Below are 56,359 nucleotides of genomic sequence, written 5' to 3'. Positions count from 1 at the left end.
TGGCGCCGGCCTGCATGTTGTTGTTGACCTGCACCCAGTAGGCGTTGAGCTTGCCGTCCTTCAGCGCGCGGTTCTGCTCGACCGCGTGGTAACCGATCTCCTCCCTGATGATCCCGTGCGGGATCCTCCAGATCTCCTCGGCGTGCTTCCGGTGCTCGGGATTGGTCACCACCATGTCCGCCGGCAGGCGGTGGCTGAAGGTGCCGACCTCGCGCGCGGTGCCGCAGGCCGAAGGCTGTCCGGTCAGCGAGAACGGGCTGTTGCCCGGGGTCGCGATCTTCCCGGTCAGCAGATGGATGTTGTAGACCATGTTGTTGGCCCAGGTGCCGCGCGTGTGCTGGTTGAATCCCATGGTCCAGAACGACATCACCTTGACGTCCGGGTTGGCGTAGAGCTCGGCCAGCTTCTCCAGCCAGCCGCGCTCGACACCGGTCATCTCCACTGCCCTCTCCAGCGTGTACGGCGCCACGAAGCGCGCGAACTCGTCGAAGTCGATGGCCGTGCCGCCGTTGGGATCGCCGGCGTTCTTCGCCGCCACCTGCAGCGGGTGCTCCGGGCGCAGGCCGTAGCCGATGTCGTCGTTGCCGCGCTTGAAGGTGGTGTGTTTGTCGACGAAGTCGCGGTTGACCTTGCCCGACCTGATGATGTGGTTGGCGATGTAGTTCAGGATCACCAGGTCCGTCTGCGGCTTGAACACCATCGGGATGTCGGCCAGGTCGAAGCTGCGGTGCTCGAAGGTCGACAGCACCGCCACCTTGACGTGCGGGTTCGACAGCCGGCGGTCGGTGACCCGGGTCCACAGGATCGGGTGCATCTCGGCCATGTTCGAGCCCCAGAGCACGAAGGCGTCTGCGGCCTCGATGTCGTCGTAGCAGCCCATCGGCTCGTCCATGCCGAAGGTGCGCATGAAGCCGGTGACCGCGGACGCCATGCAGTGGCGCGCGTTGGGGTCGATGTGGTTGCTGCGGAACCCCGCCTTCATCAGCTTGTTGGCGGCGTAGCCCTCCCACACCGTCCACTGGCCGGAGCCGAACATGCCGATGCCGTCGCCGCCCTTGGCCTTGAGCACGGCGCGGAACTTCTCCTCCATCACGTCGAAGGCCTCGTCCCAGCTGACCGGCGTGAAGTCGCCTTCCTTGTCGTAGGCGCCGTTCTTCTTGCGCAGCAGCGGCGTGGTCAGGCGGTCGGCGCCGTACATCACCTTCGACAGGAAGTAGCCCTTGACGCAGTTCAGCCCGCGGTTGACCTCGGCGTGCACGTCGCCGTGGGTGGCGACCACGCGCCCGCCGCGCACCGCCACGTTGATGCCGCAGCCGGTCCCGCAGTAGCGGCAGGGCGCCTTGCTCCACTTGAGCTGCTGGTCGCCCTCGACCACCGCGTCGGCGACGTGGCCGGGCACCGGCAGGCCGGCGGCGACCGCGGCGCTGGCGATGGCGCTGTTGCGGATGAATTCACGGCGGGTGGTACTCATCCCTGGCACTCCTCTGGCTCGGGCCGCTCGACGTGGTGGTAGACGAGGTTGACGGTGATGACCCCCGGCAGCGCCTGCAGCAGGTCGATGCTGGCCATCAGTCCGCGGGTGCCGTCGCTTTCCTGCAGCAACACGCTGCAGTGTTCCTCCTGCAGGGCGAGTTCGAGGCCGTCCGCGCCCGCCACCGCGGCGGCGAGCGCTGGGATGGCCTCGCGCTGGTGGCGCACCACCAGGCTGGCGACGTGCCATTCGCGCGCGGTCTCAGGCATCGACGGCCTCCTCGACGGATGCATGCAGGCCGATCGCCGCCGCCGGGCAGGCACCGACGCAGGCACCGCAGCCGGTGCAGCGCCCGGCGTCCACGTGCGGCGAAGGCACGGCGCTGGTGACGGGGAACGTGATCGCGGACTCACCGCAGGCATCACGGCAGCTCGAACACACCACGCCCTTGCGGGTGAGGCAGGTATCGCCGACCTCCGCGCGCAGCGTCCACGGGGCATCGGCCAACAGGCCGAAGGCGGGCTCGCCGCAGGCGCGGGCACAGTCACCGCAGAAGCTGCATTCGCCCAGCGAGGGATCGAATTCCGGCAGCGCGCCCTCGCCCACCGCCAGCACCCGTTCCGGGCAGGCGGCTATGCAGTCGCCGCAGCCGGTGCAGGCGTCCACGAAGCGGGCTTCGTCCAGCGCCCAGGGCGGGCGCAGCAACGGCCTCGCGCGCACCCGGCCGCGCAGCAGCGCCCGGCGGCTGCGATCGAGGGAAGTGTTGATGACCGTGGCCACGTCGCGTCCCCGGCCTCAGGCGGTCGGTGGACCGTTGAACATCTGCCAGATCCAGACCGCGAAGCCGTAGCCGCCCACGATCATCACCGACAGCACCGGGAACAGCACCACGGTGATGAAGAGGAACAGGAGCAACTCCCGTCGTTTCGTTGGCTGGCCGGCCTTCGTTTCCAAGGCACTTCGCTCCCGGCAGGGTTCGGCTTGCTGGGGCCAGCCTAACCCCGACGCGGGGTCCGCGCCAAGCGCGAATCGCGATTGTTCGACGAACGCCGTCGCGATTGACCTGGATCAATAACGGGGATCGGGATTCATGCCTGGAACGCCTCCGCCGCAAGCGCGAAGGAGCGCTTGCGCGCGGCGTGGTCGAAGATGTTGGCCGTCAGCATCAGCTCGTCCGGCCGATGGCGCGCGACAAAGTCCGCGATCCCCTCGCGCACGTCGTCCGCGTCGCCGACCACTGAGCAGGCCAGCGACTGTTCGACCATCGCCTTCTCCTGCGGCGTCCAGAACGCCTCGATGTCGTCGATCGGCGGCGGGATCAGCCCCGGGGCACCGCGGCGCAGTCGCACGAAACTCTGCTGCTGCGTGGTGAACAGGCGCTGCGCCTCGCCGCGCGTGTCGGCGGCGACCACGTTGAGCGCCAGCATCGCGCATGGCGCGCGCAGGCGCTTCGACGGCCTGAAGTCGCGGTGGTACAGCGCCAGCGCCTCGCTCATTGCGGCCGGCGCGAAGTGCGAGGCAAACGCATAGGGCAGTCCGAGCGATGCCGCCAGCTGCGCGCCGAACAGGCTCGACCCCAGGATCCACACCGGCACCTCGATGCCGGCACCGGGCACCGCCTGCACCGGCTGGCCGGGCGCCACCGGCTCGAAATAGCGCAGCAGTTCCATCACGTCCGAAGGGAACGCGTCGGAGCCGGCGTAGTAGCGGCGCAAGGCCTTCGTCGTCGGCTGGTCGGTGCCCGGCGCGCGGCCAAGCCCGAGATCGATGCGGTCGGGATGCAGCGAGGCCAGGGTGCCGAACTGCTCGGCCACCTGCAGCGGCGCGTGGTTGGGCAGCATCACCCCGCCGGCACCGACGCGGATGGTCGAGGTGCCGCCGGCGATGTGGCCGATCAGCACCGACGTCGCGGCGCTGGCGATGCCCGGCATGTTGTGGTGCTCGGCCAGCCAGAAGCGGCGGTAGCCCAGGGCTTCGGCATGGCGCGCGAGGTCGAGCGAATGGGCGAAGGCCTGGGCGGGCGTGCTGCCTTCGCAGACAGGCGCCAGGTCGAGCAACGAGTACGGGATCATCGGGGCGGCTCGTGGACAGAGGGACCCCACCCGGATGGGGGCGCGGCCCGCGGTTTGACAGCCCCGGGACTCAGATTTCCACCTGTGCGCCCAGTTCCACCAGGCGGTTGCCGGGGATCCGGAAGAAGTTGTTGGCCGGTGCCGCGTTGCGGTGCATCAGCGCGAACAGCCTGTCGCGCCACACCGGCATGCCGACGCGGCGGCTGGCAACCACGGTCTCGCGGCCGACGAAGTACGTGGTGTCCATGGGATCGATGTCCAGGCCTTCGCGGTCGCAGGCGCGCATCAGCGCCAGCGGCACGTCCGGGATCTCCATGAAGCCGAAGCGCACCGTCACCCGGTAGAAGCCGTCGCCGACCGCGTTCAGCGCAATCCGCCGGTCGCGCGGCGCATAGGGCACGGTGAGGGTTTCCGCGGTCAGGAACAGGTTGCGCTCGTGCAGCACCTTGTTGTGCTTGAGATTGTGCATGAAGGCATGCGGCACCACGCCCGGATCGCTGGTCATGAAGATCGCCGTGCCCGGCACCCGCACCGGCGGCGCCAGCATCAGGCCGTTGATGAAGGTGTCCAGGCGCAGGCCCTGGGCCTGCACGCCCTCGCGCAGCAGCTGCTTGCCGCGCCGCCAGGTGCGCAGCATCGTGAACAACACGATGCCCAGCACCAGCGGGAACCAGCCGCCCTGAGGGATCTTGGCGCCGTTGGCGATCACGAAGGCGAGGTCGATCACCACGAAGCCGATGCAGCACGGCAGCACCCAGCGCCGCGCCTTGGGCCACAGCGCGCGCGCCACGATCGCCAGCAGCAGGGTGTCGATCAGCATCGTCAGCGACACCGACACGCCGTAGGCGGTGGCCAGCGCCGACGAGGTCCGGAAGCTCAGCACCAGCAGGATCACGATCGCGGCCATCGACCAGTTGATCGCCGGGATGTAGATCTGGCCAATGGTCTCGCTGGAGGTGTGCTTGATGCGCATGCGCGGGATGTAGCCCAGCTGCATCGCCTGGCGCGCGACCGAGAAGCCGCCGGTGATCACCGCCTGCGAGGCGATCACGGTGGCCGCGGTGGCGAGCACGATCATCGGCCAGCGACCCCACTCCGGCACGCCGATGAAGAACGGGTTGCGGATCGCCTCCGGGTCTTCCAGCACCAGCGCGCCCTGCCCCAGGTAGTTCAGCATCAGCGAGGGCAGCACGAACCAGTACCAGCCCAGGCGGATCGGGCGCGCGCCGAAGTGGCCCATGTCGGTGTAGATCGCCTCGCCGCCGGTGACCGCCAGCACCACCGCGCCGAGGATGAAGACCCCGCCCCAGCTGTGATCGACGAAGAAGCGCGCCGCCCACCAGGGGTTGATCGCCTTCAGCACTTCAGGCTCGTGCAGGATGTTGAGCACGCCCAGCGCCGCCAGCACCAGGAACCAGAGGATGGTGATCGGCCCGAACACCCGCCCCACCTTCTCGGTGCCGAAGCGCTGGGTGGCGAACAGCGCGCCCAGCACCAGCACCGTGATCGGCACGATCCAGTCGTGCAGCTGCGGCGCCACCACCTCCAGGCCCTCGACCGCCGAGAGCACCGAGATCGCCGGCGTGATCACGCCGTCGCCGAAGAACAGCGAGGCGCCGAACACGCCCAGCAGGCCCACCAGGTAGACCGATTTCGAACCGGGTTTGAGGCTGCGCTGGGCCAGCGCCATCAGCGCCATGATGCCGCCTTCGCCCTCGTTGTCGGCGCGCATGATGATGGTGACGTACTTGAAGGTCACCACCACCGTCAGCGCCCAGAAGATCAGCGACAGGATGCCGAGCACGGTGTCGTGGTCGGCGACCAGGCCGTAGTTGCCGCTGAAGGCCATGCGCAGGGTGTACAGCGGGCTGGTGCCGATGTCGCCGAAGACCACGCCAACGGCGCCAACCACCAGGCCGGCCAGGCCGACCTTGCCGTGGCCGTGGCCGTGGCCATGGGCGGCGCCGCTCGCGGCCTGCGGCCCGGCGCTCGACTTGGGATTGCCTGCGGACATGGGGGTTCCGTGGGGACGCCGGCTCAGCGGAGCGCGGACTGTAGCGCCTTGCGGATGATGGTTTCGGCAGCGTCGCCCTCGGCCTGTGCCGCGCGGGCCATGCGCTGGGCCTCGGCCGGCTTGTAGCCGAGCTGCTGCAGGGCGATGGTCGCCTCCGACAGCGGGTCGGCGGGGGCGCCGGCGGCGGGCATCGCCGAGGCACCGCCCATGATCGCCTCGGCGCGGTCGCGCAGCTCGACCACGATGCGCTCGGCGGTCTTCTTGCCGATGCCCGGGATCCGGGTCAGCGCGGCCACGTCGCCGGCCTGCACCAGACGCGCGAACTCCTCGACGCTGGCGCCCGACAGCACCGCCAGCGCGATCTTCGCGCCGATGCCGCTGACCCGCTGCACGTCGCGGAACAGGCGGCGCTCGGCCTCGGACGCGAAGCCGTACAGCGACACCGAGTCCTCCTTCTGCGCGTAGTGCGTGAACAGCGACACTTCCCTGCCCAGCATCGGCAGCTCGTAGAAGGTGCTCATCGGCGCCTCCAGCTCGTAGCCCACGCCGTTGACGTCCACCACCAGCCACGGCGGCGACTTGTGCGCGAGCACCCCCCTCAGGCGTCCGATCATCTGCGGCTCCAGGCCAGTCTTGCGTCGATGCCCAGGCGCCGCGCGCTGGCGCGGACGTGGGCGTGGGTGATGGCGATGGCCAGGGCGTCGGCGGCGTCGGCCTGCAGCCGGCCGGAGAGTCCGAGCATGGCGCCGACCATGTGCTGCACCTGGACCTTGTCCGCGGCACCCTTGCCGACCAGGGCCAGCTTGACCTGGCGCGCGCCGTACTCGTGCACGGGCAGGTCGTGCATGACCACCGCGCAGATCGCGGCACCGCGGGCCTGGCCCAGCTTCAGCGCGGAGCTGGCGTTCTTCGACACGAAGACCTGTTCGATCGCGACCTCGTCGGGGCGGTGCTCCTCGACGATCGCGCGCAGGCCGTCGACCAGGCGGCGCAGGCGCAGCGGCAGGTCGCCCGGCGCGGCGGCGGCCCCGACCAGCAGGTCGAGCGGCGCGTGGAAGACGTGGGTGGCGCGGCCCGCGGCGTCGACGTCGATGATGCCGACGCCGGTGCGCTGCGAGCCCGGGTCGATGCCGAGGATCCTGGTCACATCGCCAAGCTTACGCGTATGCGTCGTCGCCGAGTCCGGCGTTGGAGTAGACGTCCTGGACGTCGTCGAGGTCTTCCAGCCAGCGCAGCAGCTTGACCACCTGCTGGGCGGTCTCGCCTTCCACGGCGATGTCGTTGTCGGCGCGCAGGGTCACTTCGGCGTGGGCGGCGGGCAGGCCGGCGGCGGCCATGGCGTCGCGCACGGCGGCGAAGTCCTCGGGGGCGGTCAGGACGTCGATGGCGCCGTCCTCGGGATAGACCACGATGTCCTCGGCGCCGGCTTCGATGGCGGCGTTGGTGACAGCGTCCTCGTCGGCGCCGGCGTCGTAGCGCAGGATGCCCTGCTTCCTGAACATGAAGGCGACCGAGCCGTCGGTGCCGAGGTTGCCGCCGAACTTGCCGAAGGCGTGGCGGACGTCGGCCACGGTGCGCACCTTGTTGTCGGTGAGGCAGTCGACGATCACGGCGACGCCGCCGGGGGCGTAGCCTTCGTAGCGGATCTCTTCGTAGTCGACGCCTTCGAGTTCGCCGGTGGCCTTCTTGATGGCGCGTTCGATGACGTCCTTGGTCATGTTGGCCTGGAGGGCCTTGTCGATGCCGCTGCGCAGGCGCGGGTTGCCCCCGGGGTCTCCACCGCCGGTGCGCGCGGCGACCGAGATCTCGCGGATCAGCTTGGTGAAGATCTTCCCGCGACGCGCGTCTTCGGCGTTCTTGCGGGCCTCGATGGAGGGGCCTCTGCCCATGCGTGGTTCCTGTCAGTGCTGGTGGCGACAGGGGATTTTAACCCTGCCGACGATGGGGCGGCCGGAGGGGCTGGCGGGACATCGACGCGCGGTACGGCGGGGTGGTGGGTACTCCGTGGGCTGTCCCGCTTGCAGCGGGCCTTTATGCCCACTGCGTACCCACCACCCCGCCTTGCAGCGCCTTCCCGCGGGCCGCTGGAAAAAGCGGGGCCACGACATACCATGCCCATGCCCCACCATGAGGAGTCAGCGGTCGAAGTGGCCGTGGCGGAGGAAGGCGATGGCCTGGCGGGCGGCTTCGGGGGAGAACAGGAGGCCGCTGTGCGAGGCGTCGATGAGGATGTGGTCGGCGAGGCCGGGGACACGGGTTTCATCGAGGGCGACGGTGCCGTCGTGGACGCCGTCGAAGCGGGCGACCAGGGCGCCCAGGCCGCGCGGGCGGCTGCCAGCGATCATGCCGATTTCGAGGTATTCGGGGAGCGCGATGCAGCCGGCGCGCAGCAGGGCCGCGCTGCGGCCGAGGTAGAGGGCGGTCAGGGCGCGGCGCGACATCGCCTTCGCCACGCCGCTGCCGCAGAGCGGGGTGCCCAGGCAGACCATGCGCGCCACCGGAAGCGTGGGCTCGGCGCGCAGGGCTTCGAGCGCCATCAGGCCGCCGAGGCTGTGGCCGATGACGTGGGTCGGGGGGCCGCCGCGCAGGCGCTCGCGGATGCGGGCAACGCCGGCTTCGGTGCTGCCGACGATGCTGCGGTAGCCGATGACATCGGTGGCATGGCCGGCTTCGCGCAGTTGGACCGCGAAGCGGTGCATGGCCAGCGGCGGCATCCACAGGCCGTGGAGGAGGAGGACGTGGCGGGCGGCGGGCACGGTCCGGCGTTCGTCCGCGACGGGGGCCTCAGGCGGCATGGTTGCCGGGGTCGCTGGCGGCGTCGCCCTTGCCGCCCGGCCTGCGGCGCAGGATGAACTCGCGGTCGCGCGCCCGGCCGACGGGGAAGAGGTATTCGCCGACCTGCTCGAAGCCGCGGCGGGCGTAGAAGCGCTGGGCGCCGAAGTTCTCCGACCACACGCCGATCCACAGGGTGCGCGGGCCGTCGCGCTCCAGCCAGGCCATCGCGGTATCGAACAGGCGGCCGCCCCAGCCGCCGGACTGGTGCGAGGCCACGAGGTAGAGGCGCTTGAGCTCGCCGTCGCCCGGCGCGACGTCCGCGTGCGGCAGGCCGCAGGGGCCGGCGGCGGCATGGCCCACGGCTTCGCCCGCGTCCTCCAGCAGCCAGACCGCGTAGCCGGGGTGCGAGAGGATCACGCGCTGCTTCTCGACCGCGTAGGCGTCGTCGAGGAAGGCCTGGAGGTCTTCCGAATCGTAGAGATGGCCGAAGGTTTCGGTGAACGTGCGTGCGCAGAGCCGGGACAGGGTCCCGGCGTCTTCGGGCGTGGCGCGGCGGATGGTGGGCGACATGACGCGCATCATCTCCGATCGGACAGGCCGGATGCCGTGCAGGGCCGCGGCGATCCGGTGATCGCGGCGGCAGCCGCGGCTACAGGCCTTCCGGGGCCTTCGGGCGCACCGCCACGTGCACCTCGGCCAGCTGCGCGTCGTCGATCGGGGACGGCGCGCCGGTCATCAGGCACTGCGCGGTGGTGGTCTTCGGGAAGGCGATGACGTCGCGGATCGACTCGGTGCCGGCCATCAGCGCGGCGATGCGGTCGATGCCGAAGGCGATGCCGCCGTGCGGTGGCGCGCCATACTTCAGCGCGTCGAGCAGGAAGCCGAACTTGGCCTGCTGTTCGTCCGCGCCGATGCCGAGCAGCTCGAACACCGCGGCCTGCATCTGCGGGCGGTGGATGCGGATCGAACCGCCGCCGATCTCGTTGCCGTTGAGCACCATGTCGTAACCGCGGCTGGTGGCGGTGCGGGCGTTGGCGCGCAGGTCGTCGATGTCGTCCACCGCCGGGGCGGTGAAGGGATGGTGGAGCGCGACGTAGCGCTGCGCTTCGTCGTCGAATTCGAACATCGGGAAGTCGGTGACCCAGAGCGGCTTCCAGCCGTCCTCGACCAGGCCGAAGTCACGGCCGGCCTTCAGGCGCACCGCGCCCATGAAGTCGCTGACGGTGTTGTACGCGCCCGCGCCGAAGAAGACGATGTCGCCCTTGCCGGCACCGACGTGCTGGAGCAGCGCGGCGAACGCGGCCTCGTCGAAGAACTTCGCCACCGGCGAGTTCACCGCGCCGTCCTCGCCGAGCTTCGCGTAGGCCAGGCCCTTGGCGCCGTACTTGGCGGCGTGCGCGGCGTACTCGTCGATCTGCTTGCGCGACAGCGCCGCGCCGCCGGGGATGCGCAGCGCGCACACGCGCATGCCGTCCACGCCCGCGGCGTCGGTGAACACCTTGAACTGCGAGTCGCGCACCTGCGCGTCGACGTCCACCAGCTCCAGCGCGATGCGCAGGTCAGGCTTGTCGGAGCCGTAGCGGCGCATGGCCTCGGCCCAGGTCATGCGCGGGAAGGCACCGAGCTCGACGCCCATCACTTCGCGGAACACGTCGCCGATCATCTGCTCGACGGTGTCCTGCACGATCGCCTCGTCCACCCAGGCGAACTCCATGTCGAGCTGGGTGAATTCCAGCTGGCGGTCGGCGCGCAGGGCCTCGTCGCGGAAGCAGCGCGCGATCTGGTAGTAGCGGTCGAAGCCGGCCATCATCAGGATCTGCTTGAACAGCTGCGGGCTCTGCGGCAGCGCGTAGAACTCGCCCGGATGCATGCGCGCCGGCACCAGGAAGTCGCGTGCGCCCTCGGGCGTGGCCTTGGTCAGGATCGGGGTCTCGATGTCCTGGAAGTCGCGCGCGTCCAGCCAGCGGCGCAGCGCCGCGACCAGCTTCGTGCGCGTGCGCATCCGGCGCTGCATCTCCGGGCTGCGCAGGTCGAGGTAGCGGTACTTCAGCCGCACGTCCTCGCCCGGGTTCTCGTGGTGGTGGAAGGGCAGCGGCTCGGCCTTGTTCAGCACCTCGATCGCGGTCGCGACCACTTCCACCTGGCCGGTGCGGATCTTCGGGTTCACCGACTCGCGCCGACGCACGGTGCCGGTCACGCGCAGGCAGTCCTCGTAGCCCACCTTCGCCGCGGTGGCGACCACAGCGGCGTTGCCCTCGGCGTCCGACGGCTCGGCCACCACCTGGACGATGCCCTCGTGGTCGCGCAGGTCGATGAAGCACAGGCCGCCGAGGTCGCGGGCGACGTCGGCCCAGCCGCAGAGGGTGACAGTCTGGCCGACCATCGACTCGTCGATCAGGCCGCAGAAATGGGTACGCATGGGGACTCCGGACGCGGTAGACAGGCCGCCTGCCGGCGGAGCCGGTTAGTTTAACCGGCGCCACCCGGGCGCGGCGACGGCGGACCGTCCCCGGGGCCGGAGGCTCCCTCCACCTCCACCACCAGGCCCTCGCCGGCCAGCGGCTGCGGGGCCAGCGGGGCCAACGGCAGTGCGTCCTCCACAGGATCGACGTCGAACGGCGCCTTCAGCAGCAGAGACGGCAGCAGGGTGTTGATCGTGGTGTAGAGCAGCAGCGCGCCGTAGATCACCGGCGGCAGGTCGAAGCGCTGGTGGAGGATGCTCGCCAGCACCAGCGTGAACACCAGCGTCGGCGCCAGCGCCACCGAGACTTTGAGCGTGCCCGCCTGCTCCTCGGGGAACAGCACCCGCCGCTGCAGCCAGACCACGCCGACGCGCAGCGGCAGGACCACCGCGGTCAGCGCCACGCCCAGCAGCGCCGCTTCCCAGGACAGCGCCTCGCGCGGGATGCCGGTGCCGGCGTGGAAGAAATAGAAGGGCACGAAGAAGCTGGCGAACAGCCGCAGCGCATGGATGTTGTCGTCCGAGGCCAGGCGCGGCATCCGCACCCGCAGCAGCCGCGCCACCAGTCCGGCGATGAAGGCGCCCACCAGGTAGTACACGCCCATGGAATAGGTGATGTAGGCGGCCACCATGCCCACCATCACCAGCAGCGAGAATTCCGAGCCCGGCGCATGCGGCACCACCCAGCGGCCCAGGGCCACGAACAGCAGGGGCAGGCCCACGATCATCGCCAGCAGCACGCCGGTATTGACGCCCATCATCACCGGGTCGCCGGCCTGCAGCACCACGAACAGCGCCGCCAGCGCCAGCAGCTCGCCGGCGATGGCCTTGCTGGTGACCCAGAAGCGCTCGGCCTCGTCCAGGCCCAGGCGCTCCAGGGTGTCGAGGATGAAGCCGGTGGACGGCGTCAGCAGGGCGAGCGCGAGCAGCATCGCGGCCTGCCAGCCCAGGTCGAGGTAACGCCAGCCCAGCCAGGCCACGCCGACCAGGCTGACGGTGCGGATCAGCAGGTGGACGGCCAGCGGCCCCGCGCCCCGGCGCAGCTGCGCGGGATCGACCTCCAGGCCGGCGAACAGGAACAGCGAGGAAATGCCGAGCGTCGACAGCAGCAGGATCACCGGGTCGTGCACGCGGTCGGGCCACGCCAGCATCGCCAGCAGGCCGAGTACCAGGCAGGTCAGCGGGGCGGGCAGCTTCCAGCGCTGCAGCACCCGCGGCACCACCAGCAGGGCGAAGATCAGGATGAGATACAGCAGTTCCTGCTTCATTCGCCGGCAGGCTTGGCGGCCGGCTTGGTGGCCGGTGCACCTGTCGCTGGCGCCGGCGCAGCGGCCCCCGCGGAAGACGCCGGGGCGCTGCCCGGGGGCGTGGCGGCAGCGGGCTTGGCGTCGGGCTTCGCATCGGACTTGCCCGCACCCTCCCCGCCCTCGGCGAGGTTGCGCTTCCTGTCGCCGTCCTTCTTGAAGTCGGTCTCGTACCAGCCGCTGCCGGCCAGGCGGAACGACGGCGCGGTCAGCTGGCGGCCGACCCCGCCGCTGGCGCCGCAGGCCGGGCAGGTGTCGGGGTCCGGGTCCGAAAGCTTCTGCAGGCGGTCGAAGTCATGGCCGCAGGCGGCGCAGCGGAAGGCGTAGATGGGCATGTCGGGAACCGGGAACAGCGGGATGCAGCGCGCATTCTGCGGTTCCACGGCCGCAAATCAAGACACCGCCCCTCTTCCCCCGCAAGGTGGGAGAAGAGGGCCGAAGGGCAGATGGGGGGCGAAGCTTGCGGGGAAGCTGCGCTCGGCGTCAGTCGGTGCTGCCCCAGGGCGCGGGGGGCAGTGCGACCGGTGTGGTCAGGTCGAACTCGACCTGGAACAGCCGGCCCTGCGGGTTCACGTCGTCTTCCGGGCGCGACAGCTCGTACAGGAAACGCTGACCCGGCTCGATCTCCATCGCCCAGGTGTTGGTGGTGGAGACATTGGCGCCGGTGCGGCCGAACAGCTCGATCGACTCCTGGTCCACCGGGAACTCCTGGCGCACGGCCGTGCCCGCGGTCGCGGTGTCGCCGCCGTACATGGTCTGCTCGTCCGGGCTGCCGTCCTCGTGGCGGTGGTCGTGCTTCAGGCGCAGTCCGGTGTCGGTGCGGGTCAGCACCCAGGTGCGGGAATGGTCGTCGCCGACGTGGAAGGGCACCAGCAGCTGGTTCGCCGGATCGTCGCAGCCGCGCACGTGCATCACCAGCGCCTTGCCCTCGAAGGCGTCGGGCGTGGGCGAGGCGGGCTCGTTGGCGACGATGCGGCCGGCGAAAGCCTGGCCGCAGTGGGTCGCCAGCGCGGCCAGGAACGCGTCGGCGGGCGCGGCGTCCGGCACTGGCGCATCGATGGCCTCCGCGGGCGCGGCAGCCGTGGACGCATCGCCAGCCGTCGCGGCCGGATCGCTGGAAGGAGCGCAGGCGGCCAGGGCCAGCAGCGCGGCGGAAAGCGCGGAAAGTCGGAAGATGTTCATCCGGCCACCCTAACCGCCTTTGGGCTGCCGGTACACCAGCACCGGAATGGTCGAATGCGTCAGCACCTTGAGCGTCTCGCTGCCCAGCACCAGGCCGCTGAGCCCGCGGCGCCCGTGCGAGGCCATGGCGATCAGGTCGGCGCCGGCATCGTTGGCGGCATCGATGATCGCCTCCCAGGCGTAGTCGCTCTCGACCATGCGCGACTGGCAAGGCACGCCCGCGGCCTTTGCGCGTGCTTCGGCCTCGGCCAGCCGGCGGGCGCCTTCCTCGCGCGCGGCCCGGGTGTAGTCGTCGAAGCCGCCGGCCAGGTACTCGCCGGTCACGCCGTAGACCGCGATCGGCGCGGTCACGGTGAAGAAGGTCAGCGCCGCGCCGGTTTCGCGGGCGAAGGCGACGGCCTGGTCGATCGCCGAAAGCGAAAGTTCGGAACCGTCGGTGGGCACCAGGATCTGCTTGTACATGGCATTCCTCCCGTTATTCGCCCATCACACTGACCCCGCCCGGGCGCAGGCGCGTTGACCGAGGTCAATCGGCGGCCACCCGGGCATCGCCGGCTGCGGAAAGTCCACCCACAACCCGCGTGCCCTGCCCGCTGGAGGTGCCGGTGTAGCCGACCACCTCGCCCTCGGCCACCCAGGCCAGCGGCTGCGCCACCCGGTCGCCGGGATCGAGGATCCAGAAGCGCGAGGCGCGGTCGCCGTAGTCCACGCGCATCGCGCCGTGGGCGTCGATCGACCAGGCGAAGGGCTGCGGCGCCTTGCCCTGCGGATCGGCCACGCCGCTGCCGTCGGGCGCGAACACGTGGTCGACCTGGCCGCAGGGCTCGAACGCGAGATCCCCGTGCGGCAGCAGCAGCGGGCAGAACAGCGGCAGCGACTGCCGGCTCGTGAAGCGCCGCGGCGTGGTCAGCAGGCGCGCGCGCGCCATGTCCGGCGCCGCCCACAGGCTTGCCATGCGCACTTCGCGCGGCGCGAGTTCGGGGCACTGCGGGTAGCTCAGCACGTAGTCCTGGCCCAACTGCCACAGCGATACGCCGCTGCCCCGCCAGTGGCGGCGGAAATCGCGCTGCACCAGGTTCGCCACCTCCCAGGTCGGCTTGCCGCCCTGCGAGGGACACGCCGGCCCATGGAAGTTGACCCGGGCGACCGGCGAATGCGGCATCAGCCGCAGCGCGCCGCCGGCGTCGACCGCGCCGGAATAGGCGGGGCCGTCGAAATAGTCGTCATGCACGCGGTAGCCGGCACCTTCGCGCTCCACCACCAGGCCAGGGCCATGGAGCGGATCGCCGGGTGCACGACGGGCGCCGGTGAACACCAGCACCGGACCGCCGCCATCGGGCGGAAGCGGCGCCACCGGCAGCGCGTCCAGCACCTCCGTCGCAGCGTCGAGGATGGCGGGATGGGCCTGGACGAAATCGGCGAAGGCCTCGGCGTCCTCCAGCAGCGCCAGGCCATCGTCGAAGCCGGGCGGCAGCAGCGCCGGCTCCGCGGCCAGCCGCGCCAGCACGGCCGTGGCGGACAGCAGCTGCCAGCCTTCGATCGCGTTCACCGCGCGCGCCAGCGCCACGTCCGTCGCCGGCGCCCTGGCCCCAGTGCGCGTGGCCAGCACCGCCATCGCCGACCCCAGGGCCGACAGCCGCAGGCCGTCCTCTTCCGCGGCCGCCAGGCGACCATCGCCGCCGGCCCGCTTCGAAAGCCGTGCCTGCCCGCCAAGCAGCGAACGCAGGCGCAGGCCCGGCGCCGCGAACTCCAGGCTGACCATGCCTGCGTTGCCGTCGCGCGGCAGGGTGATTTCAAACGTCCCGGCACCGGCCGGCACCTGGCCGTGCAGTTCGCCATCGAGGTACAGCGCCAGCGTTCCCGCCGGCGCGCCTTCGGCGTGGATCTCGCCGGCCAGGACCATCGTGCCCTTCGCCGGCGCACCGGGACGCGCTGCCAGCCCGGCCGGCAGCGCGGCGGCCAGGCACGCCGCCAGGGCGATCGTCATCCTTGCAGCCGGCTTCGCCATCCCAATGCTCCAGCGGACACCAGCCTCGGACTATACGGCCGCGGCCTGTCCCATGCCGTGGCCTCGGGCCAGGCAGCAGGCCCGGATCAGTCGTACAGCGCCAGCAGCTCGTTCTCCGCCTCCTCCAGCTCCGCGCGCAACTGCTGCTGCCGGCGCGCGAGCTCCTGGCCCCGGGCACCGCCGTCGGAGTAGACGGCGGGATCGGCCAGCTCCGCTTCGATCGCCGCGATCCCGGCCTCCAGCCCGGCCACCCGCTGCTCGGCCTTCGACAGCTTGTGCGGATTGACCTTCGGCTTCGCGGGCTTCGGCTCCGGCGGCGGCGGTGGGGCCGCCTCGGCTCTGGCCGCGGCCACCCCACCCGCGGCACCGGCGGACTTCGCATCCTGCGGCCGCGACTTCAACCAGGCGGCGTAGTCGTCGAGGTCGCCGTCGAAGGGCTGGACCGCGCCCTCGGCCACGCGCCAGTAGGTGTCGCTGACCAGGCCGATCAGGTGGCGGTCGTGCGAGACCAGCACGATCGCGCCGGGGAAGTCGGACAGCGCCTCGGCCAGGGCCTCGCGCATCTCCAGGTCGAGGTGGTTGGTGGGCTCGTCGAGCAGCAGCACGTTGGGCTGGCGCCAGGCGATCATCGCCAGCGCCAGGCGCGCGCGCTCGCCGCCGCTGAAGCCGTCGATGGACTCGAAGGCGCGGTCGCCAGGAAAGCTCCACTTGCCGAGGAAGTCGCGGAAGGCCTGGGTCGGCACGTCCGGCGTCAGCTCGCGCAGGTGGTCGATCGGCGAGGTGCCGGCGACCAGGGCCTCGACCGTGTGCTGGGCGAAGTAGCCGATGCGCAGGTCGGGGTGGGCGTAGCGTTCGCCGGTCAGCAGCGGGAGGTCGCCGACCAGCGACTTCACCAGGGTGGATTTGCCGGCGCCATTGGGGCCGAGGAGGCCGATGCGGTCACCGGCTTCAAGGCCGAAATTGGCGTTGTGGAGGATCACCGCGGGGGCGTCGCCGCCACCGGCATATCCGCAATCGGCATGGTTCAGCCGCAGCAGCGCATGCGGCAGCCGTGCCGGCGCCGGGAAGTCGATGCGGACCTCGCGCTCGGCGCGCACCGCCTCGGTGTCGGCCAGCTTGGCCAGGCGCTTGACCCGCGACTGCGCCTGCGCGGCCTTGGCGGCGCTGGCCTTGAAACGGTCGATGAAACTCTGCAGGTGCGCGCGCTCGGCCTGCACCTTCTCGTGCTGGAGCTGCTGCTGGCGCAGCTGTTCGGCGCGCTGGCGCTCGAAGGCGGTGTAGTTGCCGATGTACAGCTTCGCCTTGCCGCCGTGCAGGTGCAGGGTATGGGTGTTGACGTTGTCCAGGAACTCGCGGTCGTGCGAGATCAGCAGCAGGGTGCCCTGGTACTTCATCAGCCACTGCTCGAGCCACAGCACGGCGTCGAGGTCGAGGTGGTTGGTGGGCTCGTCGAGCAGCAGCACGTCCGACGGCGTCATCAGCGCGCGCGCCAGGTTCAGGCGCACCCGCCAGCCGCCGGAGAAGCTCGACACCGGGCGCTGCTGCGCCTCGCCCGGGAAGCCGAGGCCGTGCAGCAGCTTGCCCGCCCGCGCGGCACCGTCGTAGCCGCCGACTTCCTCCAGCTTCTGGTGCGCCTCGGCCACCGCCTCCCAGTCCTCGGCGGCGAAGGCGTTGGCCTCGGCCTGCAGCGCTGCGTGCACGGCGGCGTCGCCGGCCAGCACGAAGTCGATCGCCGGATCCGGCAGGGACGGCATTTCCTGCGCGATCGAGGCGATGCGCAGGCGCGATGGCAGGTCCAGGTCACCACGGTCGGCCTCGACCTCGCCGCGCACGGCGGCGAACAGCGAGGACTTGCCGGTGCCGTTGCGGCCGACCACGCCCACCCGCCAGCCGGCGTGCAACGACAGGTCGACGTCGGACAGGAGCAGGCGTTCGCCGCGGCGGAGGGCGAAATTGCGGAAGGCGATCATGGCCACAGTTTACCGGGCTGCACGCCGCAGGCCGCCTGCGGTAACGTCGGGAGCGCGCCATCGTGGCGCGCCGCGGAGAACCGCCGGATGGCGATCAAGCTCAGCACCCAGGTCGCGGCCTGGCTCCACTCCCAGGTCGTGGCCGGCGCGGGCTTCGAGCAGATCCAGCCAGTCCTGTCCCGGCAGGGCTTCAACGAGGTCGAGGTCCGGCAGATCTACAACGCCGTACTGAGGGATCCCGACGGCTTCAAGGCCGGGTTCTCGCGGGTCACCGCCGGCCAGCCCCAGGTCGCGCACCGACTGTCGGGCAGCCTGCTCGAGGCCGCGACCGACGAAGCCGGCGCAGGCGCGACCACTGGCCAGCCCCCTTTCCTGCCTTCGGCGGCGATCCCCGTCGACATCGGCCACGGCATCGCCTGCGACCATGGCGAGGCTCGCATCGCCTTCCGCTGCGAGCGCCCGCACGTGGTCCTGTTCGAGAACGTCCTGACCCACGAGGAATGCGATGCCCTGGTCGCCGAGGCCGTGCCGCGGCTGCGCCGGGCGGCCGTGGTCGACTCCGAGCACGGCGGCGACGTGATCGACGAGCGCCGCACCAGCGAACTGGTGCACATGCCGCGCGGCGGCTCGCCACTGCTGTCGCGCATCGACGCCCGCATCGCCCGGATCACCGGCGTGCCGGTGGAACGTGGCGAACCGCTGCAGGTGATGCGCTACGGCGTGGGCGCGCAGTACAAGCCGCACTTCGACTATTTCCAGCTCGACCGCCCGGGCCAGGCCGGGCACCTCGCCCGCGGCGGGCAGCGGGTCTCGAGCCTGGTGGTCTACCTCAACGACGTCGAGGCCGGCGGCGAGACGACCTTCCCGCGCAGTGGCCTGTCGGTCGCCCCACGCAAGGGTTCGGCGGTCTATTTCGCCTATACCGACGCTCAGTCGCGCGTGGATCCCCTGTCCTTCCACGCCGGTGCGCCCGTGCTTCGCGGCGAAAAATGGATCGCGACCCGCTGGATGCGCGAGCGCGAATTCGTCTGAGGCGCCGCCTCGACAGTCGTTCCAGAAACAGAACGATCGGGCCACAAATCCGTCCGGATTGACCCTTGTGCGCCACCGCTGTTAAAGCAGGGTTGCATTTCCGTTCTGTTTCCGGAAAGGCGCCCTTCCCCACAAGGAGCTGGACCCATGACCCGCCACCCCCTCGGCCTGGCCCTTCTGGCCGCGCTGCTCCCCGCTTCCGTCGTCCACGCCCAGGACAACCGCCCCGCCACCAGCCTCGACAACGTCATCGTCACCGGCACCCGGGTCAGCGACCGCACGGTCGCCGAATCGCAGTCACCGATCGACATCATCACCAGCGAGGCGCTGCAGGCCACCGGCACCACCGAGCTCGCCACCGCGCTGGCGCGCGCCCTGCCCTCGCTCAACTTCCCGCGCCCGGCCCTGACCGACGGCACCAGCGCGATCCGCCCGGCGCAGCTGCGCGGCCTGGCGCCCGACCAGGTGCTGGTGCTGGTGAACGGCAAGCGCCGCCACACCTCGTCACTCCTCAACCTCAACGGCACCATCGGTCGCGGCTCGGCGCCGGTGGACCTCAACACCATCCCGCTGTCGGCGATCGAGCGCGTGGAAGTGCTGCGCGACGGCGCCTCGGCGCAGTACGGCTCCGACGCCATCGCCGGCGTGGTCAACGTGGTGCTCAAGGGCGCTCCCGGCACCGGCAGCGTCTCGCTCCGCCACGGCCAGTACTCGGCCGGCGACGGCGCCCAGACCCAGCTCGCCGGCGACACCGGCCTTTCGCTGGGCGGCGACCGCGGCTTCCTGCACCTGTCCGGCCAGATCGACCGGCAGGACCGCACCAACCGCGCGCGGCCCTTCGCCGGCACCCCGGCGGCGACCCAGCCGGAGCTGGGCCAGAAGGCCTTCGTGATCGGCGATCCGGAAGTCGACGCCGCCGCGGCCTCGTTCCATGCCGGCTTCGACATCAGCGACACGCTGTCGCTGTACGCCTTCGGTTCGATCAGCAACCGCGACATCACCTCGTTCGCGTTCTTCCGCGCACCGGGCAACCCGACCCAGAACATCCCCTCCATCTACCCGGACGGCTTCCTGCCGGAAATCAACAACGTCTCCCGCGACCGCGCCATCGTCGCCGGCCTGAAGGGCAGCCTCGGCGAAGCCTGGGACTGGGACCTGAGCTTCAACCACGGCTACAACAACCTCGAGTTCTTCACCCGCAACACGCTCAACGCCAGCATCGGCGCAGACTCGCCGACCTCGTTCTACGACGGCGCGCTGGAGACCACCCAGAACATCGCCAACTTCGACGTCAGCCGGCAGCTCGACATCGGCCTGGCCTACCCGGCCACGCTGGCCCTGGGCGTGGAGTTCCGCAACGAGAAGTGGAACCAGTCGCCGGGCGAATGGGGCTCCTACGCCCAGCCCGACCTCAGCCGCCCGGGCGGCGCGCAAGGCTTCGGCGGCTTCGCGCCCGAAGTGTCCGGCGCCTACTCGCGCGACAGCCACGCGGTCTACGCCGGGCTCGAGGCCGACATCACGGAGAAGTTCTCCGCCGGCATCGCCGGCCGCTACGAGGACTACGACGACTTCGGCAGCCAGGCTTCGGGCAAGCTCTCGGCGCGCTACGCCTTCACCGACGCGGTGGCCCTGCGCGGCACCGTGTCCAGCGGCTTCCGCGCGCCTTCGCTGGCGCAGCAGTACTTCCAGACCATCAGCACGATCTACCTGGCCGGCATTCCCGAGCCCTTCGAGATCCGCACTTTCCCGGCCTCCAGCGCGGTGGCGCAGGCCTTCGGCGCCGAGCCGCTGCAGCCGGAGGAGTCGCTGTCGTACAGCCTGGGCCTGGTGCTGCAGCCGGCCGACCGCCTCTACGTCACCATCGACGCCTACCACATCGAGGTCGACGACCGGATCGCGCTGTCGTCCAACCTCACCGGCGACGCGGTGCGCGCGCTGCTGGAATCGCGGGGCATCTTCGGCGTCAACGGCGGTCGCTACTTCACCAACGCCATCGACACCCGCACCCGGGGCATCGACGTGGTCGCCAACTACGGCCTCGACATCGGCGGCGGCACGCTCGACCTCACCGCCGGCTGGAACTGGACCGATACCGAGATCACGCGGATCGCGCCCAATCCGGAGGAACTGGAGCAGGCCGGGCTGAACCTCGAGCGCATCGACCGCACCGAGATCGGCCGCATCGAGGACGGCTTCCCGAACACCAAGCTGCTGCTCTCGGGCACCTGGTCGCTGGACGCCTGGGACTTCAGCCTGGCCGCGACCCGCTACGGCAGCGTCACCACCCGCCCGGCCAACGCCGCCAACGACCAGACCTACGGCGCCAAGTGGCTGCTCGACGCCTCGGCGGCCTACAAGCTGGACAACTGGACCTTCACCCTGGGCGCCGACAACCTGCTAAACGAGTACCCGGACGAGAACAGCTTCGCCAACTCGACCAACGGGCAGTTCCCGTACAGCAACCTGTCGCCGTTCGGCTTCAACGGCGCCTTTGTGTACGGCAAGGTGGCTTACCGCTGGTAAGCGGGGCCGGCGCCGCGTGCGCGATGTCACGCGGCGTCGATTATCCTGACGCAACCCCACACGGACGGCCGGATGCCCCACCACACCGAACTCATCGCGATCCTTTCGGTTGGATTCGTGCTGGCCTACGTCCTGGGGCTGGCCGCCCACCGTCTGCGCCTGTCGCCGCTGGTGGGCTACCTGGTGGCGGGCATCATCGCCGGGCCGTTCACGCCCGGCTTCGTCGGCGACCAGGCGCTGGCGCCGCAGCTGGCCGAGATCGGCGTGATCCTGCTGATGTTCGGCGTCGGCCTGCACTTCTCGATCAAGGACCTGATGGCGGTCAAGGCCATCGCCATCCCGGGCGCGGTGGTGCAGATCAGCGTCGCCACCCTGCTCGGCTGGGGGCTGTCGGCCCTGCTCGGCTGGCCCACCCTGCACGGCATCGTCTTCGGCTTCTCCCTGGCCACCGCCAGCACCGTGGTGCTGCTGCGGGCGATGGAGCAGCGGCGCCTGCTTGAAACCACCCGGGGCCGGATCGCGGTCGGCTGGCTGATCGTCGAGGACCTGGCCTGCGTGCTGGCCCTGGTGCTGATGCCGGTGGTCGCCAGCGTGTTCGGCGATGCCGCCGGCGGGCCGGTGAGCACGGGCGCGGTCATGCTGGAGATCGGCAAGACCCTGGTCCAGGTGGCGCTGTTCGTCACGGTGATGCTGGTGGTCGGGCGGCGGGTGATCCCGTGGATGCTCGAACGCACCGCCGGCACCGGCTCGCGGGAGCTGTTCACCCTGGCGGTGCTGTCGATCGCGCTGGGCATCGCGCTGGGCTCGGCGGAGCTGTTCGGCGTGTCCTTCGCGCTGGGCGCCTTCTTCGCCGGCATGCTGCTCAACGAGTCCGAGCTCAGCCACAAGGCGGCGCAGGATTCGCTGCCGATGCGCGACGCCTTCGCGGTGCTTTTCTTCGTCTCGGTCGGCATGCTGTTCGACCCGATGATCCTGGTGAACGAACCGCTGCTGGTACTGGCGACCACCTTCATCATCATGTTCGGCAAGTCAGCGGCGGCCTACCTGATCGTGCGCGCCTTCGGGCATCCGCGATCAACCGCCCTGACGATTTCCGCCAGCCTGGCGCAGATCGGCGAGTTCGCCTTCATCATCGCCGCGCTGGGCGTCACCCTCGGCATCCTGCCGGAGCAGGGCCAGGACCTGGTGCTGGCGGGCGCGCTGATCTCGATCATGCTCAATCCGGTGACCTTCGGCCTGGTCGACCGCTGGCAGGCGCGCGACCAGGCCCATGCCGACGCCGAGGCCGCCAACGCCAACGCGCGTGCGATCGCCGAAGATGCCGCAGCCCACCACCTGCCGGAATCGCTGTCGGGGCATGCCATCGTCGTCGGCTTCGGCCGCGTCGGCCGGCAGCTGGCCAGCCTGCTGCACGACCGCGGCGTGCCGCTGGTGGTGCTCGAGGATGACGCCGACCGCGTCGCCTCGGCACGCGAGGCGGGGCTGTATGCCGTGCGCGGCAATGCCGCTTCGGAGGCGGTGATGCTGGAAACCGCGCCCCAGCGCGCGGCGATGGCGGTGTTCGCCATCCCCAACGCGCTGGAGGCGGGCGAGACGATCGCGCGCCTGAAGGCGCTGAACCCCGCGATCACCGTGCTGGCGCGCGCGCACAGCGACGCCGAGGTGAAGCACCTGCTGCAGCACGGCGCGGATGGCGCCGTGCTGGCGGAGCGTGAGCTGGCGTACTCGCTGGCGGAGATGGTGATGGCGACGCCGCCTTATCGCCCCACCAGGGCTTAGCCGGCAAAGACCAGCTTCCCGCCCTCCGCATCCACCCGCACCGTGTCGCCCTGCCCGAACTCGCCGGCCAGGATCTTCTGCGCCAGCGGGTTCTCCAGCTGCTGCTGGATCGCGCGCTTCAGCGGGCGGGCGCCATACACCGGATCGAAACCGACGTTGCCCAGCAGTTCGAAGGCCGCGTCGCTGACCTCGATGCGGATGCCGCGCTCGCCCAGGCGCTTCTCCAGCCCGCGCATCTGGATCCGCGCGATCGCCTTGATCTGGGCCTTGTCCAGCGGGTGGAAGACCACGATGTCATCCAGGCGGTTGATGAACTCCGGCCGGAAGTGCGACTGCACCACCGCCATCACGCCCGCCTTCATCTGGGTGTAGGCCTCGGCCGAATCGTCGCCATCGAACTCCTGGATCATCTGGCTGCCGAGGTTGGACGTCATCACGATCACGGTGTTGCGGAAGTCCACCGTGCGGCCCTGGCCGTCGGTCAGGCGGCCGTCGTCGAGCACCTGCAGCAGGATGTTGAACACGTCCGGATGCGCCTTCTCGACCTCGTCGAGCAGGATCACGCTGTAGGGCCGGCGGCGCACCGCCTCGGTCAGGTAGCCGCCCTCCTCGTAGCCGACGTAGCCCGGGGGCGCACCGACCAGGCGCGACACCGCGTGCTTCTCCATGAACTCGCTCATGTCGATGCGCACCATCGCGTCACTGCTGTCGAACAGGAACTCGGCCAGGGCCTTGCACAGCTCGGTCTTGCCGACGCCGGTCGGACCCAGGAACAGGAACGAGCCGGACGGACGGTCGGGATCGCTCAGGCCCGCGCGCGAGCGGCGCACGGCGTCGGAGACGACCTTGATCGCCTCGTCCTGGCCGACCACGCGCGCGTGCAGCGCGTCCTCCATCTTCAGCAGCTTGTCGCGCTCGCCTTCGAGCATCTTCGACACCGGGATACCGGTCCAGCGCGCCACCACCTCGGCGATCTCCTCCGCGGTGACCTTGTCCTGGAGCAGGGTGAAGCCGGTGGTTTCGGCCTCCTGCGCGGCCTTGAGCTGCTTCTCCAGTTCAGGCAGGCGGCCGTACTGGATCTCGCTCATCGCGGCGAAGTCCTGCGCGCGCTGCGCGGACTCGAGTTCGAGCTTCGCCGCCTCGATCTGCTCCTTGATCTTCGTCGCGCCCTGCACGGTGGCCTTCTCGGCCTTCCAGACTTCCTCGAGGTCGTTGTACTCGCGCTCCAGGGTTTCGATCTCGCTTTCCAGGTCGGCCAGGCGCTGCTTCGACTCGGCGTCCTTCTCCTTCTTCAGCGCCTCGCGCTGGATCTTGAGCTGGATCAGCCGGCGCTCGCGGCGGTCGAGCTCCTCCGGCTTGGAATCGATCTCCATGCGGATGCGCGACGCCGCCTCGTCCATCAGGTCGATGGCCTTGTCCGGCAGCTGGCGGTCGGCGATGTAGCGGTGCGACAAGGTCGCCGCGGCCACGATCGCCGGGTCGGTGATCTCCACGCCGTGGTGGACCGCGTACTTCTCCTTCAGCCCGCGCAGGATGGCGATGGTGTCCTCGACCGAGGGCTCGCCCACGAACACCTTCTGGAAGCGGCGCTCCAGCGCCGCATCCTTCTCCACGTACTTGCGGTACTCGTCGAGCGTGGTCGCGCCGATGCAATGCAGCTCGCCGCGCGCGAGCGCCGGCTTGAGCATGTTGCCCGCGTCCATGGCGCCCTCGGCCTTGCCGGCGCCAACCATGGTGTGCAGCTCGTCGATGAAGAGGATGATCCGGCCCTCGTTCTTGGCCAGGTCGTTCAGCACCGCCTTCAGCCGCTCCTCGAACTCGCCGCGGTACTTGGCGCCGGCGATCAGCGCGCCCATGTCCAGGCTCAGCACGCGCTTGCCGCGCAGGCCCTCGGGCACCTCGTTGTTGACGATGCGCTGGGCCAGGCCTTCCACGATCGCGGTCTTGCCCACGCCGGGCTCGCCGATCAGCACCGGGTTGTTCTTGGTGCGCCGCTGCAGGACCTGAATGGTGCGGCGGATCTCCTCGTCGCGGCCGATCACCGGATCGAGCTTGCCGCCCTCGCTGCGCGCGGTGAGGTCGATGGTGTACTTCTCCAGCGCCTGGCGCGCCTCCTCGGCGCTGGCGTCGTCGACCTTCTCGCCGCCGCGCATGGCGTCGATCGCCGCCTCCAGCCGCGCCTTGTCCCCGCCCGCGGCCTTGAGCGCGCGGCCGGCGTCGCCGCCGTCGTCGAGCGCGGCCAGCAGGAACAGTTCGGAGGCGATGAAGGCATCGCCGCGCTGCTGGGCCAGCTTGTCGGTGTGGTTGAGCAGCCGTCCCAGCTCATTGCCGAGCGAGACCTGACCGGCCTGGCCGGAGACCTTCGGCAGCTTGCCCAGGATCTCGCCCAGCCGCTCGCGCAGCACGGGCACGTTGACGCCGGCCTGGGCCAGCAGCGGCGCGCTGCCGCCGCCGGGTTCGTCCAGCAGTGCCACCAGCACGTGGGCCGGTTCGATCAGGTTGTGGTCGCGGCCCACGGCCAGCGACTGCGCGTCGGCCAGCGCCTGCTGGAAACGCGAGGTGAGCTTGTCCATCCGCATGGTGATGCCTCGGTATCAGGGGCCGGCGGGGCCGGCGATACCGTGGAAATGCGGTCCCTGGCGCGCGGATTCAAGCGGTTTCTCCGCGGGCTTGCAAAACCCTCACGCCCCGTCCGCCACAATGTCCCGCATGGCCGCCGAGACCCCCGTGCTCCCGCCGCCGCCGCCGATCGACGACAGCTGCGCGCTGTTCCTCGATGTCGACGGCACCCTGCTGGACTTCGCCCCCGCTCCCGACGAAGTCAGCGTGCCCCCCTACCTGCGCGAAGCGCTCGCGGCGCTGCACCGGCGCCTGGAAGGCGCCGTCGCCCTGGTCAGCGGCCGCTCGCTGGCCACGCTCGACAACCTGCTCGCACCGCCGCAACTGCCCGCCTCCGGCCTCCACGGCCTGGAACGCCGCCACGGTCGCCGCGGCCATCGCGCCCCGCGCACTCCCGAGGCCCTAGCCCGGGTGCGCGCGGAAGCCGAGCGCGTCGCCGCACGCCACCCGGGTGTGATCGTCGAGGACAAGGGCGCCGCGCTGGCCCTGCACTGGCGCGCCGCGCCGCTCGCCAGCGGCGACCTGCAGGCCTTCGCCCACGCCGCCCTGCCGCGGCTCCCCGGCTATCGCCTGCAGCCCGGAAACGACGTGCTCGAACTGCGTCCCGCCGCGCACAAGGGCGGCCGCGCGGACAAGGGCGCGGCCATCCTCGCCTTCATGGACGAACCGCCCTTCGCCGGCCGCCGCCCGGTCTTCGCCGGCGACGACATCACCGACGAGGCCGGCTTCGCCGCCGTCAACGCGCGCGCAGGCGTCAGCGTGCTGGTCGGCCGGCCGCGCGAAAGCGCCGCGCACTTCGCACTGGCCGGTCCGGCCGACGTGCATGCCTGGATCGGAGCGCGGGCATGAACGCGCCCATGGACCGGGTTGCCGCGAGCGCAGGCACCCGTCCCGCCAGCCTCGACCTCGGCCTGGTCGGCAACGGCAGCGTCGCGGCGCTGGCCGATCGCGAGGCGCGCATCAGCTGGTGCTGTATCCCCGCCTTCGACGGCGATCCCGCCTTCTGCTCGCTGCTCTCGCCCACGGCCGGCGGCGGCGACTACGCCATCGAACTGGAGGATTTCGAAAGCGCGGAACAGGCCTACCTCAAGAACACCGCCGTACTGCGCACCGTGCTCCACGATCGCCACGGCGGCGCAGTCGAGGTTACCGATTTCGCCCCGCGCTGGCGCCAGCACGGGCGCTTCTACCGGCCGGTGATGCTGGTGCGCCGCCTGCGGCCACTGTCCGGCCGCCCGCGCATCCGCATCGTGCTGCGGCCGCTGGCCGACTACGGCGCCGAAGTGCCGGAACAGACCTGGGGCAGCAACCACGTCCGCTACCTGCTGCCCGGCTTCACCCTGCGCCTGACCAGCGACGTGCCGGTGCGCATGGTGCGCGAGTCGCTGCCCTTCGAACTCGACGGCGAGCGCCATCTGGTGCTCGGCCCCGACGAGACCCTCACCCGGCCGGTGCAGGGCTTCGCCCGCGACGCCGAGCGCCGGACCATCGACTACTGGCGCGACTGGGTGCGCTACCTGTCGATCCCGCTGGAATGGCAGGACGCGGTGATCCGCAGCGCGATCACCCTCAAGCTCTGCCAGTACGAGGAAACCGGCGCCATCGTCGCCGCCGTCACCACTTCGATTCCCGAGGCGCCGCACAGCCAACGCAACTGGGACTACCGCTACTGCTGGCTGCGCGACTCCGCCTTCGTGGTGCGCGCGCTCAACCGCCTGGGCGCCACCCAGACCATGGAAGGCTACCTGCGCTACGTACTCAACCTCGCCACCGGCGAGGACGGCCTGCAGCCGCTGTATGGCATTGCCTTCGAAGCAGCGCTGGAAGAGCACGAGGTGCCCGCGCTGGCCGGCTACCGCGGCATGGGCCCGGTGCGCCGCGGCAACCTGGCCTGGGTGCAGAAGCAGCACGACGTCTACGGCAGCGTGGTGCTGGCCTCCACCCAGCTGTTCTTCGACCAGCGCCTGGCGCGACCGGGCGACGTCGATGCCTTCCGCCGCCTGGAACCACTGGGCGAACACGCCTGGGCCCTGCACGACCAGCCCGACGCCGGCATCTGGGAGTTCCGCGGCCGCGCCGAGGTGCATACCTATTCCAGCGTGATGTGCTGGGCCGCCTGCGACCGCCTTGCGCGCATCGCCGCGCACCTGGGCCTGGCCGAACGCGCCACGCACTGGCGCCAGCGCGCCGACGCCATGCGCGCGACCATCCTCGAGCGCGCCTGGGACGCGGAGCTCGGCCATTTCGTCGAATCCGCCGAAGGCCGGCGCCTGGACGCCAGCCTGCTGCTGCTCGCCGAACTCGGTTTCATCGACGCCCGCGACCCGCGCTTCGTCGCCACCGTCGAGGCCATCGGCGCGCACCTGCGCCGCGGCGACGGCCTGTTCCGCTACATCGCCCCCGACGACTTCGGGGCTCCCGAAACCAGCTTCACCATCTGCAGCTTCTGGTACATCGACGCCCTGGCCGCCATCGGCCGCGTGGACGAGGCGCGCGAGCAGTTCGAAAGCCTGCTGGCCCGGCGCAACCACCTCGGCCTGCTGTCGGAGGACATGGCCTTCGAGGACGGCGAGGCCTGGGGCAACTTCCCGCAGACCTATTCCCACGTCGGCGTGGTGATCGCGGCCATGCGCCTGTCCCGGCCCTGGGCCGAGGCGGTCTGAAATGTCTCGCCTGGTGGTGGTCTCCAACCGCGTCACCCTGCCTGACGAGGCCCGCGCCGGCGGCCTGGCCGTGGCCCTGCGCGCGGCGCTGGCCGAGCACGGCGGCCTGTGGTTCGGCTGGAGTGGCAAGCGCGTGCGCCAGACCTCGGGTGAGATGCACCTGCGCACCGAGGGCAACACCCGCTACGCGGTGATGGACCTGTCGCAGCGCGACTTCGACGACTACTACAACGGCTTCGCCAACCGCAGCCTGTGGCCGCTGCTGCACTTCCGCATGGACCTGGTGGACTACTCGCGCGAGACCTACGCCGGCTACCGCCGCGTCAACGCCCTGTTCGCCGACCGGCTGGTGCCGGAGTTGCGGCCCGGCGACGTGATCTGGATCCACGACTACCACCTGATCCCGCTGGCCCAGCGCCTGCGCGAGCGCGGCATCGGGAACCGCATCGGCTTCTTCCTGCACGTTCCGATGCCCTCCTCGGACCTGCTGGCCGCGCTGCCCCACCACCGCGAACTGTTCGCGGCGCTGTCGTCCTACGACCTGGTCGGCTTCCAGACCCGGCGCGACCTGGAGCGCTTCCAGGACTACGTGCGCCTGTTCGGCGACGGCCGCGTGATCGACGACGGTGTACTGGAAACCGCTGACGGCCGGCGCTTTCGCGGCGGCGCCTTCCCGATCGGCATCGACGTGCCGACCATCGCCGGCCAGGCCGGGCGCGCGATGAAACGCCTGGCCGTACGCCGCCTGCAGGACAGCCTGGCCGGTCGCGCGCTGGCGATCGGCGTCGACCGCCTGGACTATTCCAAGGGCCTGCCCGAGCGCTTCCGCGCCTTCGAACGCCACCTCGAACGCCATGCCGACCAGGGCGGCCGCATCACCTTCCTGCAGATCGCCCCGCCCTCGCGCAGCGACGTGCCCGAGTACCAGGCCCTGCGCCGGGAGCTGGAAACCCTCAGCGGCCACATCAACAGCGGCCACGCCGTGCCCGACTGGACGCCGGTGCGCTACGTCAACCGCAGCTTCGCCCATGACGTGCTCACCGGCTTCTACCGTACCGCCGACATCGCCCTGGTCACGCCCCTGCGCGACGGCATGAACCTGGTGGCGAAGGAGTACGTGGCTTCGCAGGATGCGGAGGATCCGGGCGTACTGGTGCTGTCGCGCTTCGCAGGCGCCGCGCAGGAGCTGCCCGACGCGCTGCAGGTGAACCCCTACGACCTCGACGGCGTCGCCGACGCGATCGCCGAGGCGCACGCGATGCCGCTGGCGGAGCGCAGGCGCCGCTGGCGCGGGATGATGGACCGCATCAGCACCTACGACATCCATGCCTGGCGGCGGGATTTCCTGGAGACGCTCGGCACCGCCTGAGCCTGGTGCCCGCAAGCTGCCCCTATCCCCCGCTACGCGGATACTTCCCCCGCAAGCGGGGGAAGGGGTTCTGGCGGAATGCGGGATCAGTCCAGCGGAGTGGGCTGGATGATCTCCACCCAGTAGCCGTCCGGGTCCTTGATGAAGGCGATCTCGCGCATGCGCCCGTCGCTGAGGCGCTTCTGGAACGGCACGCCCAGGTCCTCGAAGCGCGCGCAGGCCGCGCGCACGTCCGACACGCTCACGCAGATGTGGCCGAAGCCGCGCGGCTCGCTGTTGCCGTCGTGGTAGACCGGGCCATCCTGCGACTCGGTGCCGTGGTTGTGGGTCAGCTCCAGCACGCCCTGCAGGCCGGCGACCCAGGCCTTGCGCTGCGCCTCGTCATCGGGAATGTCCGCGGGGTCGACGATGGCGAGGAAGTACAGCGAGAAGCCGTCGTCCGGGAAATCGTTGTGACGCACCAGGCTGAAGCCCAGCACGCGGGTGTAGAAGTCCAGCGACGCCTTCGCGTCCTTGACCCGCAGCATGGTGTGGTTGAACACGAAGCCATCGGTCGCGGCATCGCGGGCGGAGACGCCGGGGACGTTGGCAAGGGTGGCGGCGGTATCGGCCATGGCGGGCATCCTGTTCGGCAGGGGGGCGCCATTATCCCAGACCGGGCCGCGCCGCTGTCGCAACGCTGTGATCCCGCCCGAAGCGGTTCACTCCCGCCAGACGATCGTCGCGATGCGGCCGGTTCGGGCGTCGCGGCGGTGCGAGAAGAAGCGGCGGTCCGTGATGGTGCACAGGCCGCCGCCGTGGATGTCGGCGACGGCGATACCGGCGGCCTGCAGGCGGCGGCGGGCCAGGGCGTAGAGATCGACGTTCCAGTGGCCCGGGCGCGTCGGCGCGAAGGCCGCATCCGCCGCCGGATCGCCGGCCACGAAGGCATCGCGCACTTCGGCACCCACTTCGTAGGCGTCCGGCCCTGCGGCCGGGCCCAGCCAGGCCACCAGTGCTTCCGGCGGCGTCCGCATCGCCGCCACCGTCGCTTCCAGCACGCCCGCGGCCAGGCCGCGCCAGCCCGCATGCGCGGCCGCCACTTCGCTGCCGTCGCGCGCGGCGAACACCACCGGCAGGCAGTCGGCGGTGAGGATCGCCAGCACCGCGCCGGGGACGTCGGTGACCGAAGCATCGGCCTCGACTTCATCGGCCATGCGCCCGCGCTCGGCGGTCGCGTTGCCGTAGGGCAGCACGCTGTCCACCCGCAGCACGCCGGTGCCGTGCACCTGGCGCAGCCAGTGCGGCGCCGAGGGCAGCTCCGCACGGTCGACCAGTTCGGCGCGGTTGGCGGCCACGATCACGGGATCGTCCCCGTTCGCGCCGTGCACGTTGCCCAGGTTGAAGCGGTCGAAAGGCACCATCGAAGCGCCCGCGCCATGGCGCAGCGTCGCCAGCGCCCGCACGCCGGGCGGGGCCGGCCAGTCGGCTTCCAGCCAGGCGCGGCGCAGCGCGCCGGCGCTCACCGCCGCACTCCCGCCCCGGTGACCGCGTGCGCCGCGGCATCCGCGCGCAGCTCCCGCAGCAGGGCCTGGAGGTCGTCGGGCAGCGGCGCCTCGCAGCGCAGCGGCTCGCCGGTGGCGGGATGCACGAACTCCAGCACCTGCGCGTGCAGCGCCTGCCGGCGGAAGCCGCGCAGCGCGGCGACCAGTTCCTCCGATGCCCCGCGCGGCAACTTCAGCGGCCCGCCGTACAGCGGATCGCCCACGATCGGATATTTCAGGTGGGCCATGTGCACGCGGATCTGGTGCGTGCGCCCGGTTTCCAGCCGGCACTCCAGCGCGGTGTGGGCGCGGAAGCGCTCCTGCAGCCGGTAGTGGGTGGTGGCCTCGCGGCCGTCGTCACGGACCGCCATGCGCAGGCGGTCGCGCGGATGGCGGTCGATGGGCTCGTTCACGGTGCCGCCGGACACCAGCGCCCCCACCACCACCGCCAGGTACTGCCGGTGCACCTCGCGCGCCGACAGCTGGGCCACCAGCGCCGTCTGCGCCTGCAGGGTGCGGGCCACCACCATGACGCCGGAAGTGTCCTTGTCCAGGCGATGGACGATGCCCGCCCGCGGCACCGCGGCCAGCGCCGGGTCGCGGAACAGCAGGGCATTGACCAGGGTGCCGCTGTGGTTGCCGGCGCCCGGGTGGACCACCAGGCCGGCGGGCTTGTCGATCACGAAGACCTCGTCGTCCTCATGCAGGATCGACAGCGGGATGTCCTCCGGCTCGGCCCGGACCTGGGTCTCCAGGGTCGCGGTCAGCAGCACCTCCTGGCCGGCGCGCACCGGCTCGCGCGGGCGCACCTCGGCGCCGTCGAGCAATACGTCGCCGGACTTCACCCAGGCCGACAGCCGCGAGCGCGAGAACTCCGGGAACAGCTCCGCCAGCACCGCGTCGAAGCGGCGCCCGGCAAGGGTTTCGGGGATCCGGGCGGCCCGGGGGGCGTCGGGGGTGGCATCCGCCGGATCGGCCGGATCGGCGTCGTGTTCCTGGTTCATGGGGTCGGCTCGGGTTCAGACGGGGGCCGCTGGCGGGCCGGGACTGGCTGCTATTATCCCCGGTTCACGCCTTCCCCGCCCCGGACGCCCCATGACCCGACGCCCCGCCCCGTTCCGCCACGCCCTGCTGTTCGTGCTGCTGGCGGCGCTCGTGACCTCCGGCTGCTCGCGGATGAAGGGCATGTTCAAGGACGAGGACGTCAACGAGGGCCTGCCGGTCGAGACCCTCTACGACCGTGGCCACTCGCAGATGCGCGGCGGCAACTGGAACGCCGCCTCCAACACCTACCGCCGCCTCGTGGCCCAGTACCCTTATGGCGCCTACACCGAGCAGGCGCTGATGGAAACCGCCTACGCCCAGTACAAGATGGGCCGCCACGACGACGCCATCTCGTCGATCGACCGCTTCATCCGGACCTATCCCACGCACCGCCACGTGCCCTACATGTACTACCTGCGCGGGCTGGTGAACTCCAGCCGCGACGCGGTATTCCTGCAGCGCGCCTGGAACCTCGACGCCAGCCGCCGCGACCTGGCCACGCCGATGCAGGGCTACAACGACCTGCGCATCGTCACCGAGCGCTACCCCAACAGCCGCTACGCCGCCGACGCCGCCAACCGCATGGCGCTGCTGCGCAACATGTTCGCCCGCCACGACCTGGAGACCGCGCTGTACTACATGCGCCGCGGCGCATGGGTGGGCGCGACCGAGCGCGCGCGCTACCTGCTGGAAACCTATCCGCAGAGCGAATACCAGAACGACGCCGTGGCCGTGCTTGCCGCCGCCTACACCGAACTGGGCAACGAGCCCCTGGCTGCCGACGCCCGCCGCGTGCTCGAGCTCAACGAGCCCGACCACCCGTACCTGACGGGCAAGTGGCCGGACTACCCGTGGACGATCCGCAAGCTGAACCCGTTCGCGCCGGAGAAGACGGCGGTGCAATAAGCGGCCATCCAGGGCCGCCCATTGAAAAACCCCGCGGATCCGCGGGGTTTTTTTCGCGCCTGCGGCAAGCCGGGCTAATGGGGATAGCGATTGCTGATCGGGTAACGGCGCTCGCGGCCGAAGGCACGCCTCGAGATTTTCGGCCCCGGCGCGGCCTGCTGGCGCTTCCATTCGCTGTTGCGCACCAGCTTCACCACCCGGTCCACCACGGCCGCGTCGAAGCCCGCGGCGCGGATCTCCCCGCTCGACTGCTCCTGGTCCACGAAGCGCAGCAGGATCGCGTCGAGCACGTCGTAGGGCGGCAGCGAATCCTGGTCGAGCTGGTTGGCGCGCAGCTCGGCCGACGGCGGCCGCTGGATCACGCCCGGCGGGATCACCGGCGCTCCGCCCACGGTGTTGCGCCACTTGGCCAGGCCGTAAACCTCGGTCTTGTACAGATCCTTGATCGGCGCATACGCCCCGCACATGTCGCCGTAGATGGTCGCGTAGCCGACCGCGTACTCGCTCTTGTTGCCGGTGGTCAGCACCAGGCCTCCGAGCTTGTTCGACAGCGCCATCAGGATCACCCCGCGCGCGCGCGACTGCAGGTTCTCCTCGGTCACGTCGGCCTCGCGGCCCTCGAAGGCCTCGCCCAGGCTGGCCAGCAGACCCTCGAAGGCCGGCTCGATCGGCACCGTCATCATCTCCACGCCCAGCGCCCGGCACTGCTCGGCGGCCAGGTCGTTGCTGAGGTTGGCGGTGTAGCGCGAGGGCATGCGCACCGCGGTGACGTTCTCCGCGCCCAGCGCCTCGACCGCCATCGCCAGCACGATGGACGAGTCGATGCCGCCCGACAGCCCCAGCCAGGCGCGCCGGAAGCCGTTCTTGCCGAAATAGTCGCGGATCCCGCGCACCACCGCGCGCCAGGCCAGCGCGTCCATGCTCTCGTCGCCGTCATCCATCCAGACGACCGGCGTGAACGCGCGGCTGGCCGCGTCGTAGTCCACCACCAGCCACTGGTCGGTGAACGCCGCCGCGGCCGGATGCACCGTGCCGTCGCCGTCGGCGACCACCGAGGAACCGTCGAACACCAGCGCGTCCTGCCCGCCGACCACGTTGAGGTAGGCGATGGCCGCGCCGGTGTCGCGCGTGTGCGCGGCGATCATCGCGTCGCGCTGCGCGTGCTTGCCGCGCTCGAAGGGCGAGGCGTTGGGCACCAGCACCAGCTGCGCGCCCTGCGCCACCGTGTCGGCAAGGGGCTCGGCGAACCACAGGTCCTCGCAGACCAGCAGGCCCACCGGCACGCCCTTGACCTCGAACACGCAGCTGCCGCCGTCGGGATCGACATGGAAATAGCGGCGCTCGTCGAAGACGTTGTAGTTGGGCAGCTCGCGCTTGCGGTAGGTGCGTTCGATCTTGCCGTCGCGCAGCACGCTGGCGGAGTTGTAGAGCACGCTGCCGGCCGACTCCGGCCAGCCGACGATGGCGACGATGCCCTTCGCCGCCTCGGCGATCGAACGCAGCGCCAGCTCGCACTCGGCGAGGAAGGACGGCCGCAGCAGCAGGTCCTCCGGCGGATAGCCGCTGACCGCCAGCTCCGGGAACACCACGATGTGGGCCGCGTACTCGTCGCGCGCCTCGGCGATCATCGCCGCGATGCGCTTCGTGTTGCCGGCGACATCGCCCACCGGGAAGTCGAACTGGGCCAGGGCGATGCGGAGCCGGTCGATCATGTCAGATTCCATGCGTCAGGAAGTCCAGTGCGCCCATGATGGCCAGGCGATCGGCGGACAAGTCCGCCACCTTTTTGCCGAGCATCGGCATCGGCACGTTCGTGGTCTGGACAGTGTCCATCACCATGGCCTTTCCGGCGACGTCCAGGGTCGGCATCAGGCCGGCGAGCAGCGGCCCCGCGCGCTCGGGCAGGATCAGGGGCACGACCACGCGGGATTCGGCGATATCGATCAGGTCGCTCTGCACGTTCAGCCAGCACGGGATGGCGCGCCGCGATGCCGCGTCGGCATTCGAGTAGACGCAGAACTGGCTCATGCCTTGAGCGAGGCCTTGAACGCACGCACATGGTCGCTGGCCAGGCCATCGCGCGCGACGCGTTCGTTGTAGGCGGCGAGGGCCTCGCGGTTGTCTTCCAGCCACTTCTCCCGCCTGCGTGCCCGGACCTCGGCGTCCAGCGCGTTCTCCAGGGTGGCGGACAGGTTGATGTCGAGCGCCCGCGCAGCCTCCAGCAGGCCTTCGTTGATGCTGACATTGGTGGCGCGCTTGCCGTAGGCGGCGTATTCGTCGCGGATGCGCATGGCCGGATGCCTCCATCGAATGCGCATCCATCATGCGCATGACTGCCTCGCCCGTCAACCAAAGCCGCCCTCTTCCCAATGAAAGAACCCCGCACGAGTGCGGGGTTCTTTCACGAGGCTTTCCCGCGGGATTGCCCCCATCTGCCCTTCGGACGTCCTCCCCCGCGGAGCGGGGGAAGACACTCAGCCCTTCAGGCGCTTGGCGATCGCCGCGCCCAGGTCGCCCGGCGAACGCACGGTGGTGACACCGGCCTTCTCCATCGCGGCGAACTTGCCCTCGGCCGTGCCCGAACCGCCCGAGGCGATCGCACCGGCGTGGCCCATGCGCTTGCCCTTCGGGGCGCTCGCACCGGCGATGAAGCCCACCACCGGCTTGGTCACGTACTCGGCGATGAACTCGGCCGCTTCTTCCTCGGCCGAACCGCCGATCTCGCCGACCATGATGATGCCCTCGGTCTGCGGGTCGTCCTGGAACAGGCGCAGGGCGTCGATGAAGTTGGTGCCGTTGATCGGGTCGCCGCCGATGCCGATGCAGGTCGACTGGCCGAGGCCCGCGTCGGTGGTCTGCTTGACCGCTTCATAGGTCAGCGTGCCCGAGCGCGAGACGATGCCCACCTTGCCCGGCATGTGGATGTGGCCGGGCATGATGCCGATCTTGCACTCGCCCGGGGTGATCACGCCGGGGCAGTTCGGGCCCACCAGCACGGTTTCCGGGTAGGTCGAGACCAGGGTCTTCTTGACGCGCAGCATGTCCAGCACCGGGATGCCCTCGGTGATGCACACGATCACCTTGATGCCGGCATCGGCGGCTTCCAGGATGGCGTCGGCCGCGAACGGCGGCGGCACGTAGATCACCGACGCATCGGCGCCGGTCTCGGCGACCGCATCGGCCACGGTGTTGAAGACCGGCAGGCCCAGGTGCTCGGTGCCGCCCTTGCCGGGGGTGACGCCGCCGACGACCTTGGTGCCGTAGTCCAGCATCTGCTCGGCGTGGAAGGTGCCCTGCTGGCCGGTGAAGCCCTGCACGATCACCTTGGTGTTCTTGTTGACGAGAACGCTCATTGCTTAATGATCCTTCGGAATTCGGGTCAGGCGGCCTTGGCCGCTTCGACGGCCTTGCGGGCGCCATCGTTGATGTCGTCGGCGGGGGTGATCGCCAGGCCGGAGTTCTTCAAGAGCTCCTTGCCCGCGTCCACGTTCGTGCCCTCGAGGCGCACGACCACCGGCACCTTGACGTCGACTTCCTTCACCGCGGCGATGATGCCCTCGGCGATCATGTCGCAGCGCACGATGCCGCCGAAGATGTTGACGAAGATCGCCTTCACATCATCCGACGAGAGGATCAGCTTGAACGCCTCGGTCACGCGCTCCTTGGTGGCGCCGCCGCCGACGTCCAGGAAGTTGGCCGGCGAGCCGCCTTCCAGCTGGATCACGTCCATCGTCGCCATCGCCAGGCCTGCGCCGTTGACCATGCAGCCGATGTTGCCGTCCATGGTCACGTAGTTCAGGTCGTGCTGGCTGGCCTTGACCTCGGTCTCGTCCTCCTGGCGGATGTCGCGCATGGCGACCAGCTCCGGGTGGCGGAAGGCGGCGTTGTCGTCGGAATCGACCTTGCCGTCGAGCACGGCCAGGTTGCCGTCGGTGAGGATGGCCAGCGGGTTGAGTTCGACCAGCGCCAGGTCCTTCTCGTTGAACAGCTTGTACAGGCCCAGCATGATCTTCGACAGCTGGTTGACCTGCTTCGCGGTCAGGCCCAGGCCGAAGCCCATGTCGCGGCACTGGTAGGCCTGCAGCCCCTGGATGAAGTTGACGTTGAGCGTCTGGATCTTTTCCGGGGTCTCGGCGGCCACCTGCTCGATGTCCATGCCGCCCTCGCTCGACGCGATGAAGGTGATGGACTGGGTGGAGCGGTCGACCAGCACCGACAGGTACAGTTCCTTGTCGATGTCGGTGGCCTGGGTCACCAGGACCTGGTCGATCGGCAGCTCGACGCCGGCGGTCTGGTAGGTGGCCATCTTCTGGCCGATCATCGCCTTGGCGTTGTCGCGCACCTCGTCCAGGGTGCGGCACAGCTTCACGCCGCCGGCCTTGCCGCGGCCGCCGGCGTGGATCTGGGCCTTGACCACCCAGAAATCGCCGCCGATGGCCTTGGCGGCATCGACCGCCTCCTCGGGGGTGCGGGCGACACGCCCGGCGGGGACTGCAATGCCGTAATCGGCGAAGAGCTGCTTCGCCTGGTACTCGTGGAAGTTCATGTGGGGTCCGTCGTGGGAAAGTGGGACACAGCGCCAGCCATTATAGTGCGCCGACGCCCCTGGAGCCCGCCCGCGTGTCAATAGCCCCTGCCGATCGACTCATGAGGCGCGAGCTTTACCTGCTTGCCCTGTACCGCCTGCTGGAAGCGGCCCTGCTGGCGCTGGCGGTATTCGGGCCCCTGCGCGACGTGTTCGGCGGCGAGGCGCGGGACATGGCGCTGGCCGCGGCCGTGGCCGCCACCTACCTGCTGGCCTCGGCGGTGATGCTGGGGCTCTCGCAACGCACCTCGCTCCCGCTGGTCGCCCAGGTGGTGTTCGGCCTGACGGTGGACATCGCCGTGGCCACCCTGGCCACCCACGCCCTGCCCCATGCCGGCCCCGGCATTGCCATGATGCTGCTGTTCAACGTCGGCGCCGCCGCCCTGCTGCTGCCGCTGAACCTGGGCCTGGCCGGTGCCGCCCTGGCCTCGGCGGCACTGGTGGTGCAGTACGCAGTGGTCCTGACCGGCGGCAACACCTTCCGCGACCGCCCGCTGGCCGAAGTGCTGATGTTCTCGGTCAGCTACCTGGCCCTGGCCACCCTGACCAACTTCCTCGGCCGCGACATGCGCGAGAGCCGCGACCTCGCCGACCGCCGCGGCGCCGAGGCCGCCAACCTGGCCGAAGTCAATGAACTGATCATCCGCCGCATGCGCGTGGGCGTGCTGATGGTGGACGGCAACGGCCGCATCAGGATGGCCAACGAGGCCGCCCGGATCCTGCTGGGCGAAGCCGGCCCCGATCCCGAAGGCCCGCCGCGCACCCTGCCGCAGATCTCCCCCGCCCTGGCCATGCGCGTGGCCGAATGGCGCCGCAACGGCCAGTCCGACGACACCCCGCTGACCATCGGCGAGGACGGCAACGAGGTGCTGCCGCGCTTCACCCGCCTGCTCGCCACCGACGACACCACCCTGATCTTCCTCGACGACACCGCCCTGGTCTCGCGCCGCGCCGAATCGCTGACCCTGGCCGCCATGGGCCGCTTCTCCGCCAGCCTCGCCCACGAGATCCGCAACCCCCTGGCCGCCATCAGCTATGCCACCCAGTTGCTGGAGGAATCGCGCGACATCGGCGACAGCGACCGCCGCCTGCTGCAGATCGTCCACCAGCAGTGCATGCGCACCAACGCCATCGTCGAAAGCGTGCTCGGCCTGGCCCGCCGCGAGCGCGCCCAGCCCGAACACGTCGACCTCGTCGGCCAGGTGCGCAGCTTCATCGACGACTACCGACAGACCTGCCCGGAAGACAACGCCAGCCTGCGCCAGGCCGGCCAGCGCCCCGAAGTCCCGGCCATGGTCGATCCCCGCCACCTGCAGCAGGTCCTGACCTCGCTGGCCAACAACGCCGTGCGCCACGGCCACCAGCCCGGCGAACCGGCGCGGATCACCATCAACGTCGACATGCTGGACGGCCGCCCGGTGATCGAGATCAGCGACCGCGGCCCCGGCATCCCCGACGCCGTGACCGCCCAGCTGTTCCGCCCTTTCTTCACCACCTCCGAACAGGGCACCGGCCTGGGCCTGTACATCGCCCACGAGCTGTGCCGCGCCAACGACGCCCGCCTGGAGTACGTCCCCATGCCCGGCGGCGGCGCCTGCTTCCGGATCAGCCTGCGCGGCGGGTCGGCGATGCTGGGCTGAGCCGCAGACCTTTGACACTCGTCACACTAAGCGCGAAAGTGCCAAAATTGGTCACCCAGACCGGCACAGCACACGTTCTCCCATGACCGAAGCCCGCAGCGCCCTCATCGTCGACGACGAACACGACATCCGCGAGCTGCTGGTGCTCACCCTGGGCCGAATGGGCCTGCGTACCGACACCGCCGCCACCCTGGCCGCCGCCCGGCAGATGCTGGCGGGCAACCGCTACGACCTCTGCCTGACCGACATGCGCCTGCCCGACGGCTCCGGCCTGGAGCTGGTCAGCGACATTTCCACCCGCTTCCCCGACACCCCCGTGGCCATGATCACCGCCTACGGCAACGTCGAAGCCGCGGTGGAAGCCCTGAAGGCCGGCGCCTTCGACTTCGTCAGCAAGCCGGTGGACATCAACGTCCTGCGCGGCCTGGTGCGCCAGGCGCTGGAACTGCACGCCCGCCGCCAGGCCCAGCCCGAAGAGGCCGGCCGCCTGCTCGGCGGCTCCCCGGCGATGGTCTCCCTGCGCGAAACCATCGCCAAGGTCTCCCGCAGCCAGGCGCCGGTGCACATCAGCGGCGAATCCGGCACCGGCAAGGAACTGGTGGCGCGCACCATCCACGCCCACGGCTCGCGCGCCAACGGCCCCTTCGTGCCGGTGAACTGCGGCGCCATCCCCACCGAACTGATGGAAAGCGAGTTCTTCGGCCACAAGAAGGGCAGCTTCACCGGCGCCCATGCCGACAAGCCCGGCCTGTTCCAGAGCGCCGACGGCGGCACCCTGTTCCTGGACGAAGTGGCCGAACTGCCGCTGCCGATGCAGGTCAAGCTGCTGCGCGCGATCCAGGAGAAGAAGGTGCGCCCGGTGGGCGCGCAGTCCGAGGTGGACGTGGACGTTCGCCTGCTCTCGGCCACGCACAAGGACCTGGGCGCCCTGGTCAACGCCGGCAGCTTCCGGCACGACCTGTACTACCGCATCAACGTGATCGAACTGAACGTCCCCGCGCTGCGCGACCGCGACGGCGACCTGTCGATCCTGTCCGAGGCCATCCTCAGCCGGCTGGCGCAGGCCATGCACCGCACCGCCCCGAAGCTGGGCCCCGACGCCCTGGCCGCGCTGGACGCCTACGGCTTCCCGGGCAACGTGCGCGAGCTGGAGAACATCCTGGAGCGCGCCATGGCCATGGCCGACGGCGACACCATCACCGCCACCGACCTGCGCCTGCCCAACGGCGGCAGCATCGCCAGCCCCGGCCGCGTGGCCGCGGTGCCGGGCGCCACGCCGGCGTCCCCGGCCAGCCTCAACCCCCGCGAGACCGCCTCCAGCGCCCTGCCCTCGTACATCGAGGAGATCGAGCGCGCCGCGATCCAGCAGGCGCTGCAGGAGAACAAGTACAACAAGACCAAGGCCGCGGCGGCGCTGGGGATCACGTTCCGGGCGCTGCGGTACAAGCTGAAGAAACTCGGTATCGACTGACGGCGCCGATCGTCGAACGTACGGCCGCCCGCCCCTGCAGCGCTAAGGTGCTGCCTGGAATACGTCGTCCAGCGTGGACGCTTCCAGCAACCGTTCGGTCCACTCGTCCAGCCGTCCGGCATCGGCCGCCTCCAGGCGTGCCACAGCCTCGTCCGGCAGGGGCTCGAAGCGGCGGATGAGCAGGCGCTGCACGGTCTGGCGCCGGCCTTCGAGGAGGCCTTCGAGGAGGCCTTCCTGGCGACCCTGCTCAAGGCCCTCGGCCCGACCCGCCGCCAGCCCCTGCCGCTTCCATTCCTTCGTCCACTCCGTCACGCGCTCTGCCAGCATGGTTTCGGTCTCCTCAAGGGTCTCGGTTCGAGGCACGTCCTGCCCGGGAATCATACGCCCGAGGGCCACGCGGTGAATCCATACCGTGAACGCCCGCCGCAGGCTGTCGTGCTCGGGCGCCGACAAGCGCCGGCGCAGCCGCGCGATCTCGTTCCGCAATGCGTCCAGGTCCTGCCAGAGCAGACCGACGTAATTCATCAGGCGCAGCGCCATCCACCGATCGCTGCGGCTCTGGAACTCCAGCAGCAGGTAGAGGTACAGCCAGCCGCCGCCATCGGCCATGCGCACCCGCCAGACAATGTCGTCGGAGCGCTGCCGGAGCCGGTCATCCACGTAGTGACCATTGACGCGCTCCAGGGTGGTGAAATCCAGCCGTCGCACCCAATCCTCGTGGACGAAGCCCTCCAGCAGCTCATGGACCATCAATGGGTGGGAGAACAGCAGCTTGTAGGCACCGTCGTGGGATTCCCGGCCTGGCATTGAACCTCCTTGTCCAATGAAGCATCGCGGTCAGGATGGCAGAGCCGCAGGGGCACACCCGTCGGGAAACTTCGCATCGCGACGCGGGAAATACCGTGTCGTCGACTGAGTCCCACTGCGACCGCAGGCGCTATCCTGCCGACCACCTCCATCAGGCCGGCACCATGCAGTCCACCCGCACCCCCGACCCCGCGCGCCGCAAGGCGGCCCTGGCCCACCTCGTCGCCAGCATCGCCGTGGTCGGCGGCATCCTCGCGGTGCCGCGCTTCCTCTGGTACCCGGGCGCGCTGTGGCCGCTGTCGGGCATCGACCGGCACCTGCTGCTGCTCTTCGCCGCCGTGCTGGCGGTCGGCCCGGCGCTGACCTGGCTGGTGTACCGCAGCAGCAAGCGCACGCTGCGCATGGACCTGGCCGTGGTGGTGCTGGTGCAGCTGCTGTTCCTGGGCTATGCCACCGCCATGCTGGCGCGCCTGCGCCCGGTGTACCTGGTGGGCATGGCCAGCCACATGGAACTGGTGCGCGCGCTGGACATCGACCCCGCCGACCTGGCGCTGGCACCGGAGGAACGGCAGCGGTTGCCATGGACCGGCCCCGTGCTGGTCGGCGCCCTGCCGCCGGGCGGCGCGGCCCTGTTCGGCAACGACGACCATGCCCGCCGCCCGGTCTATTACTTCGACTATTCGAAGATCGGCCCGGCGCTGGCCCAGCGCGGCCAGCCCGCCGACGGCAACGGCGGCGCGGATGCGCGCATGGTCCCGCTCATTTCCCAGGCCGGCCGCGCCGGCATCCGGCTGGACGCCCGCGACGGCCGGCCGCTGCAGGCGGTGCCGGTCGACAAGTGACGCTGGCGGGTCGGGACGGGCGCGGCGAGTTCCCGGGTTTCGCGCAAGCCATGACGGCCGGTTTCAGGATTTCGCGAAACTGATCACAAAATCACGTCGCCTTGTGTCTGTTTACGTCACTTCGGGCCGCCAAAAGTGACGTGTCGCGTCGGCTACTTCCCGCCAGTGACACTCCGGATCGTGAATCCGGTTGCATATCCATTCATCCGCAGTCCGCAAGCCACACTTGGCACGCGTTCTGCATACACTCCCTGCACGTGCGGCGTCGCACGGCTGGCCGACGGGCCGGGATTCCCGGCAACGCGGCACGTGAAGTTCCAACCAACCTCTAGGGGAGTTACCCAATGAAGAAGCAGTCCGGTTTTACCCTGATCGAACTGATGATCGTTGTCGCGATCATCGCCATCCTGGCCGCCATCGCGCTGCCGGCTTACAACGAGTACCGCGTGCGTTCGGCCGAGAACGCCTGTCTGGGCGAGGCCAAGGCGTGGGTGAACTCCGCCGTCGCCGCTGCACATGCGGGCTTCACCGGCTCCGACGTTCCGGTCTATGCGGCGGAAGCCTGTGGCAGCGCCAGCCAGGATACGATCGACGAAGACGACGTGGCTTCCGGCACCAACGTCGAATTTACCCCCACCACCAGCCCCGCCGGCCAGCGCAGCCCGAGCTGCAACGCCGCAACCGCTACCTGCTCGCTGAGCGGCTCCTGATACGCTCAAGCTAAGCTGAACGTTTGAAGAGCCTCGGCCAACGCCGGGGCTCTTCTTTTCTGGAAGTTCTGATGAATCGGCCGATTCGCATACTACTCGTCCCGATTGCATTCGGCGCGGCGCTTTTCGCGCTCCAGCTTGTGATTCTTGGCTGGTCGCATCTGGCTTCGCTTTCTGCGAAAACCTCCACATTCGCTCGGCAAGCAACAGAAGAACTGCTTGCCACGCCTTCCTCGCTGAGCTGGATGGCGTTTTACGTTGCGCTGGGTATTGCCGTCCACGCGCTTCCGTTCGCCCTTGCGGGCAAGATATCCACAGACCTGCGTGAACGAAGCCCCTCGCGCATTCGCCAACATGCATCCCAGCGCGGCTTCGGGGTGCTTATAGCTCTATTGACACTGGGCACCATGATCGCGTGGGAAAGATATCTATTCCCGCGCAAGCTTGTGCTAAGCCACGGCACGCTGCCCGAGTCAATCCAGGCGCTGGCTCCCGTAATCCTGACCAGCACCCTGTTCGGCGCATTGCTACTCATGTGGCTTGGTACGGCTGCCAGCCGCCGCATGCTTGCGGGCACGGCCATACTCCTCATTGGCCTCGTGCTACCTGGACACTCATTACTCTCCCAGTCGCCTGCGCCCTCACCAGAACGAGCGCCTGATGTCATCGTGCTCGGTGTAGATTCGCTGCGTTATGATCATCTCCCGTCGAACGGCGGCATATCAGGAACTGCACCAACCATCGACGGCTTTCTGTCGCAAAGCGTCAACTTCGACCAGGCATTCACGCCAATGGGTCGCACTTTTGTGGCCTACATGAGCATTCTCAGCGGCCTTTATCCCACCCAACACGGCGTGCGCGAGAATCTTTGGCCGCGCGGCATGCTCAATCCCGAACCGTCGCTGCCCCATTTCCTCCGCGACGCCGGATACACGACCGCGTTTGCCTTGGACGAAGTTCGTTTCGCCAACCTGGACGCCTCGTTCGGCTTCGACCACCTCATCATGCCCCCGCCGGGCGCAATGGAACTGGTCGCAGGCAGCCTGCTTGACACCTTCGGCACCAATCTCCTGCAATTGGTCCCGGGATCGGAATACCTGTTGCCGCACGTGATCGGCAACCGCGCCCTCTATCACAACTATCGTCCGAGCCTGCAGAATCGAAAGATCGGACGCGTCATTGCCCGGGCTCCGAGTGACAAGCCTCTCCTCCTTGTTGCGCATTTCTGTATCGCTCACGTGCCTTTCTCCAATGGCGTCCTTGACGCCACTCCGCCACCGCCGCTGTTCCATGACTCTCCCGCGCTATACCGGAAGGCGCTACAGGTCGCAGACGCACAAATCGAACTGACGCTGCGCCAGCTCAAGGCTGCCGGCCGCCTCGATAACAGCATCGTTGTCCTTCTCTCAGACCACGGGGAAGGCTTGGGCATGGATAAGGACCAATGGAACCGGAATGACAGCTCCGGCTCATCAATCATCATCCCAGCCAACTTTGGCCACGGAATGACTGCACTTGAAGATACTGAGAACCAAGTCGTTCTCGGATTCCAGCGTTTCATTGATGGCAAACCCGTGTGGCAGCCGACCCGGACGAAAGCGCCCGCCAGTTTGGTTGATGTAACCCCGACGCTGCTCTCAGTGCTGGGCATCACACCAGACGTGGCGTTCGACGGCATAGCGACGCTGGACAGCGATGGGCAAGTCTTGGCACCTGAGCACCGACCAATCTTCATAGAATCGGGGCTTTTCGGCGACTCACTGGAGACGCTCGATGTGGATACCGGCGAAGTCGTCAATGAGTTCGCACACCTATATCGGGTAACCGGGGACCTCAAGATCGAACTGATTCCTGCTGAGTTGCCCGCGCTACTTGAGAGCAAACAACGGGGCGTGATCAATGGCCGATACGGCGTTGCCTCCATGCCGATTGCGACAGATCGCGGATGCTGGCTGTTGGCAGACTATGAAACGCGAACACGGACCTGCGTCAATGACCCTATTGAGCACCCCGTAATCGAAGAGTACCGCAGAGATCTCTGCAAGCACTTCGCTACAGATACTGCGTTTCATCAGCGTTGGTGCGGCCATGAATCGACTGAGCATCTAACCCAACACTGAGAGCGACCTCAAACCGAGCCACAGCACGGATTATTTCTATCTGGTGTCGCGAAGTTTCGGAAGGCGGGCTTGTCAGCAAATGTGTGTCGCCTAGACGATATTGAAGATCCGTAATCGTTCCACCTGAGCCCGGAATATGGCACAAAATTTGCTTACATCAATTTCACAGCTTGAACAATCAGGGGATCAGAATGAAGCGGGGCATCGGGGGATTCACGCTTATTGAGTTGATGATCGTGGTCGCAATCATAGGATTGCTCGCTGCAATCGCATTGCCTGCCTACAACGAATACCGTGTGCGTACGGCAGAGAACGCCTGCCTGGCAGAGATGAAGACGTACACCAACTTCGCTTTGGCCACCATCCACAACGGCGGCGAACCTGATGAGGCTCCGGAAAGTGCGTGCGCAACAGCAGAAGACGCCACCGAAATCGGCGAAGGGATAGCGATCACCGCATCGCCGAGATCCCCGGGATCGCAGGCGATCCGCTGCAGCATGTCATCTGGAAACTGCAGACTGCAGGATTCTGGAAGCTGACATCTCGCATGAAGTGAGTTGCAACCTTGACACATCGAACGCAGCCGTTCATTTCCCCGAAAGAACGACGCACATCGATCCTGCTCGCAATCGGTACGGCTTCGGCAGCTCTGCTGCTGTTGGCCAAGGCTTGGCTGAACCTCAGGTTGAACATCAACTGGGATGAGTTCTACTTTCTATCGAAAGTACATGCCCACTACAGAGGGGAGCTGGCGACAACATTCCAGACAATCCATGTCCAGTTCTTTGGATGGCTTCTGGATGCAGCGCAAACCGAGGTCAACCAAATTGTTCTTGCGCGACTGGCCTTGCTCGCGCTACTTGCGACCAATTGCTTCCTTGTATGGAAGATTGCCTGCAATTGGATGCAACGCCATATCGCGACCATAGCGCCAGTCGCGCATTTGTCCATGCTTCCCGTTGCTCATCACGGGGCGTCATTTCGGACGGATTCCATAATCCTTCCGCTGATAAGCCTGAGCATCCTCATGCTGATAGGCGAATCCAGACGACGGTCGAGCCTGATCGTTTCAGGACTTGCACTCGGCCTGGCCGGCGCAATCAGTGTCAAGTCAGCCTTTGTAGTACCAATTCTGGTCGCCGCGCTGCTTTTAGGCAACAAGAACGGGGTCAAGACTGTGAGCGGCCCCGTGACCAAGGCAACCTTCGCCGTATCCGCGCTGGCCTTTATCAGCTTGGCCACGTTCCTGACCATCATCGCCTTGCACAGCCTCGATCTTCCGCGCGCACCCAACATGGGCGAGCACCTGTCCCTGTATCAACAAATAGTGCAAGCAGTAGACAAGACTCTGGTCGAGCCCACCCTATCCCCTCGATCAGAATTCATTCTCCCGATAATCCAGGCGGACACGTTCTACTGGCTGCTGTTTGCAGTCGGCCTTGTATTCGCCCTGGCAAAGCGACAAGGGCTTGTTGCATGCATGGGGCTCGCCCTGTTCCCAGTTCTCCTGTACAGGAATGCATTTCCGTACTACTACGTGGTGATGCTGTCGACGGCCAGCATCCTCGTCGCTTACGCAGTGCATAGCCTGACGGAGCAATTCGGAAAAACTTCAAACAGATTGCCCAGAGCCATGACACTGGTTGCCTTTGCCTTCTTTACGCTCAATGGGCTTTCTCACATCAAGAAGCTATCCCCCAAAACCCTCGATGGTCAGCGAGATATCCTTGAAGCAGTGCACGAAATATTCCCCGAACCTGTCGGGTATGTGGACCATAGCGGAATGGTTTCCTCGTTCCCCAAGATGAACCCCTTCATGAGTTCCTGGGGAGTCGAGAACTATCACAGGGCAGGAATCCCCTTCATGCCACAGGCCATCAACCGCGGAGTTCCGCTCCTGTTGGCCAATCGATTCCCTATCGACTCCGACTTGAGGTTCCTGGACAGACTGCTGCCTGAGGACCAGAAGATGATTTTGTCCTCTTATGTCCGCTACTGGGGCCCAATCTATGTTGCAGGCGCCAATCTTCCATCGTCGCCCGGGCAGGTTTCAATCCCCTTCCCTGGGGAGTACAGATTGGAGTCCTCCCACCCGGTACTCATGAATGGGATAAGCGTTGTGCCTAACCAAACCTTCCTTGCGATTTCGACAACCATCGAAGTCGTACCGCCCGAACAAGAGGACGACGCAACTCCTGCGCGCCTTGTATGGGCAGGCGCAAGGGCGCCGCCCCAACACTCACCACCGAGAGATCCCCTTTATGTTCCGTTGATGACGGCATTCCGCTAGCTTTTCCCACGCCATCGGCGAGACAGACTCGTGACCGGGCCAACTGGTCAGCCGCCGGAGCCCTGAGACGGAACGCACGTCGGGCCCATGGCAGGTACGTTAAAGTTTCCAGATCGACTCAGGACGACCTTCAAAATGAACCTTGCGAGCACTCCCAACCTCGTCGGAATAACGGGCATCGCGCGCCGCCTGGTCATGGACGGTGCTCTGGACGAGGCGAACGCACGCGAGGCGCTGGACAGGGCAACCGTCGAGCGCAAACCCATCGCGCTCTACCTGCGCGAGCACAAGCTGGTCACCGCTGCCCAGCTGGCAGCCGCCAACTCCATGGAATTCGGCATGCCGGTGTTCAATCCCGGCACCATGGACGCCAGCTTCGGCGCGCTCAAGCTGGTCAGTGAGGAGCTGGTCGCCAAGCACCGCGTACTGCCGCTGTACAAGCGCGGCCCCAAGCTGTTCGTCGGCACCTCCGACCCCACCGACACCCACGCCCTGGACGAGATCAAGTTCCACACCAACCTGATGGTGGAACCGATCCTGGTGGACGAGGACGACATCCGCCGCACGCTGGAAGCCTGGAACCAGGCCGCCGACAGCTTCAACGACGCGCTGGACGACGCCGAGGGCCTGGAGAACCTGGATGTCGAGGCAGGTACCGACGATGACCGCAATGACGGCGTAGAGGGCAAGGCCGACGACACACCGGTGGTCAAGTTCGTCAACAAGGTGCTGATCGACGCGATCAAGCGCGGTGCCTCGGACATCCATTTCGAACCCTACGAGGACGACTACCGCGTGCGCCTGCGCATCGACGGCATCCTCAAGCAGACCGCCAAAATGCCGGTCAAGCTCAACTCCCGCGTCACCGCGCGCCTGAAGGTCATGGCCCAGCTGGACATCGCCGAGAAGCGGGTGCCGCAGGACGGCCGCATCAAGCTCAACCTCAGCAAGACCAAGCAGATCGACTTCCGCGTCAGCACCCTGCCGACCCTGTTCGGCGAGAAGGTGGTGCTGCGTATCCTGGATGCCGGTGCCGCCAAGCTCGGCATCGACAAGCTGGGCTACGAACCGGACCAGCAGCAGCTGTTCGAAGAAGCCATCCACAAGCCTTACGGCATGGTGCTGGTCACCGGCCCCACCGGCTCCGGCAAGACGGTCAGCCTGTACACCGCGCTGGGCATCCTGAACGACGAGGTCCGCAACATCTCCACGGTGGAAGACCCGGTGGAAATCCGCCTGCCCGGCGTAAACCAGGTGCAGCAGAACGAGCGCCGCGGCATGACCTTCGCCGCCGCCCTGCGCAGCTTCCTGCGCCAGGACCCGGACATCATCATGGTCGGCGAGATCCGCGACCTGGAAACCGCGGAAATCGCGATCAAGGCGGCGCAGACCGGCCACATGGTGCTGTCCACCCTGCACACCAACGACGCCCCGCAGACCATCGCCCGCCTGATGAACATGGGCATCGCGCCCTACAACATCACCAGCTCCGTGACCCTGGTGATCGCCCAGCGCCTGGCACGGCGGCTGTGCGAGCGCTGCAAGCGCAAGGCCGACCTGCCGGACAACGCCCTGCTGGCCGAGGGCTTCACCTCCGACGAGATCCGGGAAGGCTTCACGGTGTACGAGGCCGTCGGCTGCGACGACTGCACCAACGGCTACAAGGGCCGCACCGGCATCTATCAGGTCATGCCGATGACGGACGAGATCGCCAGCATCGTGCTGGAGGGCGGCAACGCCCTGCAGATCGCCGAGGCCGCGCAGAAATCCGGCGTGCGCGACCTGCGGCAGTCGGCCCTGCTGAAGGTCAAGGCCGGGGTGACCAGTCTGGCCGAGATCAGCCGTGTGACTACCGACTGACGCGGAAGGTCAGGTTCCGGGGGCCCTGTGAAGACGTTTTCCGGCACCCGGCCGCCCGAATTCTGCCGGGCGTCACACGCCGGCGCGCCAGGGGCGCACCACACCGGGCCGCAACCGGCTAACATCACCTGCTGGGGTCCCGGCATGCCGGGGACCGGGGACAAACGGGGAAATTCGACATGGCCGTGACCACCGCCACCAAGACTGCTGCCCGCCAGGCCGCCAGGCCGACGCGCGACGGCGTGACCCTTCCGGTATTCGTCTGGGAGGGCGTCGACAAGCGCGGCAAGAAGATGAAGGGCGAACAGCAGGCCCGCAATGTCAACCTGCTGCGCGCCGAGCTGCGCCGCCAGGGCATCCAGCCGGGCAAGGTCAAGCCCAAGCCCAAGCCCCTGTTCGGCTCCGCCGGCAAGCCGGTCACGCCCAAGGACATCGCGGTGTTCAGCCGCCAGATCGCGACGATGATGCGCTCGGGCGTGCCGATCGTGAATTCGCTGGAGATCATCGGCAACGGCCAGAAGAACGTGCGGATGAAGAAGCTGGTCGACGAGGTCCGCATGGACATCGAAGGCGGCTCCTCCATCTACGAGGCCATGAGCAAGCACCCGGTGCAGTTCGACGAGCTGTACCGCAACCTGGTCCGCGCCGGCGAAACCTCGGGCGCGCTGGAAACGGTGCTGGCCACCATCGCCGACTACAAGGAAAACATCGAGTCCATCAAGGGCAAGATCAAGAAGGCGCTGTTCTACCCGGCCGCGGTGATCGGCGTGGCGATCCTGGTCTGCGCCATCCTGATGGTGTACGTGGTGCCCGTTTTCAGCGAGCAGTTCGCCAGCTACGGCGCCGAGCTTCCAGCGTTCACCGCCCTGGTGTTCGGCATCTCGGCGATCATGGTGAAGTGGTGGTGGGCCATCGTGGGCGTGGCCGCCGTGGCGATCACCGCCTTCATCTTCATCTACAAGCGCTCGCCCAAGCTGCAGCACGGCGTGGACCGCATGCTGCTGAAGATCCCGGTGATCGGCCAGGTGCTGCACAACTCGGCCATCGCCCGCTTCGCGCGCACCCTGGCGGTGACCTTCAAGGCCGGCGTGCCGCTGGTGGAGGCCATGGAGAGCGTGGCCGGCGCCACCGGCAACCGCGTCTACACCGACGCCGTGCTGGAGATGCGCGACGACGTGGCGACCGGTTATCCGCTGAACGTGGCCATGAAGCAGGTCAACCTGTTCCCGCACATGGTGGTGCAGATGACCTCCATCGGCGAAGAGGCCGGCGCGCTCGACACCATGCTGTTCAAGGTGGCCGAGTTCTACGAGGAAGAGGTCGACAACGCCGTGGACACCATCTCCAGCCTGATCGAGCCCTTCGTGATGGTGGTGATCGGCGGCATGGTCGGTTCGATCGTGGTGGCGATGTACCTGCCGATCTTCAAGCTCGCGCTGACGGTGATGTAAGACCGGATGGCCTTCCTCGACCAGAACCCCGAGATCGGCTATCCGCTGGTCGCAGGCCTCGGCCTGCTGGTGGGCAGCTTCCTGAACGTGGTGATCCTGCGCCTGCCCAAGCGGATGGAGTGGGAGTGGAAGCGCGACAGCCGCGAGATGCTGGGCGAGCCTGAGATCTACGATCCACCGCCGCCCGGCATCGTGGTGGAGCGCTCGCACTGCCCGCACTGCGGCCACCAGCTGAGCTGGTACGAGAACATCCCGGTGCTGAGCTGGCTGGTGCTGCGCGGCAAGTGCCGCAGCTGCAAGGCGCCGATCTCGGTGCAGTACCCCGCGGTCGAGCTGCTGACCATGCTGCTGGTACTGGCCTGCGTATGGCGCTTCGGCTTCGGCTGGCAGGGCTTCGGCGCGGGGCTGCTGACCTGCTACCTGATCGCGCTGTCGGGCATCGACCTGCGCACCCAGCTGCTGCCGGACTCGCTCACCCTGCCCTTCATGTGGCTGGGGCTGATCGCGGCGGTCGAGAACCTGTACATCGGCCCCAAGGACGCCCTGCTGGGCGCCATCGCGGGCTATGTGAGCCTGTGGAGCGTGTGGTGGGTGTTCAAGCAGCTCACCGGCAAGGAAGGCATGGGCCACGGCGACTTCAAGCTGCTGGCCGCGCTGGGCGCCTGGTGCGGCCTGGCGGGCGTGCTGCCGACGATCCTGATCTCCTCACTGGTGGGCGCGGTGGTGGGCAGCGCCTGGCTGTTCGCGAAGGGCCGCGACCGCGCCACGCCGATTCCCTTCGGCCCCTACCTGGCCCTCGCCGGCTGGATCACCTTCATGTGGGGCCATGACCTGGTGGGCTGGTACCGGGGTATCGCCGGGCTCTGAGCGAACCCGTCGGGCTTTCCGACCCGCACCTCATCGCCTGGCCGATGGCGGCCGCTGATTCATGGGGAGACATTGGAGGCGCGCGTCGCTTTCCGCGCTCCCGCCTCCATTGTTGTAGTGACATGAATCATGCGCATCAGCTACGATCCAGCCAAGCGTCAGCGCACACTGGATGAACGCGGTCTGGAATTCGAGGATGCTCCCATCGTCTTCCACGGGATGACCTTCGAAGTCGAGGACAACCGGAGTGACTACGGCGAAGCGCGCATCATCTGTTTCGGCCTCCTGGCCGGCCGCATGGTCGGAGTCGGATATGTACCCAGGGGCACCGCCACGTTTTCAGCATGAGGAAAGCCAATGAACGCGAGCAAGCACGCATCGGGCCCCGACTTGAAGTCTGACCTCAAGCGCGTGGACTCGCACGTCATCCGACCCGACGAGTACGAAGAGCTTCCGGAGCTGACCGGTGACATGCTGCGGCGCGGCGCAATCAAGCGCGCCGGCCGGCCCCTGGCCACGGACCCGCGCCGCCAGGTCACCATCCGCCTGCCCGAATCCATCCTGGCGGCCTGGAAAGCCTCGGGCCCAGGCTGGCAGACGCGCATGGCCGCGCTGCTGAGCAAGCGCGCACCGTAAAACGCCAGCTCCGGGCGGTCCTCTGAGCCGGGGCTATCGGTGAGCCCCCCCGCCAGGCATCGCTGCGGCCAGCCTCTCCACCAGGTCAAACACCGCTTCCGGCACCCGGCCGCCGAACTGGTCGCGCCGCCGCTTCGACACCACGCCATGGTTGTCCAGGCAGGACACGACCAGGGTCGACAGGTCGCTGCCGCGCACGTCGTACTCTGCGTTGACGGCGGCCACGATGGTGTCATAGCGCTCCAGGAAGTCGGCTTCTTGACGCAGCTCCACTTCCAGCGCCTGTTCGGCCATCTTCGAACCGAAGGTGACCTGATCGGTCGCGTCCCAATACCGGTACATCGCTGCGTGCCCGGTGAAGGTGAAAGCGTACTGCCCGGCATCGATCCATTCGACCTGCCAACGCTCGCGGGCAGGCCGGGAATACGATTGCAGCACCCGCAGGTAGTCGGCCTCGTGTTTCTTCATGGCCACCGAAACCGGCAGTACCAGTCCGTGGTCGAGCGCCCCCGCCCGACACAGGGCATGGTGGTAGAGGAAGCGCGACAGGCGGCCGTTGCCGTCCATGAACGGGTGCACGTAGACGAATCCGAACGAGATCACCGAGGCCAGGACGATGGGGTCGACCTGCCCGGCGGCGGCGTTGGCGTAACGCATCAGCTCGCCCATGAGTTCCGCGGCCAGCGCGGGCGGCGGCGGCAGGTAGGACACGGCCAGCGCCCCTCTGCCGGGGCCCTCCAGCCAGTTCTGTTCGTGCCGGAAAGCCACGGCGCGGTCGACGGGATTGCTCACCGTGGCCGACTGCAGCTGCGCGAGGTAATCCTCGCTCAACGGCTGCTGGTCATGCGCCTGCTGCAACAGGGCGACGAAGGCCCGTGCTTTGTCGGCGCTGGGCGCCTCGCGCTCGATGGCGAAGGAATCGCGGGTCTCGTGCAGGTAGGCCCAGGCCAGGGTCCGGTCGAGTAGCGCGTCGCCGAGCGCGCCGGTGAAGTCCCGGAGTCTTTCCGGCAGGCGCGATGCCATCACGGTCTCGATGGCATCCGTCCGCTGCACGGTGGCACACCAGGCCGGGGTGCCGAGGCCGTTGAAGTTGACCCGCCACTTGGCGTCACGCATGGCGGGGCCGGTGACGTAGCGCGCGGGGTCGAACAGGTCGACGTTCGCGCCGCCGATCGCGGGCACGTCGTCCAGTACCTGGCCGGTGAACAGTTCGCGGAGGTAGCCTGCCAGACGGAGGTAGCGGCCGTGGGGCGTGGCGCGCAGCGCATCCAGGAGCGCGTCGGCGCGCACGTGCGGCATGGCTTCGGCCAGGATCTGGAGGTCGGTGCCTTCGTGCTTGAGCGCGAACAGGACGTGCTCCAGCGGCTCATCGGGACCGGGCGCGACGCCTGCAGGGACGACCAGCGCGTCCGACGTCTGTTCCACGCGGGTAACAGGCCCCACCCGGGCCGGGCGCGACGGCGCGAAGGCGCGCAGGCCGAGCGTCTGGCGAAGGTATTCGTAGCCGACTGCGGCCATTTTTCTTTACGCCTTCGAGGATTTTTTTACAGATTAGGGCATTTCCAGATTTTTCTTTACCTTGGGGTATCGGATCTGTCTACCCTATGGATATCCAACCCGTCAGGCTTAACCCATGGCCCGTTACACCGTAGCCCTCACGGGCGGCATCGCCTCGGGCAAGTCCGAGGTCGAACGCCGCTTCCGCGCCTTGGGGGTGCACGTAGCCGATGCCGATATCGTCGCCCGCGAGGTCGTTGAGCCCGGCACGCCGGGGCTGGCCGAGATCGTGGCGGCCTTCGGCCCCGGGGTGCTGGGCCCCGACGGCGCCATGGATCGCCCGGCCATGCGCCGGCGCGTATTCGCCGACGACGCGGCCCGCCTGCGCCTGGAAGCGATCATCCACCCGCGCGTGCGCGCTGCGCTGCGCGAGGCCTGCGAGGCCGCGCCCGGCCCCTACGCCATCGCCGCCATCCCGCTGTTCGCCGAGGCCGGCCGCGATGCCTACGCCGCCTGGATCGACCGGGTGCTGGTGGTGGACGTGCCCGTGGAGGTGCAGCTGGAGCGGCTGCTGGCGCGCGACGGCATCGACGAGGCCCTGGCCTGGCGGATGATCCGCGCCCAGGCCACGCGCGAAGAGCGGCTGGCTGTGGCCGACGATGTCATCGCCAATGACGGGCCGCTGGAGGCGCTGGATGGCGCGGTGGCGGCGCTGCATGGGCGGTATCTGGGGCTTTCCGGCTCCGGATAGCCCAGCGGAGCGATGATCCATGCCGGCCTTGCACGGCCCGGAGTGATACTTTAGTGTCACTCCATGCGAACCGAACTCGTCACTACCCTCAAGCGCCAAGCCACCGACCTGCTCTCGGATCTGGAGCGGGACAAGCAACCCATCCTCATCACCCAGCACGGCCTGCCAAGCGCCTACCTGGTGGACGTGGAGAGCTACCAGCTCATGGAGCGGCGCATGGCCGTGCTTGAAGGCATCGCCCGGGGAGAACAGGCGATCGCCGAGGGCCGCGTGGCTACGCAGGCCCAAGCCAGGAAGCGCCTCGCGCGATGGCTGAAATAGTCTGGACAGAGCCGGCGCTGAGCGATCTGGAAGCCATCGCAGACTACATTGCACTGGAAGATCCCGTTGCCGCGTCCGGGTTGGTCAGACGTGTACTCGAACGCGTGGAGCAGCTGGAAGATCATCCGGAAAGCGGAAGTCGGCCCCCGGAACTGGGGCGTTCCCGCTACCGCCACATGGTCGAGCCTCCCTGTCGGGTGTTCTATCGCTTTGACGGGCACAAGGTCTTCATCTTGCACGTGATGCGTTCGGAGCGCTTGCTGCGCAAGCGGACGCTCACCTCCCGTGCCAGGAAAACAAGGGACTGACCGGTAACCGCTCCCGCAGCGACCGGTGCTCATACCGGGGGCGGATGGGGTGGTATCCGCCAGGCGCCCGGGCGGGCTGGACGTTGTTCCATTCGAATGAAGCGGCCAGTTCGTGGTCGATCGGCTCGCGCAGGCATTGGACGGGCGTGGCCACCTGGCATCCGGGTGCCATCTTCGTATGCATCAGGCGTTCGCCGGTGCGCGCGGGTTCACCCGCCCCTGCTCAGCCCGGATGCCACAAGCTCCGGATAGCGGCAATGCCTTGCGCGCCGTTCCGGCGTGCGTCCTCGAGGTCGTCGGGGCCCAGGCCCCCGAGCGCATAGATCGGCAGGCTCACGCCCTCGCGCAGCCGCGCGAACGCCTCCCAGCCGATGCCGGGCTGCTCCGTGTGCGTGGCGGTGGGCTTCACCGCGCCGAGCACGGCGAAGTCGCAGCCCAGCCGCGCGGCGTGGGCCAGCTCGGCTTCGTCATGGCATGACGCGGCCAGCAGCGCGCCCTCGGCCAGCCTTGGGCGCGCCTCCATCCCTACCAGCTGCGAGGCTCGCAGGTGCAGGCCCAGGCCGAACTCCTGCGCCAGGGCGACATCGGCGTTGACCAGCAACTCGGCTCCGGCGGCGCGGCAGCGTTCCGCCGCGGCCGCCAAGAGGCCACGGCGCTGCCCGGCATCGAGCCCCGGCAGGCGGACCTGGATGCGGCTGACGCCGGCGGCCAGGGTGGCATCCAGCCCGGCCAGCCAGCCGTCCCGCGCCTGCGCCGGCACCTCCGTGCCGTCGGTGTCCGGCTCGGGGCTGATGGCATAGCGGTCGGGCTGGAGCAGCACGCCCACCACCGGGATGTCGGCGGGCGGCATGGTGTAGCTGGGCAGCTTGTGCGGCGGCACCCAGGCCAGGGCCTGGCCTTCGCGGCCACGCGGGATGCCGTCCCAGCGGGTGACGCTGCGCACGTCCAGGCGCAGCCGCTTGCCGGGATACGCCTGGGGAACGGTGATCAGGTGCCCGCCGATGCGGGCCTCGATGCCGAGTTCTTCCTGCAGCTCGCGCGCCAGCGCGGCCTCGGGCGTCTCGCCGGGTTCGCGCTTGCCGCCCGGGAATTCCCAGAGACCGGCCAGGTCGCGGCCCTCGGTACGGCGGCTGAGCAGCACGCGCCCGCGTGCGTCAGTGATGACTCCCGCGACGACCTCGACCGTCTTCACCCCGTTCGCCCCTTTCCCCGCAGGCGGGGAAGTGAGTCGGGGTCAGGCGATCTGCCCATGGCAGTGCTTGTACTTCTTGCCGCTGCCGCAGGGGCACGGGTCGTTGCGGCCGACCTTGGGCATGCGCTCGGCCGGGTCGCCGTCGTGCTGGTAGTCCGGCGTGGCGGCTTCCTCGTCGGCGCCGTAGCCGCCGCTGTCGGCGTGCTGGAACTGCATCTGCCGGGCCTGGGCCTGGGCCATGGCGCGCTCCTGCGCTTCCATCGCGGCGACTTCCTCCTCGGTGCGCACGCGCACGC

At 68.8% G+C, this 56,359-nt stretch carries 53 protein-coding genes (2 of these 53 running past the window's edge); 22 read left to right on the top strand and 31 right to left on the bottom strand.

The features are described from left to right. The 18 genes from napA to E2170_RS10540 form a co-directional block, all read right to left on the bottom strand. Positions 1-1,471: the 5' portion of a periplasmic nitrate reductase subunit alpha gene (napA, locus tag E2170_RS10625; protein ID WP_133000624.1), read on the bottom strand. The gene continues 1,028 nt to the left of window position 1, outside the view; only the first 1,471 of its 2,499 coding nucleotides appear in the window; the start codon lies at positions 1,469-1,471; the stop codon falls past the left edge of the window. Continuing rightward, complete coding sequence (locus tag E2170_RS10620) at positions 1,468-1,740, bottom strand: chaperone NapD (RefSeq protein ID WP_165942220.1); 273 nt, start codon at positions 1,738-1,740, stop codon at positions 1,468-1,470. Before E2170_RS10620 ends, napA begins: the two co-directional genes overlap by 4 nt. Next, positions 1,733-2,251 carry a ferredoxin-type protein NapF gene (gene napF, locus E2170_RS10615; RefSeq protein ID WP_243708147.1) on the bottom strand — a complete coding sequence of 173 codons (519 nt, stop codon included), beginning with the start codon at positions 2,249-2,251 and terminating at the stop codon, positions 1,733-1,735. Before napF ends, E2170_RS10620 begins: the two co-directional genes overlap by 8 nt. Before the next feature lie 15 nt (positions 2,252-2,266). Continuing rightward, a complete protein-coding gene (gene napE / locus E2170_RS10610; protein WP_133000622.1) occupies positions 2,267-2,425 on the bottom strand; it encodes a periplasmic nitrate reductase, NapE protein in 159 nt (52 codons plus the stop codon). Positions 2,426-2,559: 134 nt separating this feature from the next. Further along, a complete protein-coding gene (locus E2170_RS10605; RefSeq protein WP_133000621.1) occupies positions 2,560-3,543 on the bottom strand; it encodes an LLM class flavin-dependent oxidoreductase in 984 nt (327 codons plus the stop codon). Positions 3,544-3,613: 70 nt separating this feature from the next. Further along, a complete protein-coding gene (locus tag E2170_RS10600) occupies positions 3,614-5,557 on the bottom strand; it encodes a potassium transporter Kup (RefSeq protein ID WP_133000620.1) in 1,944 nt (647 codons plus the stop codon). A gap of 23 nt (positions 5,558-5,580) precedes the next feature. Then, positions 5,581-6,171 (bottom strand): Holliday junction branch migration protein RuvA, encoded by a 591-nt coding sequence (ruvA, locus tag E2170_RS10595; RefSeq protein ID WP_133000619.1) that lies wholly within the window; start codon positions 6,169-6,171, stop codon positions 5,581-5,583. Further along, entirely contained in the window at positions 6,168-6,704 is a 537-nt protein-coding gene (gene ruvC, locus E2170_RS10590) for a crossover junction endodeoxyribonuclease RuvC (RefSeq protein WP_133000618.1), read from the bottom strand. The genes ruvA and ruvC overlap by 4 nt, the downstream gene beginning before the upstream one ends. Positions 6,705-6,714: 10 nt before the next feature. Further along, the gene (locus tag E2170_RS10585; RefSeq protein ID WP_133000617.1) at positions 6,715-7,446 is read right to left on the bottom strand and encodes a YebC/PmpR family DNA-binding transcriptional regulator; all 732 of its coding nucleotides are present in this window, start codon (positions 7,444-7,446) and stop codon (positions 6,715-6,717) included. Between the two features lie 246 nt (positions 7,447-7,692). Beyond that, positions 7,693-8,352 (bottom strand): alpha/beta hydrolase, encoded by a 660-nt coding sequence (locus tag E2170_RS10580; RefSeq protein ID WP_133000616.1) that lies wholly within the window; start codon positions 8,350-8,352, stop codon positions 7,693-7,695. Beyond that, positions 8,342-8,902, bottom strand: coding sequence for a GNAT family N-acetyltransferase (locus E2170_RS10575; RefSeq protein WP_133000615.1), 561 nt, complete (start codon positions 8,900-8,902; stop codon positions 8,342-8,344). The genes E2170_RS10580 and E2170_RS10575 overlap by 11 nt, the downstream gene beginning before the upstream one ends. Positions 8,903-8,981: 79 nt before the next feature. Further along, positions 8,982-10,751 carry an aspartate--tRNA ligase gene (gene aspS, locus E2170_RS10570; protein WP_133000614.1) on the bottom strand — a complete coding sequence of 590 codons (1,770 nt, stop codon included), beginning with the start codon at positions 10,749-10,751 and terminating at the stop codon, positions 8,982-8,984. Between the two features lie 50 nt (positions 10,752-10,801). After that, positions 10,802-12,061 carry a cation:proton antiporter gene (locus E2170_RS10565; RefSeq protein WP_243708144.1) on the bottom strand — a complete coding sequence of 420 codons (1,260 nt, stop codon included), beginning with the start codon at positions 12,059-12,061 and terminating at the stop codon, positions 10,802-10,804. Then, the gene (locus E2170_RS10560; RefSeq protein ID WP_133001173.1) at positions 12,058-12,432 is read right to left on the bottom strand and encodes an FmdB family zinc ribbon protein; all 375 of its coding nucleotides are present in this window, start codon (positions 12,430-12,432) and stop codon (positions 12,058-12,060) included. Before E2170_RS10560 ends, E2170_RS10565 begins: the two co-directional genes overlap by 4 nt. Before the next feature lie 148 nt (positions 12,433-12,580). After that, the gene (locus E2170_RS10555; protein ID WP_133000613.1) at positions 12,581-13,279 is read right to left on the bottom strand and encodes a hypothetical protein; all 699 of its coding nucleotides are present in this window, start codon (positions 13,277-13,279) and stop codon (positions 12,581-12,583) included. Positions 13,280-13,288: 9 nt separating this feature from the next. Beyond that, positions 13,289-13,741: a universal stress protein gene (locus E2170_RS10550; protein WP_133000612.1), complete on the bottom strand. Its 453-nt coding sequence runs from the start codon at positions 13,739-13,741 to the stop codon at positions 13,289-13,291. A gap of 64 nt (positions 13,742-13,805) precedes the next feature. Continuing rightward, a complete protein-coding gene (locus tag E2170_RS10545; protein WP_133000611.1) occupies positions 13,806-15,266 on the bottom strand; it encodes a hypothetical protein in 1,461 nt (486 codons plus the stop codon). A gap of 107 nt (positions 15,267-15,373) precedes the next feature. Further along, on the bottom strand, positions 15,374-17,257 hold the full coding sequence (locus E2170_RS10540; protein WP_133000610.1) for an ABC-F family ATP-binding cassette domain-containing protein: 1,884 nt from the start codon (positions 17,255-17,257) through the stop codon (positions 15,374-15,376). An 87-nt stretch (positions 17,258-17,344) separates the two neighbouring features. Between E2170_RS10540 and E2170_RS10535 the strand changes: the two genes are divergently transcribed. The 3 genes from E2170_RS10535 to ybaL all read left to right on the top strand — a co-directional run bounded on the left by E2170_RS10535 (position 17,345) and on the right by ybaL (position 22,591). Next, on the top strand, positions 17,345-18,289 hold the full coding sequence (locus E2170_RS10535) for a 2OG-Fe(II) oxygenase (RefSeq protein WP_133000609.1): 945 nt from the start codon (positions 17,345-17,347) through the stop codon (positions 18,287-18,289). A 147-nt stretch (positions 18,290-18,436) separates the two neighbouring features. Further along, positions 18,437-20,812 (top strand): TonB-dependent receptor plug domain-containing protein, encoded by a 2,376-nt coding sequence (locus E2170_RS10530; RefSeq protein ID WP_133000608.1) that lies wholly within the window; start codon positions 18,437-18,439, stop codon positions 20,810-20,812. A 72-nt stretch (positions 20,813-20,884) separates the two neighbouring features. After that, entirely contained in the window at positions 20,885-22,591 is a 1,707-nt protein-coding gene (ybaL, locus tag E2170_RS10525; RefSeq protein WP_133000607.1) for a YbaL family putative K(+) efflux transporter, read from the top strand. Here ybaL and clpB read toward each other — a convergent pair. Beyond that, complete coding sequence (clpB, locus tag E2170_RS10520) at positions 22,588-25,170, bottom strand: ATP-dependent chaperone ClpB (protein ID WP_133000606.1); 2,583 nt, start codon at positions 25,168-25,170, stop codon at positions 22,588-22,590. The genes ybaL and clpB overlap by 4 nt on opposite strands. A 130-nt stretch (positions 25,171-25,300) precedes the next feature. On the opposite strand from clpB, the gene otsB reads away from it, so the two are divergent. The 3 genes from otsB to otsA are packed head-to-tail and all read left to right on the top strand — an operon-like array spanning position 25,301 to position 29,242. Continuing rightward, positions 25,301-26,059, top strand: coding sequence for a trehalose-phosphatase (gene otsB / locus E2170_RS10515; protein WP_133000605.1), 759 nt, complete (start codon positions 25,301-25,303; stop codon positions 26,057-26,059). After that, the gene (locus E2170_RS10510; protein ID WP_133000604.1) at positions 26,056-27,873 is read left to right on the top strand and encodes a glycoside hydrolase family 15 protein; all 1,818 of its coding nucleotides are present in this window, start codon (positions 26,056-26,058) and stop codon (positions 27,871-27,873) included. Before otsB ends, E2170_RS10510 begins: the two co-directional genes overlap by 4 nt. A 1-nt stretch (position 27,874) precedes the next feature. Then, positions 27,875-29,242 carry an alpha,alpha-trehalose-phosphate synthase (UDP-forming) gene (gene otsA, locus E2170_RS10505; RefSeq protein WP_133000603.1) on the top strand — a complete coding sequence of 456 codons (1,368 nt, stop codon included), beginning with the start codon at positions 27,875-27,877 and terminating at the stop codon, positions 29,240-29,242. Between the two features lie 86 nt (positions 29,243-29,328). Here the strand turns inward: otsA and gloA are convergent, their stop codons facing one another. The 3 genes from gloA to rluD form a co-directional block, all read right to left on the bottom strand. Further along, complete coding sequence (gene gloA / locus E2170_RS10500) at positions 29,329-29,856, bottom strand: lactoylglutathione lyase (RefSeq protein WP_133000602.1); 528 nt, start codon at positions 29,854-29,856, stop codon at positions 29,329-29,331. A gap of 87 nt (positions 29,857-29,943) precedes the next feature. After that, positions 29,944-30,747, bottom strand: a complete 804-nt coding sequence (gene pgeF, locus E2170_RS10495; protein ID WP_133000601.1) for a peptidoglycan editing factor PgeF — start codon at positions 30,745-30,747, stop codon at positions 29,944-29,946. Beyond that, a complete protein-coding gene (gene rluD / locus E2170_RS10490) occupies positions 30,744-31,769 on the bottom strand; it encodes a 23S rRNA pseudouridine(1911/1915/1917) synthase RluD (RefSeq protein ID WP_133000600.1) in 1,026 nt (341 codons plus the stop codon). The genes pgeF and rluD overlap by 4 nt, the downstream gene beginning before the upstream one ends. Before the next feature lie 91 nt (positions 31,770-31,860). On the opposite strand from rluD, the gene E2170_RS10485 reads away from it, so the two are divergent. Next, complete coding sequence (locus E2170_RS10485; RefSeq protein ID WP_133000599.1) at positions 31,861-32,715, top strand: outer membrane protein assembly factor BamD; 855 nt, start codon at positions 31,861-31,863, stop codon at positions 32,713-32,715. A 74-nt stretch (positions 32,716-32,789) separates the two neighbouring features. Here E2170_RS10485 and E2170_RS10480 read toward each other — a convergent pair whose 3' ends face one another. The 5 genes from E2170_RS10480 to sucC form a co-directional block, all read right to left on the bottom strand. Beyond that, on the bottom strand, positions 32,790-34,427 hold the full coding sequence (locus E2170_RS10480) for an NAD+ synthase (RefSeq protein WP_133000598.1): 1,638 nt from the start codon (positions 34,425-34,427) through the stop codon (positions 32,790-32,792). Position 34,428: 1 nt separating this feature from the next. Then, positions 34,429-34,743, bottom strand: coding sequence for a CcdB family protein (locus E2170_RS10475; protein WP_133000597.1), 315 nt, complete (start codon positions 34,741-34,743; stop codon positions 34,429-34,431). Further along, positions 34,740-35,006 carry a type II toxin-antitoxin system CcdA family antitoxin gene (locus tag E2170_RS10470; RefSeq protein ID WP_133000596.1) on the bottom strand — a complete coding sequence of 89 codons (267 nt, stop codon included), beginning with the start codon at positions 35,004-35,006 and terminating at the stop codon, positions 34,740-34,742. The genes E2170_RS10475 and E2170_RS10470 overlap by 4 nt, the downstream gene beginning before the upstream one ends. A 183-nt stretch (positions 35,007-35,189) precedes the next feature. Next, entirely contained in the window at positions 35,190-36,068 is an 879-nt protein-coding gene (gene sucD, locus E2170_RS10465; RefSeq protein ID WP_133000595.1) for a succinate--CoA ligase subunit alpha, read from the bottom strand. Between the two features lie 26 nt (positions 36,069-36,094). Beyond that, positions 36,095-37,261, bottom strand: coding sequence for an ADP-forming succinate--CoA ligase subunit beta (gene sucC / locus E2170_RS10460; protein ID WP_133000594.1), 1,167 nt, complete (start codon positions 37,259-37,261; stop codon positions 36,095-36,097). A 101-nt stretch (positions 37,262-37,362) separates the two neighbouring features. On the opposite strand from sucC, the gene E2170_RS10455 reads away from it, so the two are divergent. Next, positions 37,363-38,940: a sensor histidine kinase gene (locus E2170_RS10455; RefSeq protein ID WP_133000593.1), complete on the top strand. Its 1,578-nt coding sequence runs from the start codon at positions 37,363-37,365 to the stop codon at positions 38,938-38,940. 82 nt (positions 38,941-39,022) lie between these two features. Further along, entirely contained in the window at positions 39,023-40,411 is a 1,389-nt protein-coding gene (locus tag E2170_RS10450) for a sigma-54-dependent transcriptional regulator (protein WP_133000592.1), read from the top strand. A gap of 42 nt (positions 40,412-40,453) precedes the next feature. Here the strand turns inward: E2170_RS10450 and E2170_RS10445 are convergent, their stop codons facing one another. Beyond that, positions 40,454-41,218 carry an Rpn family recombination-promoting nuclease/putative transposase gene (locus tag E2170_RS10445; protein ID WP_133000591.1) on the bottom strand — a complete coding sequence of 255 codons (765 nt, stop codon included), beginning with the start codon at positions 41,216-41,218 and terminating at the stop codon, positions 40,454-40,456. A gap of 95 nt (positions 41,219-41,313) precedes the next feature. Here E2170_RS10445 and E2170_RS10440 point away from each other — a divergent pair, with 95 nt between their 5' ends. From E2170_RS10440 to E2170_RS10395, 10 genes are all read left to right on the top strand, one after another. Beyond that, a complete protein-coding gene (locus E2170_RS10440) occupies positions 41,314-42,060 on the top strand; it encodes a hypothetical protein (RefSeq protein ID WP_133000590.1) in 747 nt (248 codons plus the stop codon). A gap of 344 nt (positions 42,061-42,404) precedes the next feature. Further along, the gene (locus tag E2170_RS14195) at positions 42,405-42,770 is read left to right on the top strand and encodes a prepilin-type N-terminal cleavage/methylation domain-containing protein (RefSeq protein ID WP_133000589.1); all 366 of its coding nucleotides are present in this window, start codon (positions 42,405-42,407) and stop codon (positions 42,768-42,770) included. A gap of 71 nt (positions 42,771-42,841) precedes the next feature. Beyond that, complete coding sequence (locus tag E2170_RS10430; RefSeq protein WP_133000588.1) at positions 42,842-44,890, top strand: sulfatase-like hydrolase/transferase; 2,049 nt, start codon at positions 42,842-42,844, stop codon at positions 44,888-44,890. A 191-nt stretch (positions 44,891-45,081) separates the two neighbouring features. Then, positions 45,082-45,429: a pilin gene (locus E2170_RS14245; RefSeq protein WP_133000587.1), complete on the top strand. Its 348-nt coding sequence runs from the start codon at positions 45,082-45,084 to the stop codon at positions 45,427-45,429. Between the two features lie 26 nt (positions 45,430-45,455). After that, entirely contained in the window at positions 45,456-47,180 is a 1,725-nt protein-coding gene (locus E2170_RS10420) for a hypothetical protein (RefSeq protein WP_133000586.1), read from the top strand. Positions 47,181-47,315: 135 nt separating this feature from the next. Beyond that, positions 47,316-49,040: a type IV-A pilus assembly ATPase PilB gene (pilB, locus tag E2170_RS10415; RefSeq protein ID WP_133000585.1), complete on the top strand. Its 1,725-nt coding sequence runs from the start codon at positions 47,316-47,318 to the stop codon at positions 49,038-49,040. A 293-nt stretch (positions 49,041-49,333) separates the two neighbouring features. Continuing rightward, a complete protein-coding gene (locus E2170_RS10410) occupies positions 49,334-50,491 on the top strand; it encodes a type II secretion system F family protein (RefSeq protein ID WP_243708183.1) in 1,158 nt (385 codons plus the stop codon). A 6-nt stretch (positions 50,492-50,497) separates the two neighbouring features. Then, positions 50,498-51,358 (top strand): prepilin peptidase, encoded by an 861-nt coding sequence (locus tag E2170_RS10405; RefSeq protein WP_133000583.1) that lies wholly within the window; start codon positions 50,498-50,500, stop codon positions 51,356-51,358. Positions 51,359-51,487: 129 nt separating this feature from the next. After that, positions 51,488-51,706, top strand: a complete 219-nt coding sequence (locus E2170_RS10400; protein WP_207914965.1) for a BrnT family toxin — start codon at positions 51,488-51,490, stop codon at positions 51,704-51,706. Between the two features lie 9 nt (positions 51,707-51,715). Next, complete coding sequence (locus E2170_RS10395; protein ID WP_133000582.1) at positions 51,716-51,994, top strand: BrnA antitoxin family protein; 279 nt, start codon at positions 51,716-51,718, stop codon at positions 51,992-51,994. Positions 51,995-52,027: 33 nt separating this feature from the next. On the opposite strand, the gene E2170_RS10390 is transcribed toward E2170_RS10395, so the two are convergent. Next, complete coding sequence (locus tag E2170_RS10390; protein ID WP_133000581.1) at positions 52,028-53,512, bottom strand: Fic family protein; 1,485 nt, start codon at positions 53,510-53,512, stop codon at positions 52,028-52,030. Between the two features lie 115 nt (positions 53,513-53,627). Between E2170_RS10390 and coaE the strand changes: the two genes are divergently transcribed. From coaE to E2170_RS10375, 3 genes are all read left to right on the top strand, one after another. After that, positions 53,628-54,242, top strand: a complete 615-nt coding sequence (gene coaE, locus E2170_RS10385) for a dephospho-CoA kinase (protein WP_133000580.1) — start codon at positions 53,628-53,630, stop codon at positions 54,240-54,242. Positions 54,243-54,305: 63 nt separating this feature from the next. Beyond that, positions 54,306-54,563, top strand: a complete 258-nt coding sequence (locus tag E2170_RS10380) for a type II toxin-antitoxin system Phd/YefM family antitoxin (RefSeq protein WP_133000579.1) — start codon at positions 54,306-54,308, stop codon at positions 54,561-54,563. Then, the gene (locus E2170_RS10375) at positions 54,551-54,871 is read left to right on the top strand and encodes a type II toxin-antitoxin system RelE/ParE family toxin (RefSeq protein ID WP_133000578.1); all 321 of its coding nucleotides are present in this window, start codon (positions 54,551-54,553) and stop codon (positions 54,869-54,871) included. Before E2170_RS10380 ends, E2170_RS10375 begins: the two co-directional genes overlap by 13 nt. A 223-nt stretch (positions 54,872-55,094) precedes the next feature. On the opposite strand, the gene E2170_RS10370 is transcribed toward E2170_RS10375, so the two are convergent. Next, positions 55,095-56,063: a Nudix family hydrolase gene (locus E2170_RS10370; protein WP_133000577.1), complete on the bottom strand. Its 969-nt coding sequence runs from the start codon at positions 56,061-56,063 to the stop codon at positions 55,095-55,097. A gap of 42 nt (positions 56,064-56,105) precedes the next feature. After that, positions 56,106-56,359 carry the 3' end of a preprotein translocase subunit SecA gene (gene secA, locus E2170_RS10365; protein ID WP_133000576.1) on the bottom strand. 2,479 nt of this gene lie beyond the right edge of the window, so 254 of the gene's 2,733 nt are visible here — the last part of the coding sequence; its start codon lies beyond the right edge, outside the window; the stop codon is at positions 56,106-56,108.

Origin of the sequence: Luteimonas arsenica, from assembly GCF_004352825.1 — a bacterium.
GTDB classification, from domain to species: Bacteria; Pseudomonadota; Gammaproteobacteria; order Xanthomonadales; family Xanthomonadaceae; genus Luteimonas; species Luteimonas arsenica.
This window is presented reverse-complemented; position numbering and strand designations above follow the sequence as displayed.

What these genes read in the sequence shown, in the direction of transcription:
- E2170_RS10390 (WP_133000581.1), bottom strand. Translation starts at nt 53,512, where the DNA reads ATGGCCGCAGTCGGCTACGAATACCTTCGCCAGACGCTCGGCCTGCGC.
- sucD (WP_133000595.1), bottom strand. Translation starts at nt 36,068, where the DNA reads ATGAGCGTTCTCGTCAACAAGAACACCAAGGTGATCGTGCAGGGCTTC.
- E2170_RS10565 (WP_243708144.1), bottom strand. Translation starts at nt 12,061, where the DNA reads ATGAAGCAGGAACTGCTGTATCTCATCCTGATCTTCGCCCTGCTGGTG.
- E2170_RS10485 (WP_133000599.1), top strand. Translation starts at nt 31,861, where the DNA reads ATGACCCGACGCCCCGCCCCGTTCCGCCACGCCCTGCTGTTCGTGCTG.
- otsB (WP_133000605.1), top strand. Translation starts at nt 25,301, where the DNA reads ATGGCCGCCGAGACCCCCGTGCTCCCGCCGCCGCCGCCGATCGACGAC.
- E2170_RS10545 (WP_133000611.1), bottom strand. Translation starts at nt 15,266, where the DNA reads ATGACGATCGCCCTGGCGGCGTGCCTGGCCGCCGCGCTGCCGGCCGGG.
- E2170_RS10445 (WP_133000591.1), bottom strand. Translation starts at nt 41,218, where the DNA reads ATGCCAGGCCGGGAATCCCACGACGGTGCCTACAAGCTGCTGTTCTCC.
- E2170_RS10620 (WP_165942220.1), bottom strand. Translation starts at nt 1,740, where the DNA reads ATGCCTGAGACCGCGCGCGAATGGCACGTCGCCAGCCTGGTGGTGCGC.
- pilB (WP_133000585.1), top strand. Translation starts at nt 47,316, where the DNA reads ATGAACCTTGCGAGCACTCCCAACCTCGTCGGAATAACGGGCATCGCG.
- E2170_RS10550 (WP_133000612.1), bottom strand. Translation starts at nt 13,741, where the DNA reads ATGTACAAGCAGATCCTGGTGCCCACCGACGGTTCCGAACTTTCGCTT.
- E2170_RS10580 (WP_133000616.1), bottom strand. Translation starts at nt 8,352, where the DNA reads ATGCCGCCTGAGGCCCCCGTCGCGGACGAACGCCGGACCGTGCCCGCC.
- E2170_RS10535 (WP_133000609.1), top strand. Translation starts at nt 17,345, where the DNA reads ATGGCGATCAAGCTCAGCACCCAGGTCGCGGCCTGGCTCCACTCCCAG.
- sucC (WP_133000594.1), bottom strand. Translation starts at nt 37,261, where the DNA reads ATGAACTTCCACGAGTACCAGGCGAAGCAGCTCTTCGCCGATTACGGC.
- E2170_RS10530 (WP_133000608.1), top strand. Translation starts at nt 18,437, where the DNA reads ATGACCCGCCACCCCCTCGGCCTGGCCCTTCTGGCCGCGCTGCTCCCC.
- E2170_RS10480 (WP_133000598.1), bottom strand. Translation starts at nt 34,427, where the DNA reads ATGATCGACCGGCTCCGCATCGCCCTGGCCCAGTTCGACTTCCCGGTG.
- E2170_RS10380 (WP_133000579.1), top strand. Translation starts at nt 54,306, where the DNA reads ATGCGAACCGAACTCGTCACTACCCTCAAGCGCCAAGCCACCGACCTG.
- otsA (WP_133000603.1), top strand. Translation starts at nt 27,875, where the DNA reads ATGTCTCGCCTGGTGGTGGTCTCCAACCGCGTCACCCTGCCTGACGAG.
- E2170_RS14245 (WP_133000587.1), top strand. Translation starts at nt 45,082, where the DNA reads ATGAAGCGGGGCATCGGGGGATTCACGCTTATTGAGTTGATGATCGTG.
- E2170_RS10410 (WP_243708183.1), top strand. Translation starts at nt 49,334, where the DNA reads ATGAAGGGCGAACAGCAGGCCCGCAATGTCAACCTGCTGCGCGCCGAG.
- E2170_RS10400 (WP_207914965.1), top strand. Translation starts at nt 51,488, where the DNA reads ATGCGCATCAGCTACGATCCAGCCAAGCGTCAGCGCACACTGGATGAA.
- E2170_RS10470 (WP_133000596.1), bottom strand. Translation starts at nt 35,006, where the DNA reads ATGCGCATCCGCGACGAATACGCCGCCTACGGCAAGCGCGCCACCAAT.
- ruvA (WP_133000619.1), bottom strand. Translation starts at nt 6,171, where the DNA reads ATGATCGGACGCCTGAGGGGGGTGCTCGCGCACAAGTCGCCGCCGTGG.
- E2170_RS10605 (WP_133000621.1), bottom strand. Translation starts at nt 3,543, where the DNA reads ATGATCCCGTACTCGTTGCTCGACCTGGCGCCTGTCTGCGAAGGCAGC.
- rluD (WP_133000600.1), bottom strand. Translation starts at nt 31,769, where the DNA reads ATGAACCAGGAACACGACGCCGATCCGGCCGATCCGGCGGATGCCACC.
- E2170_RS10510 (WP_133000604.1), top strand. Translation starts at nt 26,056, where the DNA reads ATGAACGCGCCCATGGACCGGGTTGCCGCGAGCGCAGGCACCCGTCCC.
- ybaL (WP_133000607.1), top strand. Translation starts at nt 20,885, where the DNA reads ATGCCCCACCACACCGAACTCATCGCGATCCTTTCGGTTGGATTCGTG.
- E2170_RS10600 (WP_133000620.1), bottom strand. Translation starts at nt 5,557, where the DNA reads ATGTCCGCAGGCAATCCCAAGTCGAGCGCCGGGCCGCAGGCCGCGAGC.
- aspS (WP_133000614.1), bottom strand. Translation starts at nt 10,751, where the DNA reads ATGCGTACCCATTTCTGCGGCCTGATCGACGAGTCGATGGTCGGCCAG.
- E2170_RS14195 (WP_133000589.1), top strand. Translation starts at nt 42,405, where the DNA reads ATGAAGAAGCAGTCCGGTTTTACCCTGATCGAACTGATGATCGTTGTC.
- E2170_RS10395 (WP_133000582.1), top strand. Translation starts at nt 51,716, where the DNA reads ATGAACGCGAGCAAGCACGCATCGGGCCCCGACTTGAAGTCTGACCTC.
- gloA (WP_133000602.1), bottom strand. Translation starts at nt 29,856, where the DNA reads ATGGCCGATACCGCCGCCACCCTTGCCAACGTCCCCGGCGTCTCCGCC.
- E2170_RS10430 (WP_133000588.1), top strand. Translation starts at nt 42,842, where the DNA reads ATGAATCGGCCGATTCGCATACTACTCGTCCCGATTGCATTCGGCGCG.
- coaE (WP_133000580.1), top strand. Translation starts at nt 53,628, where the DNA reads ATGGCCCGTTACACCGTAGCCCTCACGGGCGGCATCGCCTCGGGCAAG.
- E2170_RS10555 (WP_133000613.1), bottom strand. Translation starts at nt 13,279, where the DNA reads ATGAACATCTTCCGACTTTCCGCGCTTTCCGCCGCGCTGCTGGCCCTG.
- clpB (WP_133000606.1), bottom strand. Translation starts at nt 25,170, where the DNA reads ATGCGGATGGACAAGCTCACCTCGCGTTTCCAGCAGGCGCTGGCCGAC.
- E2170_RS10540 (WP_133000610.1), bottom strand. Translation starts at nt 17,257, where the DNA reads ATGATCGCCTTCCGCAATTTCGCCCTCCGCCGCGGCGAACGCCTGCTC.
- E2170_RS10450 (WP_133000592.1), top strand. Translation starts at nt 39,023, where the DNA reads ATGACCGAAGCCCGCAGCGCCCTCATCGTCGACGACGAACACGACATC.
- E2170_RS10375 (WP_133000578.1), top strand. Translation starts at nt 54,551, where the DNA reads ATGGCTGAAATAGTCTGGACAGAGCCGGCGCTGAGCGATCTGGAAGCC.
- E2170_RS10455 (WP_133000593.1), top strand. Translation starts at nt 37,363, where the DNA reads ATGAGGCGCGAGCTTTACCTGCTTGCCCTGTACCGCCTGCTGGAAGCG.
- E2170_RS10405 (WP_133000583.1), top strand. Translation starts at nt 50,498, where the DNA reads ATGGCCTTCCTCGACCAGAACCCCGAGATCGGCTATCCGCTGGTCGCA.
- E2170_RS10575 (WP_133000615.1), bottom strand. Translation starts at nt 8,902, where the DNA reads ATGTCGCCCACCATCCGCCGCGCCACGCCCGAAGACGCCGGGACCCTG.
- E2170_RS10560 (WP_133001173.1), bottom strand. Translation starts at nt 12,432, where the DNA reads ATGCCCATCTACGCCTTCCGCTGCGCCGCCTGCGGCCATGACTTCGAC.
- E2170_RS10585 (WP_133000617.1), bottom strand. Translation starts at nt 7,446, where the DNA reads ATGGGCAGAGGCCCCTCCATCGAGGCCCGCAAGAACGCCGAAGACGCG.
- E2170_RS10475 (WP_133000597.1), bottom strand. Translation starts at nt 34,743, where the DNA reads ATGAGCCAGTTCTGCGTCTACTCGAATGCCGACGCGGCATCGCGGCGC.